40 protein-coding genes and 2 pseudogenes are annotated in these 44,607 nt (G+C 69.0%); 21 read left to right on the top strand and 21 right to left on the bottom strand.

What is annotated here, in order from left to right; translation table 11 throughout:
* Both ABZ914_RS08505 and ABZ914_RS08500 read left to right on the top strand, forming a co-directional pair.
* Nucleotides 1-618: hypothetical protein (locus ABZ914_RS08505; RefSeq protein ID WP_500192396.1), on the top strand; the 618-nt coding region annotated here is incomplete at its 5' end.
* Nucleotides 619-1,215: 597 nt separating this feature from the next.
* Nucleotides 1,216-1,785 (top strand): hypothetical protein, encoded by a 570-nt coding sequence (locus ABZ914_RS08500; protein ID WP_500192394.1) that lies wholly within the window; start codon nucleotides 1,216-1,218, stop codon nucleotides 1,783-1,785.
* Between the two features lie 914 nt (nucleotides 1,786-2,699).
* Here ABZ914_RS08500 and ABZ914_RS08495 read toward each other — a convergent pair.
* From ABZ914_RS08495 to ABZ914_RS08455, 9 genes are all read right to left on the bottom strand, one after another.
* Entirely contained in the window at nucleotides 2,700-4,583 is a 1,884-nt protein-coding gene (locus tag ABZ914_RS08495; RefSeq protein WP_500192393.1) for an FAD-dependent monooxygenase, read from the bottom strand.
* A gap of 7 nt (nucleotides 4,584-4,590) precedes the next feature.
* The gene (locus ABZ914_RS08490) at nucleotides 4,591-5,337 is read right to left on the bottom strand and encodes a class II aldolase/adducin family protein (protein WP_500192392.1); all 747 of its coding nucleotides are present in this window, start codon (nucleotides 5,335-5,337) and stop codon (nucleotides 4,591-4,593) included.
* 49 nt (nucleotides 5,338-5,386) lie between these two features.
* Nucleotides 5,387-5,671 carry a Dabb family protein gene (locus ABZ914_RS08485; protein ID WP_171069082.1) on the bottom strand — a complete coding sequence of 95 codons (285 nt, stop codon included), beginning with the start codon at nucleotides 5,669-5,671 and terminating at the stop codon, nucleotides 5,387-5,389.
* An 11-nt stretch (nucleotides 5,672-5,682) separates the two neighbouring features.
* The gene (locus tag ABZ914_RS08480; RefSeq protein ID WP_500192391.1) at nucleotides 5,683-7,200 is read right to left on the bottom strand and encodes an aldehyde dehydrogenase family protein; all 1,518 of its coding nucleotides are present in this window, start codon (nucleotides 7,198-7,200) and stop codon (nucleotides 5,683-5,685) included.
* Nucleotides 7,201-7,211: 11 nt separating this feature from the next.
* Nucleotides 7,212-8,198: a dihydrodipicolinate synthase family protein gene (locus ABZ914_RS08475; protein ID WP_500192390.1), complete on the bottom strand. Its 987-nt coding sequence runs from the start codon at nucleotides 8,196-8,198 to the stop codon at nucleotides 7,212-7,214.
* 124 nt (nucleotides 8,199-8,322) lie between these two features.
* On the bottom strand, nucleotides 8,323-9,204 hold the full coding sequence (locus ABZ914_RS08470) for a VOC family protein (protein ID WP_500192389.1): 882 nt from the start codon (nucleotides 9,202-9,204) through the stop codon (nucleotides 8,323-8,325).
* A gap of 100 nt (nucleotides 9,205-9,304) precedes the next feature.
* Nucleotides 9,305-10,156, bottom strand: a complete 852-nt coding sequence (locus ABZ914_RS08465) for an alpha/beta fold hydrolase (RefSeq protein WP_500192388.1) — start codon at nucleotides 10,154-10,156, stop codon at nucleotides 9,305-9,307.
* Entirely contained in the window at nucleotides 10,156-11,097 is a 942-nt protein-coding gene (locus ABZ914_RS08460) for a VOC family protein (RefSeq protein WP_500192387.1), read from the bottom strand. Before ABZ914_RS08460 ends, ABZ914_RS08465 begins: the two co-directional genes overlap by 1 nt.
* 25 nt (nucleotides 11,098-11,122) lie before the next feature.
* Nucleotides 11,123-12,679, bottom strand: a complete 1,557-nt coding sequence (locus tag ABZ914_RS08455) for a bifunctional 3-(3-hydroxy-phenyl)propionate/3-hydroxycinnamic acid hydroxylase (protein ID WP_500192386.1) — start codon at nucleotides 12,677-12,679, stop codon at nucleotides 11,123-11,125.
* Between the two features lie 183 nt (nucleotides 12,680-12,862).
* On the opposite strand from ABZ914_RS08455, the gene ABZ914_RS08450 reads away from it, so the two are divergent.
* Nucleotides 12,863-13,543, top strand: coding sequence for a TetR/AcrR family transcriptional regulator (locus ABZ914_RS08450; protein WP_500192384.1), 681 nt, complete (start codon nucleotides 12,863-12,865; stop codon nucleotides 13,541-13,543).
* Nucleotides 13,544-13,799: 256 nt separating this feature from the next.
* On the opposite strand, the gene ABZ914_RS08445 is transcribed toward ABZ914_RS08450, so the two are convergent.
* Nucleotides 13,800-14,015, bottom strand: a complete 216-nt coding sequence (locus ABZ914_RS08445) for a hypothetical protein (protein ID WP_500192382.1) — start codon at nucleotides 14,013-14,015, stop codon at nucleotides 13,800-13,802.
* A 155-nt stretch (nucleotides 14,016-14,170) separates the two neighbouring features.
* Between ABZ914_RS08445 and ABZ914_RS08440 the strand changes: the two genes are divergently transcribed.
* From ABZ914_RS08440 to ABZ914_RS08430, 3 genes are all read left to right on the top strand, one after another.
* Complete coding sequence (locus tag ABZ914_RS08440; protein WP_500192398.1) at nucleotides 14,171-14,695, top strand: acyl carrier protein; 525 nt, start codon at nucleotides 14,171-14,173, stop codon at nucleotides 14,693-14,695.
* The gene (locus ABZ914_RS08435; protein ID WP_500192397.1) at nucleotides 14,596-14,949 is read left to right on the top strand and encodes an acyl-CoA dehydrogenase family protein; all 354 of its coding nucleotides are present in this window, start codon (nucleotides 14,596-14,598) and stop codon (nucleotides 14,947-14,949) included. Before ABZ914_RS08440 ends, ABZ914_RS08435 begins: the two co-directional genes overlap by 100 nt.
* 176 nt (nucleotides 14,950-15,125) lie before the next feature.
* Complete coding sequence (locus ABZ914_RS08430; protein ID WP_500192381.1) at nucleotides 15,126-16,601, top strand: DUF2079 domain-containing protein; 1,476 nt, start codon at nucleotides 15,126-15,128, stop codon at nucleotides 16,599-16,601.
* Between the two features lie 1,258 nt (nucleotides 16,602-17,859).
* Here ABZ914_RS08430 and ABZ914_RS08425 read toward each other — a convergent pair.
* Entirely contained in the window at nucleotides 17,860-18,570 is a 711-nt protein-coding gene (locus ABZ914_RS08425) for a type 1 glutamine amidotransferase domain-containing protein (protein ID WP_500192380.1), read from the bottom strand.
* 306 nt (nucleotides 18,571-18,876) lie between these two features.
* On the opposite strand from ABZ914_RS08425, the gene ABZ914_RS08420 reads away from it, so the two are divergent.
* The 3 genes from ABZ914_RS08420 (at nucleotide 18,877) to ABZ914_RS08410 (ending at nucleotide 22,155) form a co-directional block, all read left to right on the top strand.
* Nucleotides 18,877-19,794 carry an acetoacetate decarboxylase family protein gene (locus ABZ914_RS08420; RefSeq protein WP_500192379.1) on the top strand — a complete coding sequence of 306 codons (918 nt, stop codon included), beginning with the start codon at nucleotides 18,877-18,879 and terminating at the stop codon, nucleotides 19,792-19,794.
* Nucleotides 19,795-19,809: 15 nt separating this feature from the next.
* Nucleotides 19,810-21,405: a succinic semialdehyde dehydrogenase gene (locus ABZ914_RS08415; protein WP_500192378.1), complete on the top strand. Its 1,596-nt coding sequence runs from the start codon at nucleotides 19,810-19,812 to the stop codon at nucleotides 21,403-21,405.
* A 129-nt stretch (nucleotides 21,406-21,534) separates the two neighbouring features.
* Nucleotides 21,535-22,155, top strand: coding sequence for a TetR/AcrR family transcriptional regulator (locus ABZ914_RS08410; RefSeq protein ID WP_500192377.1), 621 nt, complete (start codon nucleotides 21,535-21,537; stop codon nucleotides 22,153-22,155).
* 11 nt (nucleotides 22,156-22,166) lie between these two features.
* On the opposite strand, the gene ABZ914_RS08405 is transcribed toward ABZ914_RS08410, so the two are convergent.
* The 5 genes and pseudogenes from ABZ914_RS08405 to ABZ914_RS08385 all read right to left on the bottom strand — a co-directional run.
* Nucleotides 22,167-23,345, bottom strand: coding sequence for an NAD(P)/FAD-dependent oxidoreductase (locus ABZ914_RS08405; protein ID WP_500192376.1), 1,179 nt, complete (start codon nucleotides 23,343-23,345; stop codon nucleotides 22,167-22,169).
* Nucleotides 23,338-23,517 (bottom strand): rubredoxin, encoded by a 180-nt coding sequence (locus ABZ914_RS08400; protein ID WP_500192375.1) that lies wholly within the window; start codon nucleotides 23,515-23,517, stop codon nucleotides 23,338-23,340. The genes ABZ914_RS08405 and ABZ914_RS08400 overlap by 8 nt, the downstream gene beginning before the upstream one ends.
* A 1-nt stretch (nucleotide 23,518) precedes the next feature.
* Nucleotides 23,519-23,677, bottom strand: a complete 159-nt coding sequence (locus ABZ914_RS08395; RefSeq protein WP_360761813.1) for a rubredoxin — start codon at nucleotides 23,675-23,677, stop codon at nucleotides 23,519-23,521.
* The gene (locus tag ABZ914_RS08390) at nucleotides 23,674-24,855 is read right to left on the bottom strand and encodes an alkane 1-monooxygenase (protein ID WP_500192374.1); all 1,182 of its coding nucleotides are present in this window, start codon (nucleotides 24,853-24,855) and stop codon (nucleotides 23,674-23,676) included. Before ABZ914_RS08390 ends, ABZ914_RS08395 begins: the two co-directional genes overlap by 4 nt.
* Before the next feature lie 252 nt (nucleotides 24,856-25,107).
* A pseudogene (locus ABZ914_RS08385) lies at nucleotides 25,108-25,257 on the bottom strand (aminobenzoate oxygenase); the annotation flags it as partial.
* Nucleotides 25,258-25,501: 244 nt separating this feature from the next.
* Here ABZ914_RS08385 and ABZ914_RS08380 point away from each other — a divergent pair.
* A pseudogene (locus tag ABZ914_RS08380) lies at nucleotides 25,502-26,083 on the top strand (TetR/AcrR family transcriptional regulator); the annotation flags it as partial.
* Between the two features lie 151 nt (nucleotides 26,084-26,234).
* Here the strand turns inward: ABZ914_RS08380 and ABZ914_RS08375 are convergent.
* Nucleotides 26,235-26,897 (bottom strand): TetR/AcrR family transcriptional regulator, encoded by a 663-nt coding sequence (locus ABZ914_RS08375; protein WP_500192373.1) that lies wholly within the window; start codon nucleotides 26,895-26,897, stop codon nucleotides 26,235-26,237.
* A gap of 301 nt (nucleotides 26,898-27,198) precedes the next feature.
* Nucleotides 27,199-28,113: an LLM class F420-dependent oxidoreductase gene (locus ABZ914_RS08370; protein ID WP_500192372.1), complete on the bottom strand. Its 915-nt coding sequence runs from the start codon at nucleotides 28,111-28,113 to the stop codon at nucleotides 27,199-27,201.
* A gap of 573 nt (nucleotides 28,114-28,686) precedes the next feature.
* Between ABZ914_RS08370 and ABZ914_RS08365 the strand changes: the two genes are divergently transcribed.
* The 5 genes from ABZ914_RS08365 (at nucleotide 28,687) to ABZ914_RS08345 (ending at nucleotide 33,978) form a co-directional block, all read left to right on the top strand.
* A complete protein-coding gene (locus ABZ914_RS08365; RefSeq protein ID WP_500192371.1) occupies nucleotides 28,687-29,337 on the top strand; it encodes a hypothetical protein in 651 nt (216 codons plus the stop codon).
* Nucleotides 29,307-30,089: an SDR family NAD(P)-dependent oxidoreductase gene (locus ABZ914_RS08360; RefSeq protein ID WP_500192370.1), complete on the top strand. Its 783-nt coding sequence runs from the start codon at nucleotides 29,307-29,309 to the stop codon at nucleotides 30,087-30,089. Before ABZ914_RS08365 ends, ABZ914_RS08360 begins: the two co-directional genes overlap by 31 nt.
* Nucleotides 30,090-30,281: 192 nt before the next feature.
* Entirely contained in the window at nucleotides 30,282-31,697 is a 1,416-nt protein-coding gene (locus ABZ914_RS08355; protein ID WP_500192369.1) for an MFS transporter, read from the top strand.
* Nucleotides 31,698-31,917: 220 nt separating this feature from the next.
* A complete protein-coding gene (locus tag ABZ914_RS08350) occupies nucleotides 31,918-32,892 on the top strand; it encodes an alpha/beta hydrolase (RefSeq protein ID WP_500192368.1) in 975 nt (324 codons plus the stop codon).
* A gap of 189 nt (nucleotides 32,893-33,081) precedes the next feature.
* On the top strand, nucleotides 33,082-33,978 hold the full coding sequence (locus ABZ914_RS08345; protein ID WP_500192367.1) for an acetoacetate decarboxylase family protein: 897 nt from the start codon (nucleotides 33,082-33,084) through the stop codon (nucleotides 33,976-33,978).
* A gap of 51 nt (nucleotides 33,979-34,029) precedes the next feature.
* On the opposite strand, the gene ABZ914_RS08340 is transcribed toward ABZ914_RS08345, so the two are convergent.
* On the bottom strand, nucleotides 34,030-35,325 hold the full coding sequence (locus ABZ914_RS08340) for an NADH:flavin oxidoreductase/NADH oxidase family protein (RefSeq protein ID WP_500192366.1): 1,296 nt from the start codon (nucleotides 35,323-35,325) through the stop codon (nucleotides 34,030-34,032).
* A gap of 421 nt (nucleotides 35,326-35,746) precedes the next feature.
* Here ABZ914_RS08340 and ABZ914_RS08335 point away from each other — a divergent pair, with 421 nt between their 5' ends.
* Nucleotides 35,747-36,706, top strand: coding sequence for an NAD(P)H-quinone oxidoreductase (locus ABZ914_RS08335; protein WP_500192365.1), 960 nt, complete (start codon nucleotides 35,747-35,749; stop codon nucleotides 36,704-36,706).
* Nucleotides 36,707-36,749: 43 nt separating this feature from the next.
* Nucleotides 36,750-36,917, top strand: a complete 168-nt coding sequence (locus ABZ914_RS08330) for a hypothetical protein (RefSeq protein ID WP_500192364.1) — start codon at nucleotides 36,750-36,752, stop codon at nucleotides 36,915-36,917.
* A gap of 352 nt (nucleotides 36,918-37,269) precedes the next feature.
* On the opposite strand, the gene ABZ914_RS08325 is transcribed toward ABZ914_RS08330, so the two are convergent.
* On the bottom strand, nucleotides 37,270-38,187 hold the full coding sequence (locus tag ABZ914_RS08325; RefSeq protein WP_500192363.1) for a serine hydrolase: 918 nt from the start codon (nucleotides 38,185-38,187) through the stop codon (nucleotides 37,270-37,272).
* Nucleotides 38,188-38,589: 402 nt separating this feature from the next.
* On the opposite strand from ABZ914_RS08325, the gene ABZ914_RS08320 reads away from it, so the two are divergent.
* Nucleotides 38,590-38,718, top strand: a complete 129-nt coding sequence (locus tag ABZ914_RS08320) for a hypothetical protein (RefSeq protein ID WP_500192362.1) — start codon at nucleotides 38,590-38,592, stop codon at nucleotides 38,716-38,718.
* A 254-nt stretch (nucleotides 38,719-38,972) separates the two neighbouring features.
* Nucleotides 38,973-39,908, top strand: coding sequence for an aldo/keto reductase (locus ABZ914_RS08315; protein ID WP_500192361.1), 936 nt, complete (start codon nucleotides 38,973-38,975; stop codon nucleotides 39,906-39,908).
* A gap of 604 nt (nucleotides 39,909-40,512) precedes the next feature.
* On the opposite strand, the gene ABZ914_RS08310 is transcribed toward ABZ914_RS08315, so the two are convergent.
* On the bottom strand, nucleotides 40,513-41,433 hold the full coding sequence (locus ABZ914_RS08310) for a hypothetical protein (RefSeq protein WP_500192360.1): 921 nt from the start codon (nucleotides 41,431-41,433) through the stop codon (nucleotides 40,513-40,515).
* A gap of 349 nt (nucleotides 41,434-41,782) precedes the next feature.
* On the opposite strand from ABZ914_RS08310, the gene ABZ914_RS08305 reads away from it, so the two are divergent.
* Both ABZ914_RS08305 and ABZ914_RS08300 read left to right on the top strand, forming a co-directional pair.
* Nucleotides 41,783-42,253: a NucA/NucB deoxyribonuclease domain-containing protein gene (locus tag ABZ914_RS08305; RefSeq protein ID WP_500192359.1), complete on the top strand. Its 471-nt coding sequence runs from the start codon at nucleotides 41,783-41,785 to the stop codon at nucleotides 42,251-42,253.
* An 876-nt stretch (nucleotides 42,254-43,129) separates the two neighbouring features.
* Nucleotides 43,130-44,607, top strand: a 1,478-nt coding sequence (locus ABZ914_RS08300) for an AAA family ATPase (RefSeq protein ID WP_500192358.1), incomplete at its 3' end; no start/stop codon positions are given.

Below are 44,607 nucleotides of genomic sequence, written 5' to 3'. Positions count from 1 at the left end.
CGGGCCGGTCCCGGCGGGCCGTCGACGTCCGCACCAGGAGCGGCGGCGGCGCCGGGCAAGATATGGATATCGCACCTGTTATGGATCGGGCGCGATCCGTCCAATAGGCGCCACCGCAGGTCAGGGCGGGTCCAGGGCGACGCCGGCGCGGCGCGGCCGGCGGCGCGCGCATCGGCGGACATGGCGGCGAACACGGCGGTGGACGCGGCAGACGCGGCGCGCGCAGCCATGGACACGGCGCGCGCGTCAGCGCTCGCGGCGGACGGGGCGGCGAAGTTGATGCGGGAGATCTCGGGGGTGTCCAGCGCGGCTGTTTCCGAACTGGACGTATGCGAGCAAGTATTCGCCGAGCTGGCCCAAGACGGCCCGGCCGCAGCGCGGCCTGCAACAAAGACTCCGACACGGCGCGTAGGCCAGACACCGCGGCGGTTGATCGGGGTTGCGTTGATGGTGCTGCCAGCCGCGCATCGGTCCCGCTATCGGGAAGAGTGGCTGGGCCTGCTGACCGAGTTGCCAACCCGGCGAGCACGAGCCCGGCAGGTGCACTCGCTGCTGGCCGGGACACCTCGCCAAAGCTGGACACTGCGGCGACCGCTGACCTGCCGCCGACGCGCCTAACCGCCCGAGCCATCCTCGACCTCGGATCACGGCTGGGTCATCCACTTCGGCATCACCCGCCCCGCACCGCGCCCCTGACTAGCCTGATCCCTCATTGGCGCCGACGACACGCTTGTTAACGGCACCCCTACTGAGACGACGAAGCGCCGCCCCGCACCCGGCGGTGCGGCGCTGTGCCGCTGTTGGGGCCTGGTGGCAGAGGCTGAGTTCCAGCTCCCGCGCGCGGTTCTCGGCCAAGGCCGGGTGCCGTTAACGAACGTGCCACCACCCGCAAACGAGCTGTCATCGGCAGCGAGAACGTCGGCGACCTCGGCCTGCGATGTCAGCGGATCGGCAGCGAGAACGTCAGTGATCGGCCGGACAAGTCGTAGCCGCTGCGGGGCGTTGACCACCATAAGGACGCCGGCGGGCAGCTCCTGGTGCAGTGCGCCGACCTTGAATCCGCGTCCGCACGTCCCGGCATGACCTAACCGTGCAACGGCCATGGCACAGACGAAACCACTCAAAAGCGCACTCATTGCAACAATGGGACTACTTTGAGTTATCACTGTTTCGGGGGCCCAGGTCAGCGCCCTGCCCAAAGGAGGGACACCTCAGATGCCGCACCTGATCGTCAGGCTCGACCGTGTCGAGTGCGCCGACACCGAGACCATCACTGGCGCCGACAAGTTCTACCTCATGGGCGCCTGCTGGGTCGGCACCAAGGAGGAGAACCACACCAAGTCCATCCTCACCCCGCCCGTCAGCATCCAAAACGGTCAAACCCGCCACTTCGGCAACGACGCGCTGATCTTCGACGATGAGGTGGACGAGGACGACACCATGGTCCTCACCTTCGCCGGCTACGACCGGGACGGGGACAACTTCGCCACCAACGCCACCGATATGCAGAAGACACTGGCCGAATCCGTGGCCACAGCCATCCACTACCTCCCGTTCAAGTCAGCACCGCAGGTCAGCGAGGTGCTGAGCTATGCCGTCAAATACGGCGGTGGCATGATCAAGGCCTTCGACAAAGACGACAAGCTCGGAGAGCTCAAACTCGACACCCCGGTCAAGGACATCGGCGTCGACGACTACCGGATGGTCCACTGGTACGAAGGCGGCCTCGGCTGGTCCACCTGGGACTACAAGGTCCACTACCAGCTGCACTACACGGACTACTGACACGCAGCGCCCGCCACCCCGCCCGACCCCGCCGGCCAACACCAGAAACCCCGGCCAACTACGGCTACAGGTCGTCCAGGTCGGGGTCGCGCCAGGCTGCCAGGGCGCGACACTCGAACGGGTCGGACAACTCGAAGACGACCGGTGCCGAGGGTTCAGGCGCCGGAGTTCGTCGGCCGCGCTCCTCAGCGCCCGGGCGCTCGACGTCCACGGCGGGGGTCCCAACGATCTGCACGCATCCCGGGCATGGTTCAGTGGCGAAGGTTCGCTGCTCGGCGGGATGAACGAGCACGGGCCTCGATCGCTCCTCGTCTCAGGACGAACCGGATTCATAAGGCTTCCAGGAAGCCGCCGCCGTCGACCGGGTCTTGTGGATGGGCCCATCGGTGTAGGTGACCGCGTGCCCGGAACCGCCCCAGCGGCCGAGCTGACGAAGCAGCTCCGGGGTCGGCTGGCGGCATATGCATCGCTCGATGGTGTGACGATGCCCAGCCCGACATGGCTGGTCACAGCGAAAGCTGCTTCATACCCGCGACCGCGCCCAAACAGAACAACGCCAGTGGCTGGGAGAGCAGTCGGCACTGGCGAGACCCCACGCCATGTCCACGCCAAGCAAGCTCGAGCCGGAGACCGGCCCGGCGGGTGAACAACCGGCTCAGCGCCATGACACAAGCCACCATGCCGGGATCCGACCGCCGCCAGGTTTCTCGTCCTCTCAATGGGAGGCAGCGGGCGGGCGTCAACGGCGGGAGGGGTCGGTGTGCATTCGTGGTCTGGCCACACCGACGCTCGCCGCAGCCGTCAAAGAGGTCCCAAGGCTCACTCCTCGCGCGCCGATCGGGTGTCTCTGCGGCGACGCCGGATGCGAGCAACCGGCCTCGGCCCTCGGTTCTCCCACGCGGGGTGTGAGGGGCTCACCTGCGCAGCCGCGCGAAGAAGGCGGCCAATTCGTCGGTCGCCGCCAGAGGCATGACATGCGCGACATACTGATCTGGTCGCACGAGGACAACGGCACCACCACGGTCGATCGTGCGGGCTTCGAAGATGTCGTCCTCCGGCATCGTGGCGTGGACTCGCTCGAGGTCGGCCAGAGCGAAGGGACCGACCCTCGGCTTGAAGACCTCGGGCACCTGCGAGAGTTCGATCGCGTGGTGGGCTTGCTGGTAGACGATCTCAAGGTCGAACCAGTCGTGGGGCCTGACGCCTTTCGGAAGTCCGGTGAACGGCGAGTCGGAGGACGTGGTGAGCCATTCCGCGAGATCGGCGACTGCGGAGCCGGCGCCGCCGGGTGCCGCCTCGTCCGCGAACACGTAGATCCTCCAGCGCCCGTCGGCAGTCGCTTGATGCCCCAGATGCACGGGATTGGTGTCGGCCACGCGTCGTACCCTCGCGGAGGCGAAGCGCTGCCCGATCGGGAAGCCCTTGGCCAGGTCACGGTGCATCGGGCGGCCGACGATCATCGATGGGGCGTATTCCGTCCGGAATCCGGTGCGGAACTCCTCCGTGGACTTGAAGTACTCCGGCAACTCCGCGGCGTCGGCGAACTCGTCGGCCTTCTTGGCCATCATCGACGACCACGCCTTGTCGAAGTCGATCAGGTTCTTCGCGATGACCTTGCGTTCCGCGCCGTACGTGGTGAGCAGCGCCTCCGGCGCCCGTCCGTCCAGGACGTGGCCCAGCTTCCAGCCGAGGTTGAATCCGTCCTGCAGGGAGACGTTCATTCCCTGGCCGCCCTTGGCGCTGTGCGTGTGGCAGGCGTCGCCCAGGATGAACACGTGCGGCAGACGATCGCCGGTCTCCGTCGGCGGCACGTCGTCGAACTGATCGGCGAGCCGGTGTCCGACCTCGTAGACGCTGAACCAGGCCACCTTCTTCACGTCCAGCGAGTACGGATGCAGGATCGCGGCGGCCTTCGCTATGACGGCCTCCACCGGCGTACCGCGCACCTTTCCCGCGTCGTCGGCGGGGACCTCGCCCAGGTCGACGTATAGGCGGAACAGGAACCCGCCTTCGCGGGGAATGACCATCATGTTGCCGCCGCTGCTCGACTGGATGGTCGACAGCAGTCGGATGTCGGGGAAGTCGGTGTCGGCCAGGATGTCGAGAACGCCCCACGCATGGTTCGCGCTGTGGCCCTCGAACCGGCAGCCGATCGTCTGGCGCACCCTGCTGTGCGCGCCGTCGGCCCCGACGAGGTACTTCGCACGGACCTGGAATTCCTTGCCGGCGGTCTCTCCCGCGGAGTAGGCCAGGGTGGCGAGGACCGGGTGCTCGGTTCCGGGGAGGACCTGGTGGCTCACGTACTCCACGCCGAAGTCCGGGCGCATCCTGGTCGGCGAGTTCGCCATGAACTCGGCGAAGTAGTCGAGTACGCGCGCCTGGTTGACGAGGATGTGCGGGAACTCGCTCAGACCTTTGGGGTCGTCGGGCGACCGGCCGGCCCTGGCGATGTGCGTGGGATCGTCCGGGTCCGGCTGCCAGAAGGCGAACTCGGTGACGTGGTGCGCCTCGGCGGCCAGCCGGTCCGCGAAGCCGAACGCTTGGAAGGTCTCGACACTCCGCGCCTGGAGCCCGTCGGCATGACCGGTCTGCAGGCGCCCCGCGCGGCGCTCGATGATACGCGTGCTGATCCGGGGGAACTGCGAGAGCTGGGCCGCGGTGATCATTCCGGCCGGTCCGGTGCCCACGATGAGAACGTCGACCTCGTCGGGCAGGCCGTCGGGACGGTCCAGCCCGACACCGGCGGCAAGCTGGACGCGGGGATCGCCCGAGACGTATCCGAAGTGATGGAACTGCATGCCGGTCTCACTCCTGCCCGGTGCCGGGCGCCTGGTCCTCTGCCGGGATGCCAGGGCGCACCTGCTCGCACCAGACGTCCCACGCTCGGACGGCCTGGCCGCTGATGGTCGCGTTCGCCGCCGCCGCTTCGCCGGCCGAGAGGTACCGCGGACTTCCGAGAGCGAGCGCCGTGGCCTGGGCATGCGCGTTGGCCTCGGTGTAGACCGCCCGGTAGACGACCTCCTGAAGCGAACCGCCGACGGCGACCGAGCCGTGGCCGCGCATCAGCGCGACGGGTGCGTCCCCGAGCGTCCTGGCGAGCGCGGCGCCGAGCGACGACGAGGTGATGAGCAGGTCGCTGGCGTCTCCGGCGACGTCGCTGATCTCGAAGACCGGTGTCGTCCGTCCCCCGAGGAACCCGGCCATGTGGAGGATCGGCCGCAATCCGGTGTCGACGACGCTGAAAGGCACGACCGAGGGCGAGTGGCTGTGGACGACCGCCATGACGTCCGGGCGGCGGCGGTAGATCTCGGCGTGGATGAAGCGTTCCAGGTAGGGGCGGCGCGGGTCGTCGGTGCGCCCGTCCAGATCGTGCTCGAGCAGGTCGGACGCGGTCACCGATCCCGGGGCCAGGTTCCGTGACAGCCAGAACGTGTCGGCGCGCGGGGCGGTCCGCACACTGACATGCCCGAAGGCGTCGAGGACGCCCTGGCGGACAAGGATGCGGTTCGCGGCGACCAGGTCCGTCGCCTGTGCCGCTGTGAGCGTGGTCATGAGGTCGGTACTCCGGGTGGTTCGTCGCGTGCGGTCATGAGCTGTGCGGTCATGAGCTGAGGAACACCACGCCGGCGCGCTCGGCCATGATGGGCTGGATGAGCTCGCGCACCACCTGCTGGTGGGCAGGGTGGTCACGGAACTCGAGATAGCCGGCCTCGTCGTCGAACTCGGTCAGCGAGGAGAACTCGAAGTTGTCCGGCCGGATCCGCAGGTCCCTGCCCATCCGCATCGACCGGATGGTGCCGATCTGGTTCCGCAGGGCCAGGAGGCCGTCGGCCATCCGCTGGATCTGCTCGTCTGTGGTGCCCTCGTGGAAACGCAGGGAGATCACGTGGTGGAGCATCATCGACCTCTGCGCGGGATGCTGACCGTCTTGGACTGTGTGAAGGAGAGGATCTCCTCGAGGCTCTCCTCCTTGCCCAGGCCCGAGGCCTTGACGCCGCCGAAGGGCAGTCCGGGGAAGTGACGCGAGGAGTCGTTGATCCACACGTATCCGGCCCGCAGATCCTCGGCGAACCGGTGCGCCCGGTCGACGTCCTGGGTCCACACGCTGGCGGTCAGGCCGTAGCGGACGCCGTTGGCCGTCTCGACCGCCTCGTCGTCGGTGTCGAAGGTGAGCACCGAGAGCACCGGACCGAAGATCTCCTCTTGGGCGATCGTCATGGCGGGCGTGACGCCGGAGAACACGGTGGGCGCGATGAACAGGCCTTCGGGCAGGTGAGCGGGGCGGCCACCACCGATGGCGACGACGGCTCCTTCCTCACGACCGATGCCGATGTAGCGGCCGACCCGCTCGAAGTGCTCGCGGGAGACGAGTGCGCCCATCTGGGTGGACTCGGAGACCGGCACGCCGACCTTGATCTGCTCGACGAGCTCGACGACGCGCGCCACTACCTGGTCGGCGATCGACCGGTGCACCAGGAGCCGCGAATTCGATCCGCAGGACTCGCCCTGGGTGGCGGTGAAGTTCATGCCGAACACGGCGCCCTGGGCGGCCGCCTCGAGGTCGGCGTCCTCCAGCACCACCATGGCGTTCTTGCCGCCGAGCTCCAGGCTCACGTGCTTGACGCCCACCCCTGCGGCGACCCGCTGGATGTCCCGCCCGGTGCGCTCGCTGCCGATGAACGCGATCCGCTCGATCTCCGGGTGGGCGGCGATCGCCACGCCCGGGGCCGGGCCGGCGCCGTTGACGATGTTGACCACGCCGGGAGGCAGCACCTCCGCGACCAGCTCGCCGAGCCGGATCGCCGACAGCGGTGCCTGCGGCGGCGGCTTGAGGATGACGGCGTTGCCCGCCATCAGCGGCGCGCCCAGCTTTCCCGCCCCGAAGAAGATCGGGTGGTTGAACGGGATGATCCGGCCGACGACCCCGTAGGGCTCGGGCCGCGAGTAGTGCAGACCGGTCCCGGCGCCCGGGTAGGTCTCGCCCTTGATCATCAGCGCCCAGTCGGCGAACATCTCGAGATGGTCGGCCGCCCACAGCGCGTCCTTGCGCATCGCGGTGACCGAGCTGCCGCCGTCGAGGGCGTCGAGCAGGCCGAGTTCGTCGGCATTGGCCCGGATGTGCGCGGCAAGCTCGCGGAGTGCCGAGGCCCGCCCCTGCGGCGAGTAGCGGCGCCAGCTCTCAAAGCCGCGCCGGCCCGACCGTACGGCGGCTTCGACGTCTGCCTCACCGCCGTCGGCGACCTCCGCCAGGGGCAGCTCGGTGGCCGGGTCGAACGTGGTGAAAGTCGCTCCGCTCGCGGCCGGGCGCAGCTCGTTGTCGATGAGCAGACCCCAATCGCGGGAGCGGATCGCCTCGAGCGTCGCCCGGTGCGGCGCGTACTCGTCCGAGTAGGGCGTCGTGGCAGTGGTTGACATGGGCTTCCTCGTCACTTCTGGGTGTTCGTCCCGACCGCGGTGAGCCGCGCGCGCAGCTCGCGCCAGCGCTCTGCGCACTGGGCGGACGCGGCGGCGTACTCCTCCGGCAGGTGGTGGTACGGGGACCGGGCCGGGCCGGGCCGGCAGTAGCCGGCGGCGGCGATGCGGGCCTTCTCGATCTGGGTGTTGTAGGAGGCGAAGACCTCCTGGTCGGCGAAGAGGTGCGCCAGCGGCTCGTTGGCCCACGCGATGTCGGCCGCCGCCTTGCCGGCGGCCTCCGCGTCGCCGCGCGTCAGCGCCTCCATCAGGGCGAGCGAGGGCTCGGGTCCCATCCCCGCGGCGGTGGCCCAACAGGCGGTGGTGGTCTTGGGCGCACGTGCGGCGAAGTCGTGCACGACCATGTCGCTCGGGACGAAGTTCACCTTCTCCCCCGTGGCCTCCAGCATGCGGTCCAGGTGCGGCGCCCGGGACACCTTCGCCGAGGTGACGGTGGGCGCCTCGGCGGCCACCCCCTGCCAGAACTCGACGGGGAACGTGTAGCGGAAGGCACGGGCGTTGGCGTAGACCATGAGCGCGAGATCGGGGAACGCCTGGCTCGCCTGGGCGAAGTAGTCCACCGCCATCTCCGTGGTCAGCGGCTGCCACATGGGCAGGCCGAGGAGGGCGCCCGTGGCGCCGGAGCCCGCCACCTTCCGCAGCCGACGGGCCGTGCCATGGCCGCCGGCACCGGTCGCGCCCACGAACGTGGGCACCCGGCCGGCGACCGCCTCGACGACCGTGTCGACGACGACGTCGAAGTCCTCCTCGTTCAGGGCCGGGCACTCGCCCGTCGTGCCCAAGGCGATGATCCCGGAGACTCCGTCGCGCACGAGCCGGTCGACAACCCGGGCCGTTTCGTCGACATCGACGGTGTTCCGGGCGTCGAGCCGCTCGGCGCCCGGCAGCGCCGGGGTCGGGATGATGCCGTACATGCCGTTGATCTCCGCCGCGGTGATCACGTTCGGGCTCCCTGCCCGGCGGCCGGGCGGGCCGTCTGCTGCTTGGTCGACATCGACTCTCCTTCTCACACGCCCTACGGCGCGCTTCGCACGTTTTCTTTCGGTCGCTCACAGAGCGACCAGGTCACTTCGTGAAGTTCGGTGGCGGCGGGCCGGCGTACCCCCAGGTGTCGCCCTTCCACTCCTCGCCCCAGAACCTCGCCTCCAGCGGGCCCCCCATCTCCTCCTCGACCTGCTCGAGCTCGGCGTAGTACTCGATGAACACGCCCGCCGGGTCGGCGTAGTAGGTGAAGATGTTGTGCCCGGGCCCGTGACGCCCGGGACCCCACACGCAGACCGTTCCCTCACGGGTGAGCGCGCCGAGTGCCGTCATGACGCTGTCCATCTCGACGACGTCGAACGCGATGTGCTGGACGCCGGTGCGCTCGGAGTCGCAGACGGCGAGGCTGTGGTGATCGCGGTTGCAGCGCATGAACGACATGCCGCGCGCGGTCCGGTCACTGACCTTCAGCCCGAGCGCCGCGTAGAAGCGCTCCAGTACCGCTCGCTGGGGGGAGTTGAGGACCACGTGGCCGAGCTTGCGGGGCGCGACGATCCGCGCCCGGTGGCTCTCCTCGGTGAACTCCGCCCCGTACAGCAACTGCACCACATTGCCGTCCGGGTCGCGGACGGCCGCACCGGCCTGGTGGCCGGGTCCGACGGCCTCCCCGGGCTCACGCTCCACCTGGCCGCCCGCGGCCACGGCCGCCTCGACGGCCCCGTCGAGGTCGGCACGGGTCGCGACGTCGAAGGAGACGTGCACGAGCTCGCCCCGTTCTGCCCCGGCGGGCGCCTGTTCGAGGGAGAGGCCGTGGTGCGCGGACGTCAGCGTGCGGAAGTACCGACGCCGGGAGTCGCCGTCGCCGTTGACGGGGGCCAAGCCCCAGCGGTCGACGTAGAAGTCCTCCGTCCGGTCAAGGTCGGGCACCGCTAGAGCGATGTTGTTGAGGGTTTGCACACGGACCATGGAAAGCCTCCGGTTCGGGCTCTGCGGAAAGGCGCACGGCGGGGGCCGGGAACCTTCCTTCACAGGCGGCCCCGGGAAGTCGGGCCGCCTCTGGACCACGTCAGTGATTGCGGACGAAGTCAGCCACGAGCCGGTTGAACTCGTCGGCGTGCTCGAGCTGGGCCCAGTGGCCGCAGCGGTTGATGATGTGCGCCCGCGAGTCGGGGATGCCGGCCGCCAGGAGGAGCGCGGTCTCGAAGGAGACGACCCGGTCGTCGCGGCCGTGGATCAGCAGCGTCGGCGCCGAGATCTCCGGGAGCCGCCTGGGGTCGGCCCAGATCGTGATCGGCGCCTTGGGCCCGTGCTTGGCGACGTTCGCGAGATGCTCCGGGCGCTTGGCCACGGCGGCCGAGCGCTGCTCGGACAGCTCGGGGGTGGCGAACCGCTCCTTGTCGTAGACCATGATCTCGACCAGCCGCATCATCTGCTCGGGGCTGTGGTCGGCGTAGCTCCTGGCCATGACCTTGAGCCCCTCGGTCGGGCCGCCGCCGGCACCGAAAAGGATGGGCTTCATCTGGATCGGGGCGCCCATGGTGATCAGGTGGGACACGCGCTCGGGCCGCTCGATCGCCATCCGCAGCGACGCATGCCCGCCCATCGAGTTGCCGACGAGGGCGGCCTTGTCGATGCCGAGCGCGTCGAGGAGCTCGCAGATCACCTCGACGTGGTCGTAGGTCGCGAAGTCGGCCTCGTCGGACTGGCCCCAGCCCGGGAGGTCGGGGGCGATCACCCGGAAGCCGGCCGCGGCGATGGGCTCGATGTTCGGGTTGTAGTTGCTCCAGCCGGTGGCGCCGGGACCGCCGCCGTGCAGCAGGAGGACGGGGTGGCCGTCGGCCGGGCCGGCCTGGTTGTAGTGGATGTTCCAGCTCTTGGTCCGGACGTCCTTGGCGACGTCCGCTTCGGTGAGAGCCATCAGCGGGCACCTTCCGGGGGCGTGTTGGTGAAGGGGACTTGGCCGACCAGGCCGTGAACCATCTCCGGCGGACGGTGGCCCCAGCTGCTGAGCTTGCCGAGGGTCTCGACCTGCCAGGTCTCGTCGTCGATGAGCAGCCCGCCCCAGCCGTACTCGACGGAGAAGCCGGAGGGGGTGCGGACGTAGAAGCTGAACATGCGGTCGTTCGGGTGCATCCCGAGCGTCATCTCGAACGGCTGCCTGGCGTCCATGCACCGGTCGTAGGCCATGCCCACGTCGCGGATGTCGCTGACCTCGACCATGAAGTGGTGCATCTTCTTGGGGTGCGGCATGTTGCCGAAGGCCACGGAGTGGTGGCGCGGGTTGCAGTGCAGGAAGACGACGTCGGCGACGATCCCGGGAGCGACCTCTTCGACGATGAAGTCGCTGATCCTGAAGCCGAGGATGTCCATGTAGAAGGCGAGGTACTCCTCGCGCCTGACGCCCTTGGACACCAGCACCTCGTGGCCCGCGCCGCCGGAACCGGTGACGAACTCGCCGAGCAGGGCGTCCGATCGGAAGGGAGTCTCGGCGTCGGCGAAGCCGGTGACCAGCTCGAGCCGGTTACCGAGAGGGTCGGCGGTGATCACGATGCGGTCGACCTGTCGGGCGGTGGCGAGGGCGGAGCCGCCCTCGGTGACCTCGACGCCGGCGCCGCGCAGCTTCTCCACGATCCGGTCGAGCGAGCTGCCGCTGTCCACCACGTAGCCGGTGGCGGCCAGGTCGTCGGCCGGCCCCTCGGTGCAGAGCCAGCGATACGCCTTCTCGTCGGTGCGGAAGCCGATCGAGCCGGCGTCCTTGTGGCCGACCTGCATTCCCAGCAGGCCCGCGGCGAAGTGCTCCCAGTCGGCGAGGTCGCTGACCTCGTACACGACGTACGCGAGCTCCTTGACTCCAGACATCTGTTCCTTCTCTCGGGTGTGGGGGTCAGAACGCCGGAACCGCGAGCCCGGCCTTGTCGGACGCGGCGACGAACTTGTCCGGTCGCAGGGCGATCGCCTGGACGCCGTAGCGGGCGAACCAGCCGAGAAGCACCCCTTCGAGATCGACCAGCTCGTCGGGCCCCTGGGTGTAGGCGGTCTTCGGCCGGACGGTGAGGTAGCGGGCGCCCAGCGCGTCCCATTCCGCCTTCTCCTCGGCGCCGAGCAGCGTCCGGGGGTCGGTGTCGGCGCCCAGGAGGACGAAGCCGTCACCGAGGAGCTCGTCGAGCCGCCTCATCAGGCCCACCGTGTCGCCGACCACCGGCTGCGGGATCATCCGTCCGACGATGGAGGCGTCCTCCACCTCGCCGCGCAGCCAGCCCCCGGCGTCGAGGACGGGCGGCGCCATCATCGGTTCTTCGTAGGGCGTCACGGTGTTCTCCGGCACCGCGTTCATCGCCTCGAGTTCCTCGGGTGAGACCTGCTGCTTGATCACGCGGCCGAACTGGACGGCGATCTGCGTGAAGAACTCGACGTTGGGGCGGCGTTCGGCCTCGTAGGTGTCGAGCACCGCCACGTCCATCTCCCCGCGCAGGACCCGGGTGAGCTTCCAGGCGAGGTTGTGGGCGTCGCGCATGCCGGACTGCATCCCCGCACCGGCCCACGGCGGCATCAGGTGGGCGGCGTCGCCGGCCAGGAAGACCCGGTCCACGCGCCAGGTCTCGGCCGCGCGGACGTGGTGTCGGTAGAACGCGTGCTGGTGGATCTCCACGTCGTCGGGCGTCATCCCCATCGCGTCGAGCAGCGGCCAGACCTGCTCCGGGGTCTGGAAGTCGGCCTCGGTCTCCCCCGGCCTCAGCGGGATCTCCCAGCGGTGGTTGCCTGCGGACAGCGCGATGTCGACGACCGGCCGCTCCTTGTCGCTCCAGAAGGTGAGGAGGTCGCGGTCCGGCCACCAGCGCTTGACGCGGCAGTCGATCACGATCCACAGCTGCGGGTCGGTGTCGCCCAGCATCGGAATGCCCAGCAGTTTCCGGGTCAGGCTGGAGCCGCCGTCCGCGGCGAGCGCGTAACGGGCCCGGGTGGTGGTCTCCGCGCCGGTCGCGCCGTCACGAGCGGTGACCGTGACGCCGGTGTCGTCCTGTTCGACGCCGATCACCTCGGCGCCGTAGCGGACCTCGATGCCGCCGGTCTCCTCCGCGCAGCGGCGCAGCTCGGCCTCCATCGTCGGCTGGTAGATGCTGAAGAAGCGCGGCTTGGTGTTGCGCGTTCCGAGCGCCGAGGGCGGTTGCTTGGCACGGAGGATCTCCTGGCCGTCGTAGGTCTTCCAGCGCAGCTGGTCCTGCGGCTCGATGACCTTCTCGATCCGCTCGTCGATGCCGAGGTCCTGGAAGATCCGCATCGTCCAGTCGTTGATCGTGACGGCTCGGGCGCGGGCGTAGATGTCGTGGTCCCGCTCGAAGGCGACCACGGACGCTCCCTTGGTGGCGAACGACAGTGCGCCGACCAGGCCGGTAGGACCGTAACCGATGATCGCGACGTCGGCGTCGAAGTGTTCAGGCATGCGTGCTCCTCCAAGAGTTCGACCGAGCGGTCGATTTCTTGGTGAGGAGTGTCACGGCCCCAGAAGGTTTCGGTCAACCGCCGGATCGGTGTTTCTGGTTTGCAGAATTCCCTTGGCAAACGGGCCCGTATGTGGCTCGTCCGCCCTGCCAGGCGACGTGTTCCGCCGCCGTATGCTTCACGGGTGGACAGGCAGCGGGTCAGCAACCGGCGGGGGAAACGCTCACGCGAGGACATCCTTGAAGCGGCCGCACGCATCATGGGGAAGCGGGGCTACGCAGCCACGCCGCTCTCCGTCGTCAGCAGCGAGATCGGGCTGGCGAAGAGCGTGATCTTCCACCACTTCCACACCAAGGGCGGACTGCTCTCGGCGGTGATGGAGCGCGGCATGAACGACTTCTTCAGGGCCATGAGCGCCGCGCACGCCGACCCGCCCGTCGGCGGCACCCCCCAGGAACGGCTGAGCTGGTTTCTCGGCCGTGCGGCCGGAGTGCTCACCGAGCGGGAGGAGTTCCTCCGCCTGCACATGTTCCTGATCCTCAGCGAGGACGACGACGCCGCCGAGGCCGAGGTGAAGGAGACGATCGACAAGGTGCGGCGCGAGGGCAGGCGCCACATGAATCACATGATCCGGGAGTCCTTCCACGACGAGGGCCCGGAGATCGCCGCGGCGGTCGCCGACAGACTCGAGTACATCGGCATGGCCGGGATCGACGGCACGTTCCTCGCGGTTCAAGCTGAGAAGGACCGCTCGATGGCCGATGACATGGAACTGCTGGCCGAGACCATCGCACTCATGGGAGAGCGGCTCGCGGCGAGGCTGCGGTCCGCTGCGCCGACTCCAGCGGCACCGACATACAAGTGAACCAGGCTTGGAACTCGACAACACGGCCCGATCGGCCCCCGCACGCCGCAGTCGCCCACCTGCCTATTCCTCGATGCCTGGCTGCGCCTGCACCTCGCTGACCGGCTGCTCACACTGACCTTCGTCGACCCCGACCAAGGGCTCCGACGCGCCGATCAATCACGCGACCGCATCGCCCCGCTGCTGGACGCCATCCCCGACCGCGCACGCGGGCAAGGTCGAGCATGGCCCCTGCCGAAAACCTCGTCCGCGCAGGTCAAGCTGTATGCCGGTACTCGTTGAGGATCCCGCCCAGCCGTTCCCTTCTTCGGACATTCAGGTGCGCGATCTGGCCTGGTTCGCTGATAGGCGGAGGCAGCGGCTTCAACGGGTGGGCGTTGGCGATGCCCTGGTGAGGCCGATGCTCAGGGAACTTGCCGTCGCGGTCGCGGATTGGGAACCGTGCCCGGCAGCCGGCGTCCTCCAGGTCCATGACCAGGTTCCGGACCGCCTGGGTCACGACGCGGTCGGGTGAGCAGTGGCGCCCAGAACCCGGATGCGGCGGGTGTGGCGCTCGATGACCGCCCGGCGCGCCCGCCCCTGTGACCCGTCACCGTAGGAGCTGATCATGGACAAGCGTTCACCGAGCTGTCCACTCCGTTCCTGCCCTATCTCGGAGCCGAGCCGCTCGCTCCCGAGCCACCGCTGCGCGACATGAGGTTGGACTCGATGCAGGCGATCGAGTTGATGTTCGCGCTGGAAGACGCATTCGGGATCCGGCTTCCAGAGGAAGTCCTGGTCGAAGAGACCTTCCGCACTGCGGGGAACCTGTTGCGCGTAACGGCCCAGTTCATGAGCCGGCAGTCTCTGGGGACGCTGCAGAGCGCACGCGGACCGGTGAAGCCCGGTGAATGCACCGGCCGGTCTGCGGCCCCCAGCTCAGATGAGGCGGCTCCGCGACCGGATCGAACGAGTCTGCCGTACCGCGGCCTCCAGCGCCGCCGACACCGACCGGGACGCGGTGTTCCCTCATGCCGTGCTCACGGAGATGCGCGACATCGGCCTCCTCGGGCCTGCTGGTTCCCGCTGAGCACGGCGGTCTGGGCGGCGGGCTGGACGAACTCGTGGACACGAGCATCGCGCTCGGCCGGGTCGACATGTCCACCGCGATGATCTTCGCGATGCACTGCCGGCAGACCGCTGTGATCGTCGAGCACGCCGGGCGGCGCCTGGCCGGCGAGGTGCTGCCGCAGATCGCCGCCGGTCAGCTCTACCAAAAGGCGGCCACGCGGTGCGCACCGGAGCAGCCCCTCCTGCACAAGGGTCAGCCGTATCGGTGCCGTGGTCGGTCAGAAGAGAGCAGCAGCGCAGGAGTCGACTCAGGGACCCGAGCCGGTCCCGTCGCACGGCCGAGCGGACTGGCCTGACGCCCGTCTGCCCGAGGGAATGCCCCAGCGTTCCTGAAGTGATCGAAAAAGTGGTCCTGCGAGTGCAACAGATCAGGAGTGCTGCCGCGTCCCGGGGGTGTGACTCAGAAGGGATGGCCCGTGGACGACAACGGCTTGACGTACGAGCGATTCGTCACTGACCGAGCCTCGGCAGAATGAAGGTCTTTCACGGCGCCGTCGCCGTGGCCCGGCGCGTTATCCGTTCGCCCTGTAGCTGGCTCGTAGCAGCGGCGGCCGTCGGCTATTGCCTGGTCGGATTGTCCCGGCAGCATAATGTGCTGACGGCCGCCTGTGACCTGGGGATCTTTGATCAGGCGGTACACGGCTGGGCGATGCGGGGCTTTCCTGAGGTGCCGATCAAAGGCCCGGGTTTTCATCACTGGGGCGATCACTTCATGCCGCTGTTCGCGCTGCTGGCTCCGCTGTATTGGCTCTGGGATGCCCCACAGACGCTGATCATCGCTGGTCACGTACTGCTCGCCTCATCGGGGATCCCCGTCTACCGGACGGTCCGGCGGCTGCTGGGCAATCGCCCGGCGGTGTACCTCACCGCGGCGTACCTTACGTCGTTCGGCCTGCTCAATGACGTCGGCTACGACGTACATGAGACCATCTTCAGCGCGACTCTGCTGGCCTGGGCGTTGGAGCGCGCCCTTGCCGGGCGATGGAGTGCCGCTTGTGTGTTCGCCTGCGCCACCATGCTCGCCAAGGAGGACATGGGCGCGACGGTGTTCATGTTCGGCGTCCTGGCAATGGCCTACCGCAAATGGCGGCACGCCCTGGTGCTCCTGCTCGCCGGCCCGCTCGTGCTGATCACCACCGTCCGCGTGATCATTCCGCACTTCCGGGGCGGCGCATACCCTCACTACGACTACTTGGGGCTTGGCGGCTCCACGAACCTGGAGGAGTTCGGCCGCTACGTGATCACCCATCCTGCCATCACCGCGTTCACCCTCTTCGACAACCCCACAAAGCTCACCACCTGGGGACTGCTGCTGGTCCCGTTCGGGCTCGGCGCGCTCCGTTCACCGGTGGTGCTGCTCACGCTGCCGACGCTGGTCGAGCGGATGCTGTCGATGAAACCGGCGATGTGGGCCTGGACGCTGTACTACAGCACGGTGCTGATGGTGATCCTCGTGATCGGGATGGCCGACGGTCTGGCTCGGATGCGTCGGCGGGATGACCCCGCGCCAACGCCGGACACCACATGGGTGCGCGGTGGCCTCGTCCGCGGTGGCCTGGTCCGAGTCGCCACATCGCGGTGGCCGGAACTGGCTTTGGCGATGGTGTTGCTGGTCGCCGTCAGCCCGGCCACGCCATTGCGGTCATGGCTTAGCGGGGGCACAACCCGGTCGGCGAGTTACCGGCAGGCCGTCCAGCAGGCAATCGCGCACGTGCCCACCGGCGTGACGGTGCAAGTGAGCAACTATCTCCTGCCTCAGATTCCCCGAGACAATCGAGCGATACTGATCGGCGAAGGAAAGGAGGACACCAGCTGGGCGATCATCGATGTGCATTCGCGCACCTGTTCCGGCCGGCCGGAAGTGAACAACCTAGACGGATTAAGAGTCCAGGGGTTCACCGACGTTTACGAGCAATCAGGGATCATCGTTCTACGCCGCGCCCCTTAAAACCCACTCGTCAGGTTCCGTAGCTCACCCCCTGTCCCGAATGGTCAGCGCGCGTTTGCGGGATAATGCAGGCTCGTGCCGTCGGGTCTTCCATTGCGTCCGCTACCGGATGAGGCGTGGGAGCCGTCCGAGCCGCTGATCCGAACGTTCGAACCGTGACGCGGTTGTGGCCGCGGCTGCACCGCGCCGGGTGGGACTTGGCGTGAGATGATCGTTTCCCCGCGAAGCTGCAAGCTCTGTTAGCAGAGCGCGGCGCCGCGTCGAGAAGCTGAGCGGGATCGGCCGAGGTCTTGCAGCAAACCGGCATGGAGCACCTGTGTGAAGACAGACCTGGCCGGCATTCTGCGCACCGACGCCGCTCAGCACCGTCCGCTGCCCGCAGACTCCGAACTCGCTCAGGCCATCGCCATGCTGGCCTGCGCTTAACAGGACGCCGTCTGGGATCGGCCCCCGGCGCACTCCCGTGTTTCTGGAAGCGTTCGCGACCAACGGGACGGGCTCTCGCGCCCTGAGGCGCGGGCCCCTCCTAGCCGCGCCCCCGCCCCCGGGCGGGGTGGCCCGGCTCAATAAGACTCATCACCGGTCGGGACCGGTGAAGTTAGCCACTTGCCATGAGCTGGGACGAAGGACGCCTGCTGGCCATGGAGATCGACGCGAACTACGGCCTCGCGCCGGACCCGAACACTCCCCATGCGGCTCTGAGAGATCCTTCCTTGCTCGCCGTGTGGGCATGGTCTCCCCGCGCACGGCTTCTGGCACTCGCGCCCGGACTCGCACTTCCCAGCCCGATCGACGGCATGGAACAGGAGTACAACCCCGGTCAACTACCCGATGCACTTCGCTGTCTGGTCGCATCCCTCGGCGACCGGACGGTGTCCGTCGAAGGTGGTCCGTGTTTCGTCTTCCCCGACCGTCTCGCCGTCCCAGACTCGGCCGCGCTGCCGATCATCGCTTCCAGCGCCGACGGCCGGCGCAGCGCGCAACGCCTGATACGACCTGACAACTGGCAGCCCGACGAGTGGAACGCACTGATCAAGGGCCGTATGGGTGAGTGGGCCGTGGCCGTCCACAACCGGGAGCCGGTGTCGATCTGTTTCACACCCGCATCGAACGCCAGCGCCGCAGAGGCAGGCATCTGGACCCGTCCCGACTTCCGCGGCAAGGTCCTCGCACTGACCGTCGTAGCCGCCTGGTACCAGCGTGAGCACCGCAACAAGACCGTGCTCTTCTACAGCACCACCGCAGCGGCGGACGGTGCTCAGCGGGGCTGCGGGGTGAGGTCGTTCACGAGGCGGTCGGCGAGCCGCTCAGAAGAGGCGGGGTTCTGCCCGGTGTACAGGTTGCGGTCGACCACGATGAACGGTCGCAGCGGCAGGCGCGCCTTGACGTAGTCCGCGCCGCTCTCGCGCAAGCGGTCCTCCAGTAGCCAGATGGCCTTGCGGCCGAAGCTGTTGAACTTCTCCTCCAGGTTGGACAGGCCCGTCATCCGGTAGCCGGTGAACGGCCACGATCCGTCCTGGTTCTTGGCTGCGAACGCCGCGGCCGGTGCGTGGCACAGCAGCGCCAGCGGCTTGCCGGAGTGAAGCACGCGGGTCAGCAGTGCGCCCGAGACCGGGTCATAGGCCAGGTCCTCCATGGGACCGTGCCCGCCGGGGTAGAAGACCACATCGAACTCGTCCGGGTCGATCTCCTCGAGTGTCCTGGGGGTGTCCAGTTCGGTCTGGATCGAGTCCAGGTACCGTGCCACCTCGCGCAGCTTGGACGGCCTGCCGGCGGTGCGGGACATGCTGAGCCGGTCCAGCGTCGGCGCCTTGCCGCCCGGGGTCGCGATCGTGATCTCCCATCCGGCCCGGGTGAAGATCTTGTGCGGCACCGCCAGTTCCTCACCCCAGTAACCCGACGGGTGCACCGCTCCGTCCCGCAGCGTCCACCGATCGGCTGCGGACACCACGAAGAGAGCCTTGGTCATCTCCCTGTCTCCCTCCGATAGCGCCGGATCCACCGACGACCCGGCTGAGAGGCCAAGAGCCGCGGCTGAGCGACCGTCCGCCGATCGTGCAGGTCACGGCCGTGGCGGCCGTCATCCGGATACCCCGGCGCCCAATGTTTACACCATCCACATTAGGTCGCGGAGTGAGCAGTGTCAACATTGAACTCGGGCGGCGGCCCCGCTCTTCGCGGGCGCCGCAGCACTCGCGAGCCACCTTGTTGACGGTGCTTACATTGCCGGATAGCCTCATGTATGCATTGCTAACATCAGCGTGAGGAGCTCCCGATGTCGTCAACCCGGCAGGACGTGGTCGAGGTCGACCTCGGCGGCCGCAGGGTCCCGGTCCCCAAGGACGGCCTCTACGACCGGTACCGGATGGACACCGACCTCGACGAGGTCGCCCGCGACCCCCGCGTCAGCGGCGTGGACTTCTTCCGGCGGATGCCCAAGACCAGGGTCGATTCCCCGATCGGCGCCACGCTCAGCCCGAACTTCTACTACCGCATCTCGACCGCCCGGCTGACGATGCTCGCCCGTTCCCGTGCGATCCGTGCCCGACTGCCCGTGGAGTTGGCGCCGCTGGAGGTCGCGCCGGGTCTCGGGCTGGTCTCGGTCATGTTCTTCCGTTACGACGTGTGCGACATCGACTTCTACACCGAGGCCGCCGTCGGCATCGCCGTGCGACCGGCCCGGCACGGCCGGCTCGGGTTCGTCGACCTCGTTGCCGCCCTCAAGAACGAGAACCTCGATTCCTATGTGCTGTCGTTGCCGGTGAGCACCGACATCGCCCAGGTCCGCGGCCACGACGGCTACGGCTTCCCCAAGTGGGTCACCGAACTCGACGTCGATATCGACAGCGATCGAACGGCGGCGCGCGTCGCCAACGACACCGGCGGAACCGACCTGGCGTTCTCGGCGCCGACACCTGCCCAGACCCGTCACCCCAGCGGCCGCCGCGTCTCCACCCTGACCTCGTACACGACGATCAACGGCGCGTGGCACTCGACGCTGAGCCAGACCAACGTGCTCGCCGCCGGAACCGCGCACCTCCCGCGCGGCGCCGCTCTCCAGGTCGGCGAAGGCCGCTTGGCCGACGACCTGCGATCGCTCAAGCCCATCAAGAGCGTCCAGCTCGACGTCGTCACCGAAGGCCAACTCGCCCTGCACATGCCGGTCCCCACCTCGGTCCCTGACCGAAACTGAACGAGGAGCCCTGCCATGGCCACCCATCACGCCGGCCCAGCGCCCGTCGTGCCCAGCCCCCTGCCGCCGTCGCTGACCCCGGCCCTCGTCAAGCGGCTGGCCCGGCGGGTCACCGCCGCGGCGAACGCCGCGCGGATCACCACCAGCGCGCCCTACACCGGGACGCCGCTGGCCGACCTGCCGGTCTCCACGCCCGCGGACGTCGAGGGCGCCTTCGCGCGCGCCCGCACCGCCCAGCGGGACTGGGCCGGCATGTCCGTCCGCGACCGCAAGAAGATCCTCCTGCGTTTCCACGACCTCGTCCTCGCCCGCCAGGACGAGGCGCTGGACCTGATGCAGGCCGAGAGCGGCAAGACCCGCCGCGACGCGTTCCTCGAGGTGACCGACATCGCGATCACCGCGCGATACTACGCGCGCAGCGCCGCCCGGCTCCTCGGGCCCAAGCGGCGCCGCGGCGCGATCCCGGTACTGACCCGCACCACCGAACTGCGCCACCCCAAGGGCGTCGTCGCGGTCATCTCGCCCTGGAACTACCCCCTCAGCATGGCCGCCGGCGACGCCATCCCAGCGCTCATGGCCGGCAACGCCGTCGTCCAGAAGCCCGACACCCAGACCGCGCTCACCGCGCTGTGGGCACTCGACCTGATGCACGAGGCCGGCCTGCCGTCCGGCGTGTGGCAGATGGTGATCGGACGAGGCGGTTCCATCGGCGGCGCGCTGATGGCAGGTGCCGACTACATGATGTTCACCGGCTCCACCGCCAGCGGCCGCCGGATCGCGCGCGACGCCGGCGAACGCCTCATCGGCTCCTCCCTCGAACTCGGCGGCAAGAACGCCATGCTCGTCCTCGAGGACGCCGACATCGACCGGGCCGCCGACGGCGCCGTCGCGGCGTGCTTCCCCTCCGCCGGCCAGCTCTGCGTCTCCATCGAACGCCTCTACGTCGCCGAGGCCGTCCGCGACCGCTTCGTCGCCGCGTTCGTCGCCCGCACCAATGCGCTCCGCATCGGCGCCGCCTACGACTACAGCAGCGACGTCGGTAGCCTCACCACCCCCGCCCAGCTCAACACCGTCACCGCGCACGTCGACGACGCCGTCACCAAGGGCGCCACCGTCCTGGACGGCGGCAGGGCGCGGCCCGACCTCGGCCCGCTGTTCTACGAACCGACCATCCTCACCGACGTCACGCCCGACATGACGCTGTACGACAACGAGACCTTCGGGCCCGTCGTCTCGATCTACCCCGTCCGCGACGACGAGGAGGCGATCACCCGGGCCAACGCCACGCCCTACGGGCTCAACGCCAGCGTCTGGACCCGCAACGGCGCCCGGGGCCGGGCCGTGGCCGCCCGCCTCCACGCCGGCACCGTCAACGTCAACGAGGCGTTCGCCGCCGCGTGGGGAAGCATCGACGCACCGATGGGCGGCATGGGCGACTCGGGCATCGGCCGCCGCCACGGGGCCGACGGGATCCTGAAATACACCGAGCCCCAGACCGTCGCCCACCAGCGCATCCACGGGTTCACTCCACCAGCTCACATTTCACCCCAGACCTGGGCCCTCCTCATGACCACCGCACTGACGGTGATCAAGAAGGCCGGCTCCCGTTGAGGCATCGCGGCCCGCGCTCGTCCGGCCGGTCGGCCCTTCCGCGCGGGCCCGCGTGCCCATCGCCTACCATGTGCGCGGCGCATACATCGACCGATCGGCGTAGGCGCCGTCGATAGAGGAGTGTGATCAATGGTGCGCGAAGGTGCCTCTTACCACCATGGCGACCTGCGCGCCGCCTGCCTGCAGGCGGCGCGGGAGCTGCTTGAGGAGGACGGCAGCGCCGCGCTTTCGCTGCGGGCGGTGGCGCGGCGGGCCGGCGTGTCGGCGACGGCCCCTTACCGTCACTACGCCGACCGCGACGCACTGGTCTCCGCGGTCGCCGCGCAGGGCTACCGCGAACTCGCCGAGCACCTCAGCGCCGCTCACCCCTCGCCCGCCACTCCCGACGACCTCGCCGCGGTCGCCGTCGCCTACGTGCGCTTCGCGCTCGACCATCCGGCGCTGTTCCGGGTGATGTTCGCCGAGCCCTGCGACCCGAACAACGAGGAGCGGGTCAGCGCGACCATCGCCATCTGGGAGTACGTGCACGGCATCGTGCACGGCACCTTCCCCGACGCGGATCCGGACGCCCTGTCGACCTCGATCTGGGCCCTGGTCCACGGCCTGGCGTTCCTGCACCTGGACGGCAAGCTCGACGCCTCCTCCCCCGGCGTGGTCGCCGACCAGGTCGGCGACGCCGTCCGCGCGCTCTTCGCCGCCTCGCCGGCGATGTCGCGGACGGCAGCGACCCCGCCCACGCCGGAGAGTTGAGGTCGAGGGCGTCAGCCTCGGCCAGAACCCGCGCGGCAGGTCCTCGCTTGTGCGCGGCTCGCGGTGTTCTCGATGCGGTCCCGGAGTTCACGGTGTTCCCGGGGGCGGTTCATGCACACGGCACCGACCAGATCTCCGCTGTGCACGAAGCGGATCGAGGCGTCGCGGCCGGCGAGATCGCCGGACACCACGGGCTCGCCCGCGAGACGTCCACAGATCTGGAGCTTGAGGTCGTACTGATCCGACCAGCACCATGGGATCGCCGTGTGCGGAGAACGCCGGCCGAGCATGTTCCGCGCGGCGGTGGCGCCCTGTGCCTGGGCGTCTGACCAGTGTTCGCGACGTCCCGCAGGGAGGCGTGCGACGTCTCCTGCCGCGTAGACGGCCGGATCGGACGTGGTCAGGCACGGGTCGACGAGGATGCCGTCGTCCACGGGCAGACCGCTGTGCGCGGCGAGCTCCGTCTCCGGAACGATGCCGATGGCGGCGAGCACATGGTCGCCGGACCATTGCATGTCGTCACCAACGGCGTGAAAGCCGCCACCGGGCAGGCGGGTGACGTGCCGTACCGGTGTGTTCAACCGCAGGTCGACACCGTGCTCGCGGTGCAGCGCGGCGATGGGTGCGGCGAGCTCGCCGGGCAGGACCCGTCCCAGGACCCGGTCGTCGGCCTCCCAGAGGGTCACCTGGCATCCCATGGTCGACGCCGTCGCCGCCGTCTCCAGCCCGACGAGCCCGGCGCCGATGATCAATATGCGCCCGCCCTCGCGCAGACGGGCGCGCAGCGCCAGTGCATCCTCACGAGTCCGCAGCGTCGACACGCCCTCGATCGTGCGCGGCCGACCGCCGGTCGCGAGCAGGAGTCGGTCGTAGCCGAGTTCGGTACGGTCCGACAATTGGACCGTCCTCCGTGCGCGATCCAGCGCCGTGGCCGTGACACCACTGCGCAGGTCGATGTGCTGCACCGCCCACGCCTCAGCGGATCTCAGCCGTATCCGCTCGGCCGATGTCCGTCCAGCGAGCAGATCCTTCGACAGCGGTGGCCGTCGATAGGGCTCTGCGTGCTCGCTGCCGACCAGCACGACGCCGCCCTGGTAGCCCTCGGCTCGCAGGGTCAGCGCGGCCGTGGCGCCGGCGATCCCGGTGCCGACGATGACGATGCGGGCGGACTCGCCGATCCGGTCAGGCACGGCTGATTTCGATCATCTGGAAATCGGCTTTGGCCGCACCGCACTCGGGACAGGACCAGTCGTCGGGGATGTCCTGCCAGCGGGTGCCCGGCGCGATGTCCTCCTCAGGCCAGCCCTGTGCTTCGTCGTAGACGAAACCGCAGACCACGCACTCCCACACTCGGTACTGCATGTCACACCTTCTCGAAATCGACGGCCTCGCGGACACCGCAGTCCGGACAGCACCAGTCGGCGGGAATCTCCGCCCAGGGCGTCCCAGCCGGAAAGCCTTCGCGTGGCTCCCCGGCCTCCTCGACGTACTCGTAGCCACAGACCGGGCAGCGGTAGGTCAAGGCGTCACCCCGGTGCTCTCGCCGGACGGCGTAACGCCGTAGCGGCCGTACTGCCCGGGCTGAATGTTGGCCAGGCTCGCATCACCGCCGTAGTGGGCGATGACACGCTTGTCCATGACTCGCCGCCACAGTGGCGGCACGAAAACAAGCCTGGTCATCACCGAATAGCCCGCGGGCAACTGCGGCGCCTCATCGAAGTGCCGCAGGGCCTGGTATCGGCGGGTGGGGTTCGCGTGGTGGTCACTGTGGCGCTGCAGGTGGTACAGCAGGATGTTGGAGGCGATGCTGTTGCTGTTCCACGAGTGCCGGGGGGCGCAGCGCTCGTACCGCCCGCTGGGCGTCTTCTGCCGTCGAAGCCCGTAGTGCTCCAGGTAGTTGATGACCTCCAGCATCGTGAATCCGAACAATGCTTGGACGAGCAGGTAGGGCGCGATCCCGGGCCCGAACACCGCGATCAGGGCGCCGAACAGGACGACGGTCATCGCCCAGGCGTTGACCACGTCATTGCGCAGCGTCCATGGCCGTTTGCCCATGCGCGCCAAACGCGCCTTCTCCAAGCGCCACGCGGATGCGAGACCGCCCCACACCGTGCGAGGCCAGAACCGGTAGAAGCTCTCACCCAGCCGGGCGCTGGCAGGATCCTCCGGGGTGGCCACCCGGACGTGATGGCCGCGGTTGTGCTCGATGTAGAAGTGCCCGTACGCCGTCTGCGCCAGAGTGATCTTCGACAGCCAGCGCTCCACCGACTCCTTCTTGTGGCCGAGCTCGTGGGCGGTGTTGATACCGACACCACCGACGTTGGCGATCGTCAGGGCGAGGCCGATCTTGCCGAGCATCGACACATCGCCGCGCGACCATACCCAGGACGCCATGATCAGGCCCGCGTACTGGAGCGGAACGTATAGATAGACGCACCAACGGTAGTACTTCTGCTTCTCCAGCCAGGCGAGGACGCTCTCGGGCGGATTACTGGAATCCTCGCCCAGAACGCTGTCGAGGACCGGTCCGAACAGGCCCAGCACCAGAACCCCGGTGAACCAGAAGATCTCCCATCCGCTGAGCGCGACCAAGCCCCAGGACAGGAAAGGCGACAAGGGGACGAGCAGGCCCAGTAGCCATAGATGCTTCTTCCTGTCGACCCACGTCACGTTCGTGACGCCGGCGGTCACCGTTGCCATGACAACCTCCATGTGCCGGCGGGTGCGGTTCCGCTCAGCACTCCTCCGGAGTCCGTTGACACCGTCAGAGCCACCATGCCACGGTAAGTACAAGGTAAACAAGGTTTATGGCGTACGCCACGTCGCGAGGAGTTGCTCGCCCTGTACCAGAAGGGCAAGGACAAGCAGTGGGACTCGGTCAAACGCATCGACTGGGACACGGAGACCGACCCCGATGACCTGCTCGGGATCCCCGACCAGGCGATGGCGACCCACGAACTCTTCCCGCTCGGCGAGTTCACGAGCCGACAGCTGCCTGTAGTGGTCACGCAGGGCCAGCCGTCCGAAGGCGACGTGCCGGGCCTCGTCCTGCATGACGTAGGTCAGGATCTGCTTCGGCAGCGGTTTGGTGGTGGTGTCGCGACGCCGAACGGTTCGCCGCCGAGGAGGCCGAACGCAAGGCCGAGGTCGACGCCGTCATCGCCGACGCCGCTCCCTGAGCGAAGCCGCGGGCCGACGCGACCGCGGGCGTCCTGCGGCAGGGACCGCCGCGGGGCCGTCCGTGGCGTGCTCCGTCCACGCCGGCCCCCCGGGGATGGATAGTCTCTAGTTGGCAGCGCAGGCGATGCGTCCTGCACAACGATGAGGCCACGCGAACGGGACGGTGATGGCGACCAGACGGGCCGATCGCGTCGAAGGACTGACACGCGAGCAGATCGTGCGGACCTCCATCACGCTCATCGAGCGAGACGGCCCCAAGTCCCTGTCCATGCGCAAGATCGCGGCCGAACTCGACGTCGGCGTGATGTCCCTTTATAACCATGTACCGAACAAAGAGGCGCTTCTCGAAGCGGTGGCCGAGTCCATACTGTCCGGTCTCGTCGTCCCCGAGCCTGACGCCGCCCCTCACCAGGACTGGAAGCGCAACGTCCGCACCTTGGTCGCCGCCTTCCGCGCGACCGCCCACCGCTACCCCCGCAGCATGTACCTCGTACTGACGAGCAGGGTCGGGCAGCGGTTCGGTTCGCGCACGGCCCAGCGGGCTCTGGCATTGTTCGAAGCAGCCGGATTCGACACCGTGACCTCGGTACGCGCGCTGCGGGCTCTGATGTCCTACGTGATAGGCGCCCAGATGATGGAGGGCGAAGCACTCACGATGCCGCACGCCCTTCCCACTGGAACCGGCGACACGGGACTGGGCGTGGATCTCGAGGAGATACCGCACGTCGTCGCCCTCGCCGACGTCCTACTCCGCCCCGACCACGACGCCGATTTCGAATGCGGACTGGAAATGCTGCTGTCCGCCCTGGACCGGCTGCCCCGTACGGCCGGCTGATCGTACTGAGCACACGGAAGTCGAGAATGCGGAGACACGGCCCGTAGAGCGAAGACCGCTCTCCTCAGTTCGCGGGGCCGCCCATGTGCTCGATCGAAGACAGGAAGAGTTCGAGGCCGAACTCGAAGTCGGCGTCCGTCCCGTGCTCGCTGAGCTCGCCCGGGTGGGCCTCTCCGGGCAGGCAAGCTACGGCATCCGAATCCTGCAGGTCGGCCAGATCACCCGACGGTTCCCGCATCAGTTTGCTCTGGCCGGCCTCGCGCAGCTGGGAGCCCAGCGCGTACGCCATCAGCGAGCGCATCACATGAACCGAGGTCTTCCCGTCGAGTCCCGCCTCGTCGCAGAGTCCGAGGGCGCGTTCGATCGCGCGCAGCCCCACGGGAATGCCGGTCTTGCTCGCCACCACCAGCGCCATGCTCCGCGGATACTCGTTGGCGGTCCTGCGGAACGCCCTTACCAGCTCCCGGGCTCCCGAGCGCCAGTCTCCCGGCGGGGCCTCCGGCAGGTCCATGGTGTCCATCACGTACTCGGCGATGCCCCGAACCAGCGCGTCCTTGTTCGGCACATGCTTGTACATCGCCATCGCCGTCACCCCGAGCTCGGCGCCGACCGCCCTCATCGACAGGGCCTCGGGCCCCTTGCGCTCGACGAGGTCGACCGACGTGTGCACGATGAGCTCGCGGGTAAGCACGACCCTCATGACGCGCTGCGGCGCAGGCTTCGGCATGACCCCGTCTCCCTCCGTCCGACCGGCCCACCCGGTTGACGATCAGGGGCCCGTTGGCCTGGCAAGTTTACGCGCACGCCGGATGGACGGCAGGGGCCACCGCCCACCCACTCGGCTCACCTTGACGCGGATGAGGCCGATGCAGGCGAGACTTCGCCTCGATGTATTTCCTCTCCCCGGACTCCGGCCGGCTCAATGCGCCCACTGATAGGGGCTCATCCCCGGAGCCAGGGTGTTCCGGCGAGAGCCGAACGCCGATCGGGAAGACGTCCCTCCGTACTGTCGGGGTCTCAAGGCCCACCTACGAATTCGAGAAGGTCTTCAGGAACTCCCGGGTGCGGGCGCCGTCCTCGCCGCGCATGAACTCTCCAGCCACGAAGTCGGTGACCCCCGCCGCGGCGAGTTGTTCAAGGGTCTCCCGCGCGTCCTGCTCGTTCCCCACGATGGCGAGGTCGGCCGGGCCTTCGACGCCCTCGCGGTCCATCATGGCCCGGTAGGAGGGCAGCGTCCCGTAGGCCTCGAAAATCTCCGCCGCCCGCTTCCGCGCACCCTTGACGTCGTCGGTGACGGCCATGGGCAGCATGCACACCACGCGGGGCCGGGCGCGGCCCGCCGTTTCGGCCGCGGCGTTGATGGTCGGCACGATGTGGTCACGGACGGTGCGGGGGCCGGTCATCCACAGGACGGTTCCGTCCGCACGCTCGCCGGCCAGTTTCAGCATCTTCGGCCCCAGAGCTGCAACGAGCAGTGGTACGCGCTCCGGGTTCGGCACCGACAGAGCGATCTGCGCGCGGACCGTCTCGCCCCTGAACGAGACGCTCTCGCCCTCCAGCAGCGGCACCAGGACCGACAGATACTCCTCCATGTGTCGTATGGGCCGGTCGAAGGCGTAGCCGTACACGCTCTCCACCACGATCTTGTGCGAAGCCCCGATCCCCAGGGTCAGCCGTCCTGAGCCCAGAGCGAACGCGGTCGTCCGAGCCTGCTGCGCCAACGTGGCCGGGTGGCGCGGGTAGGTCGGAACCACGGCCGGTACCAGTTCGATGCCGGGCACCCGAGTCCCGATCACCGCCAGCGCGGTGAGCATGTCCATCCCGGCACCGTTCGGAATCCATATCGACGAGAGCCCGTCGGCGGCCGCCTGACGCACATCCTTCGTCAGCCGCTCCAAAGCATCGAGACCGCTCCGTTCGGCCAACGCCACACCGATTCGCATGAGTACCTCCGCCTGTTCAGGTGACCGGCGCTCGATCACTCTTTGCCGACATACGACATAAACGTTGTTTACAACGTACGTAGAGTGTCATTGTCGATCAGAGACTGTCAACACGATTCCTCGTCATCCTTCAGGCATGGGCATGCCATCCGACCACCTCAGGCGATGTCATCTGTCCGGATGCCCCACCGACCGCACCGTCGCTGGACGCGGGAGACCTACCACCACAAAGCGGTCGAAATACCCTTGCAAGCAGCGCTGGGGCCGCACTTCCCACAGGTGAAGCAGCCGTTCGGCGGGCACGCCGGCCATGATCAAACCCGCGACCGGCCGGAGCGGGGCCGCACCCGACCGCGAACTGCGCGATGCCGTGACGCCGCGCTCGTTCAGCCTGGTCGTGGGCGTGCTGACCCTGCAGCTGGCGTTCATCCTGTCCTACATCGGCGCGTTCCACTCGCCGACCCCACACCGCATCCCGGTCGCGGCCGTCGCCCCCGGGCAGCCGGCGGGGCAGGTCACCGCGCAGCTGAACGCACTGAAAGGCGACCCGTGGCGTCCGCGAGCGGCCCCGCCGTGTCCAGCACCACCCAGCAGATCGCGGCCGGTATCGAGCAGTCCCGGCACCGGCAGGTGCGGACCGTCGACATCCGCCCGCCGGCCGCCGGGGACGGCAGCGGCCTGTCGTCGTTCTACCTGGTCATCGGCTGGATCGTGGGCGGCTACCTGGCGGCGGCGATCCTCGGCGTCGGCGGCGGCGGGCGCCCGGCGAACCTGCGCCGCACGGTCATCCGGCTGGGCTCCCTCGCGCTGTACGCGATCGTCTCCGGACTCGGCGGACCGCAGCGGCGTGCCGGCCGATATCGATGCCACGAGCCGCCACTCGGCGTGAGCAACCGGCCTCAGCCCCTCGATCAAGCAGTGGGTCTACGCGGCGTGCGCCATAAACCTTGTTTACACCGTACTTATGATGGTAGCCTCGCCACAGGAGACGCCCCCGCGGTGCCGGGTGATCGCGCATCGAGTATTTATATCGTCTACGCGGGACCGCAGCATGTGGTCAGCCTCAGCCATTTTCCGATCCACCGGCGAGTGGGCCATACCTTCACGAGGAGGCCCTCCAATAGCTCACCTCCGATATTAGCGGTCTCGGTGAATCACCTTCCAGACGCACACTTCCTGCTTGAGGAGAAGATATGCAGATCAAGGGTGCACGGGTGCTGCTGACCGGCGCCAACGGCGGACTGGGGCGCGCCATCGGCCAGGCACTCAAGGCAAAGGGGGCGGATCTGCTCATCACCGGTCGGCGGGAGGGTGCGCTCGCACCGGTGGCAGAGGCGCTCGGCGCAAGGTCATTGGTGGCCGATCTCGCCGACCGAGCTGACGTGGAACGCTTGGCCGAGGCCGCCGGGAGCGTGGACATCCTCGTCGCCAACGCGGCATTGCCTGCCAGCGGCACGGTTTTGAGCTACGAAGCCGAACAGATCGACGCAGCACTTGAGGTCAACCTGCGTGCACCGATAATGCTGGCACACCGGCTGGCACCGTTGATGATCGAGACCGGCCGGGGGCACATTGTCATGATCGGGTCGTTGGCCGGAAAAGCAACATCCCCCTCCAACGCTCTCTACAGCGCCACAAAGTTCGGGCTGCGTGGGTTCACCCTGGGACTGCGCCAGGACCTCGACGGCACCGGTGTCGGGGTGTCGCTCGTCCAGCCGGGATTCGTCAGAGACGCCGGGATGTTCCACAACACCGGCATCAAACCCCCTGCGGGAGTGCGCACCGCATCTCCCAGGCAAGTCGGCGAGGCCGTCCTTACAGCGATCCACCGGAACAGTGCCGAAGTGAACGTGGCACCGTTCGAAGTACGAGTCCTCAGCGCGCTCGGCGGCCAGTTTCCGCTACTCGCCGAAAGAGTCCAGCGTCGGGTCGTCAGCGAGGAACTGAAGGAGCGCATGGACCGAATTCGCCGCTGAACGACCTGATCAGAGCCAGTTATTTGATCCCCGGTCTCGCGAAGGGCAACTCAACCAGCGAAGGCGTCTCGATGGGTTCATGAACCGGCCGAATGGACAAGCATGACCTGCGCAGCGCAAGCCGAGGCCGACCATTCCAGCCTCGCCGCCGGATCTTCACGAAATTCTTGGTGGACGCTGTCGGTGGTAACCATGGCCAGCGTATTGATGGGCTTGGGCGGGAACTCGCTCAACGTCGCACTGCCCGCGGTGGTCCGCCATTTCCGCGCCGGCCCGGTACAGGCGAGCTGGATCCTGCTGTCCTTCATGCTGGCCAACACGGTGCTGATCATCGTCTTCGGTCGCTTCGCCGACATGTTCGGGCGCCGGGCCATGTACCTGGCCGGGCTCGCCGCCTACACGCTGGGGAGCCTTCTGCTCGGCTTCGCGCCGACGGCCTGGACCGTGGTGGGGCTGCGGGTGCTGCAGGCCGCCGGGGCCGCGATGCTGCTGGCCAACAGCGCGGCCATCCTCACCGACGTGTTCCCGCGCGAGCATCTCGGCCGCGCCATGGGCGTGTACACCGCAGGCTTCTCCATCGCGCAGCTCGCCGGCCCCACCCTCGGCGGCTTCCTGGTCGACGACTTCGGCTGGCGCTGGGTGTTCTGGTACAACGTCCCGTTCGGCCTGCTGTGCCTCGCCTGGGGCGCGGCCGTGCTGCGGCCGGCCGAACCCGCCCACGGCGAGCGGGGCGTCGACGTGCCGGGCAACGTCCTGATCCTGGCCGGTCTCGGTGGCCTTCTTTTCGGCCTGTCGCAGGCCGGCGACCTCGGCTGGACCAGCCCGCTCGTGCTGAGCGGCGTCGGCGTGTTCGCGGTCCTGCTGCCGGTCTTCATCACCGTCGAGCGGCACAGTCCCCACCCGGTCGTCGACACCGCCCTCTTCCGCGACCCGCCGTTCGCCCTCGGCATCCTCGCCACCTTCCTGGACGCCACCGCCCGGATAGGCGCCGTCCTGCTGATGGCCTTGTTCTTCCAGGCCGTCGAGGGAGACGACGCCGTCACCGCCGGGCTGAAGGTCCTCGCGATGCCGGCGATCGCGGTCGTCGCCTCCACCGGATCGGGCTTCCTGCAGCGCGGCATGGACCCCCGCACCATGGCCGCGCTCGCCTCCGCACTGACGACCCTCGGCTTGGTCGTCCTGCTGGTCGCGGTGTCGCCTCACACCGGCTATTGGCCGATCATGCTGGGCCTGATGCTCATGGGCGCGGGATCGGGGGCCTTCCTTCCGGCGAACGCCACGGCGCTGCTGCGGGCCCTCCCGTCCCACCGCCTCGGCATAGTCAACGCGATGCGCCTGATGATCATGAACATCGGGATCGTCGTCAGCACCGCGCTGGCCTTCCCCATCATCACCGCCCCCGTGGCGACGCCCCTGCGCGACCACGTCTTCGCCGGCACGCTGTCGCAGGTCTCCACGTCGGGCGTGGTCCAGCTCGTCACCGGCTACCGGTACGCCCTCGGCCTGATGGCGGCCCTCTCAGCCTTGGCCGTGCTCTCCTGCTACGCCGCACGCCGCTCCGATAAGGCGACCCGCAGTGCAGCAGTCCCACAGTGTGAAACACCCTGAAACGAATGCCTGATGCAAGCCCTCTCGGCGGCGCATCGGCCGCCGCATGGAGCGTGACGCCGTGGGAGCAGGAAGGGCCTCATTGCCTGCAGAGTGGATTGACCCGGTCACCGTGGGTAAGGCCCACGGCACGCAGGCCACCGCAGGGCTGAACCGGCCGCCAGTGGCGGCTGGTGGGCCGCGCGACAGGCCATACAGCCATCTATGACAGGGAGTGACGATGACCAGTCTGCCGCCGCCGATCACGCCGTTCCTCGAGCCCGCGGCCAAGGAGCTGACCGAGGCGACCGATCCGCACCCCAGGATCTACGAGGTCCCTCCGGAGAAGGGCCGCGAGATCCTCCTCGATCTGCAGAGCGACACCAGCGTGCCCCGCCCGGACGTCGACGAGGAGTGGGTCGAGGTCGACACCGGCCAGTGGGGCACGGTCCGCACCCGCATCATCCGTCCCAAGGGGGCGAGCGGGCCGCTGCCGGTGATGTTCTACATCCATGGCGCCGGCTGGGTCTTCGGTGACGAGAAGACCCACGACCGCCTCTTCCGCGAACTGGCCGTCGGCGCGGGCGCCGCGGGCGTCTTCCCCGTCTACGACCGGGCGCCGGAGGCGAGGTATCCCACCCAGGTCGAGCAGAACTACGCCGTGGGCCAGTGGGTCATGGAGCACGGCGCGGAGCACGGCCTGGACACCACGCGCATCGCCGTCGCCGGCGAGTCGGTCGGCGGCTGCATGTCGGCGGTGTTCGCACTGATGAACAAGCAGCGCGGCGGGATCGACCTCAAGGCGCAGGTCCTGCTCTACCCGGTGACCAACGCCGACTTCGGCACCCCGTCCTACCTGCAGTTCGCCGAGGGCTACTACCTGACGCGCGACGGCATGAAGTGGTTCTGGGACGCCTACGCCCCCGACCCGTCACGGCGCACCGAGGTGTACGCCTCCCCGCTCCAGGCCTCCCTGGAGGAACTGAGGGGGCTGCCCACCACCCTGCTCATCACCGACGAGGCCGACGTGTTGCGCGACGAGGGCGAGATGTACGCCAACAAGCTGCGCGAGGCGGGCGTGGACGTCACCGCGGTCCGGGTCGCCGGCATGGTCCACGACTTCCTCCTTCTGGACAGCCTGCGCGACACCCGAGCCACCAACGTCGCCCGCAAACTCGCCGTGGACGCCCTGAAGACGGCACTGCACAACGTCTGAGCCGCCCGCGCACCCCGACGAAGCAGCGGCTGCCACGCCGACCGCACGGCGGGGCAACCGCCCGGGGGCGTCGACGCGCCGATCACCAGAATCGCCGGGCGGGATCAAGCCCGGCATGCCGATGACCGAACCTGCCAGACCCGGCCCATGGATCCCAGGAGCATGCCGATGTCGTCATCTCAGCAGGACATGGTCGAGGTCGAACTCGGCGACCGCAAGGTCGCGGTTCCCAAGGGGGGCCTCTACGACCGGTACCGAATGAACACCGACCTCGACGAGGTCGACCGCGACCCCCGCGTCCCCAGCGTGGACTTCTTCCGACGGATGCCCAAGACCAAGGTCGACTCACCGATCGGCACCACGCTCACGCCGAACTTCTACTACCGCTCCTCCAGCGCCCGCATCACGTTGCTCGCCCGCTCCCGCGCGATCCGAACCCGTCTGCCCGCAGAGCTGTCACCACTCGAAGTCGCCCCCGGCCTCGGACTGATCTCGATCATGTTCTTCCGCTACGACGTCTGCGACATCGACTTCTACACCGAGGCCGCCGTCGGCATCGCCGTGCGACCGGCCCGGCATGGCCGACTCGGGTTCATCGACCTCCTCGCCGCCCTCAAGAACGACCAACTCGACTCCTACGTGCTGTCGCTGCCGGTCAATACCGACATCGCGCAGATACGCGGGCACGATGCTTACGGTCTCCCCAAGTGGGTCACCGAACTCGACGTCGACATCGACACCGATCGGACCGCGGCACGCGTCGCCAACGACACCGGCGGGACCGACCTGTCGTTCTCAGCACCGACACCGAGCCAGACCAGCCATCCCAGCGGCAGGCGCGTCTCCACCCTCATCTCCTACACCACCATCAACGGCGCGTGGCACTCCACCCTGAGCCAGACCAACATGCTCGCCACCGGAACCACACGCCTCCCGCGAGACATCACTCTCCGGATCGGCGAAGGCCGCATGGCCGACGACCTGCGATCACTCAAGCCCATCCAACCCGTCCGACTCGACGTCGTCACCGAAGGCCAAATCGCCCTGCACATGCCCATCCCCACCTCGGTCCCCAACCCGACCTGAGTGGGGAGGAGCCAGCGCGACAACTTGAGCAGGCCCGTCGTCGATGGCCTCTCACAGGGGGCGGCTTGCTGTGGCGGTGCCTGGCGAAGCAGGCAGCCACGCGCGGTAGCGCCGCAAGGCCCGTCGGCGCCGACGTTCTTCGGACAAGAGCGCGTACGCGGGGTGGATGGCAGGCCTGGGCGCGCTACCGCGGGCGATGCGGCGCATCTGGTGGCGGACCTGCGCCATGCTCGCAGACGACGCGAGAGCCTTGTCGGACCAGGTGACCGGCCGCAGTTGCCGCTCGGCCTCGCGACCGTGCCGCCAGCGGTCGGGCAGGTCCGGGGTGACGGCCAGTGCGGTGCCCATGCCGATCAGCGCGACACCGCTGTCGAGGACCCTGAGAGCGGTGTCGCGGCGGGTGATGCCGCCGGTCAGCATCAACGGAAGCGGGCTGGTCCTGGCCAGGTCCGTCGCCAGATCCAGGAAATAGGCTTCCCGGGCCCGGGTGCGCGTGTCGGCGGGACGACCGGTCATCGCCGGGCTCTCATAGCTGCCACCGGACAGTTCGATCAGATCGATGCCGAGCGGTTCGAGCAGCGCGATGACCCGCCGTGCGTCGTCGGCGTCGAATCCGCCGCGTTGGAAGTCGGCGGAGTTGAGTTTCACCGCGACCGCGAAGGCCGGTGAGACGACGGCGCGAACGGCACGGACGACCTCCAGCAGCATCCGGGCCCGGTTCTCCAGCGACCCACCCCAGGCGTCCGTGCGCCGGTTGACCAGGGGCGACAGGAACTGCGACAGGAGGTAGCCGTGCGCGGCGTGCACCTGCACACCGTCGAAGCCCGCCTGTTCGGCGCGTTGGGCCGTCACCGCGAACCGGGTCACGGTGTCCTCGATCTGCGCGGGGGTCATGGCGACGGGGCGCCCGAATCGGCTGCTGTGCCGCCCCAGGTCAACGCCCACGTCCGACGGCCCCCACACGACACCGGGCATGTCGGCCTGGACCTGGCGACCGGGGTGGTTGATCTGCATCCACATCGCCACTCCCCCGGCCTTGCCGGCCTTGGCCCACTCGGCGAAGGGCTCCAATGGCGCCGCGTCGTCGAGCACGACTCCCCCGGGACCGGTCAGCGCCTCGGCATGGACCATGACGTTGCCGGTGATCAGCAGTCCGGCGCCGCCGGCGGCCCACCTGCGGTACAGCGCGGTCAAGCGCCGGTCGGGAAGCTGACCGTCGCCGGCCAGGTTCTCCTCCATGGCCGCCTTCGCGATCCGATTGCCCAGCACCTGCCCAGAGCGCAGGGACAGCGGTGAGAACAGCTCGCCGGCCATACGGGTTCCCCTCTCGATCTCCACCATGACCATGTTTGCAGTGCTCACATTAACGGACGATGTAAGCAGTGCAGACATTGGAGGAAGTGTTCTGCATCACCCCGCCATGACCACTCCGCACGCTGGCAACTGAGCCGTCGCGACCAAGACGGCACCCGCGCCCCCATAGCACGCCTCGGACCACGCAACAGCACCCCAGCGCACGACCGCCGACGTGACACCCCTCACGAATGTTGACACTGCGCACTTCTGTTCATAATGTGTGCACTGCAAACATTCGGCTCCCGGTAACCGAGAGGCGGGCCGTTGCGCGGCCGGCACTGCACGCGGCGCGACCACGGGCCCGCCACAGGGCGGGTTTCAGCCGAGCACTCCCGGCAAAGACCTGCCGCAAAACGCCCTGACCTGGGACGTCCGCGGGAGCCCTCACTCAGCCATGTGAAGCGGAGCATCCATGAAGGCGATATCGATCAAGAAGCCCGGTGGCCCCGAGGTCCTGGAATGGACGCAGGTGGACGACCCGACGCCCGCTGTCGGCGAAGTCGTCATCGATGTGGCGGCCAGCGCCCTCAACCGGGCTGACATCATGCAGCGGATGGGGCTCTACCCGGTGCCGCCGGGCGCTTCGCCCTACCCGGGTCTGGAGGTTTCGGGCCGCATCAGCGCCCTCGGGCAGGGCGTGACCGGCCGGCAGGTCGGCGACGAGGTCTGCGCGCTGCTCACAGGCGGCGGCTACGCGGAAAAGGTCGCCGTCCCCGCGGGTCAGTTGCTCACGATTCCCAAGGGGACCGGACTGGTCGAGGCGGCGGCGCTGCCCGAGGCGACCGCCACGGTGTGGTCCAACATCGTGATGACCGCGAAGCTCAAGGAGGGCGAGACCTTCCTCATGCACGGCGGGGCGGGAGGCGTCGGGACCGTGGCGCTCCAGATCGCCAAGGCCCTGGGAGCCCGGGTGGTCACCACGGTGGGCGGTCCCGAGAAGGCCGAGCGGGCGAGGGAACTCGGCGCCGACCTGACACTCGACTACCGCACGGATGATTTCGCCGAGCACGGACCCTACGACGTCATCCTCGACGTCATCGGCGGCCGGTACCTCGAGCGCAACATTCGGTCGCTGGCCACCGACGGGCGCCTGGCCATCATCGGCATGCAGGACGGCCTGGAGGGCCCGCTCAACCTCGCTGAACTGGTCTTCAAGCGCGCATCGGTCCACGGCACCACCCTGCGCACGCGGCCCGCCGCGCAGAAGGCCGCGATCGTGGCCGAGGTGCAGCAGCGCGTCTGGCCGATGATCGAGAACGGGGCCGTGCAGCTGATCATCGATCAGCGCCTGCCCATGGCCGAAGCCGCCGAGGCCCACCGGCACATGGAAGCCGGCCGGCACGTCGGCAAGATCCTCCTGGTGAACGAGTAGAGGCCGGGCTCCGGGTCGCGGACTACGGTGAGAGGGAAACTCCATGGACACCCAGGTCGATCTCAGCAACCTGCCGGTCGATGCGAGCGCGCTGGTGATGGTGACCGGCGCCACCGGTTACGTCGCCGGCTGGATTGTGGAAGGCCTGGTCGACGCGGGAGTCACCGTCCATGCCGCAGTCCGCGACCCGCGCGGTGCCGGCAGGGGCTAGCACCTTCTCGACGCCGCCGATGCATCACCAGGAACCCTGCGTCTCTTCGCATCCGGCCTCCTGCGGGAGGGCTCGTACGCCGAAGCCATGCGGGGATGCCGCATCGTGATCCACACCGCTTCGCCCTTCGTCCGGTCTGTGCGAGATCCCCAACACGATCTTGTCGACCCGGCCGTGCAGCACGGAAGCGGGGGTTGGGTCGACTTGAGCGAACCCCGCGCCCACTCCAAGTCCGCGCTGCTCGTCGCGGGTCTGTCGGCAAGGGGACTGCTCACCGGGCTGCTGCCGCGGCCGCGTTGCTGCCGCGCACCCGGCACGAGGTGCGGTCCCGGGACGAGTCGGCGTGACCGGGCTACCGCTGGGAGGCGCGGCCGGACGAGGTCGCGCGAGCGAGGGCGGCGACGACGCTCGCGCACGCGTGCTCGACGGCCGCGATCCCCTTCTCCAGCGTGGAGTCGCGCTCGGACACGGCCGCGACCAGGAACAGCCGGCCGGCGTCGCGGATCAGGCCGATGCTGTTGACCGTCCAGCGCCCGTCGTGGATCCCGCGGGGCAGCCAGCCGTTCTTGAGCGCGACCTGCGCCCCGTCCCCGGCCGCGGCGCTCACCCCCCACGCCTGCTCCGACGTCACGTCCGCCATTAGTCTCCGCAGGTAGCGGCGGCCGGAGGCGTGCAGGGCAGAGCGGTTGGACGTGAGCGCGGCCAGCAGCCGGACCTGGTCGGCGGCGCCGGTCGTCGTCGCTCCCCAAGCACCGCCCCCGCCGGGGATCGTGTCGCGCAGGCCGAGCCTGCGGTTGGCAGACGCCAGCCCGGACGCCCCGCCGATCTCGTTCCACAGCGCGCTGGCCGCATCGTTGTCGCTGATCCGGATCGCCTTCTCGGCGAGCGTCCGCTCCGATGCGGTGAGGACGCGCTTCTCCCGCTGGGCGCGCAGGAGCAGGGCGATGACGATGTCGACCTTGACGATGCTGGCGGTCGCCGTCCGCAGGTCGCCGTTGTAGGTGAAGCCGAGGCCCGTGGTGACCTCCCGCACGGACACCGACAGGTCGCCGGGCATGTCGCGAAGGTAGCGGTCGAGCGCGCGGGTGAGGGACGCGCGCTCCGACCGGCCGAACGCGGGAGGGCTGGACGGTGCGGGCATCGGGGTTCCGGTGGGCGGTGGGTTCGTCGCGCGGGGCGGGATCGTCTCCCGGACGACGACGGATGAGCCTGCCGCCAGTAGGACGGCGGCGCCGGCGAGCGCCGCCACCAGGAGCGCGATCGGCCTCATGACGGCGGGGACGGAACGTCGGAATCCATGATCGCGAGTGTTCCGAGCCGGCCGTTACCTCGCCGTTAACGGACTTGCATGCCGTCATTGCGGCGAACCAGCGCGTCCTTCCGAGGTTCTGATCGTTCTTCTTCGCGAGGTCGTCCACGCCGTTGGCGGCGAACGCCTGACGGGGTTCGGCAGTGTCCTCCCCGCCCCCGGCCGTGACGCCGAGCCGCGCTCAGACGTCACCCGGGGCGGCGGCCCTGATCCGGCCCGACCGCCGAACACGATCGCGGCACCGCGCGCGCCGAGCTGGACGCCGAACGCGACGCGCACGCCGCGACCACCGCACGCGCCGCCGACTCCACCCGAGACGGTGCCCAGGACTTAGACGACACCCGCCGGCAGCTGACGGCCGCCGTGCAGGCCCGCGACACTTCGGCCGCCGACGCCGCGGCCGTGCGCGAGCAGCTCGGCGCCACCGCCGAACGCGCCCGCGCCGCCGAGGAGCGCGCGCAGTCCCTCGAACGCGCGGCCCGAGCCGAGTAGCCCCCGCCGAGGCGGCCCAGTCCCCTGCGCCGTGAGAGGCCAGGGCAATCCGTCCGTGCCCGGCCGCTGAGTGGGACATCATGAAGGGCAACCACGTATACGGGGGTTCGCGCGGTCGCGCCCCCAAAGGCCGGAGCGGCCGCAATATCACCAACCCGCGTGTTCGGTGGATTAAGAGAGATTCAGATCATCTACTTCAGGGCGATGACTGCTCGTCCGGCGGAAGCGCCGCATCTGAAAGGACAGCCCAGCCAGTGAAGAGCTTCACCCTACCCGGGACGGAAATCTCCGCTCCGAATGTCGTGCTCGGCCTCATGCGCATAGCAGAAAAAAGCGACACGGAGATCCGCGCGCTCGTGCGCACCGCCCGGGAAGTCGGCATCGGCTTCTTCGACCACGCCGATATCTACGGCCGGTCGCCGCACGAGTGCGAACGGCGATTCGCCGAGGCCATGCGGTTCACCGCCTCCGAACGCGACGCCGTCACCATCCAAACCAAAGCGGGCATCGTCGGAAAAGGTCCCTACTACGACCACTCCTACGAGCATGTCATCGCGACGGTCGAAGAATCACTACGCGCCTTGGACACAGATCGCATCGACATCCTGCTCTTGCACCGGCCTGACGCGCTCGTCGAGCCCGAGGAGGTCGCTCGGGCCTTCGACGAATTGGAGGCCACCGGGAAAGTGCGGGCGTTCGGCGTCTCCAACCACACCCCCGGCCAGATCGAGCTGCTCCGGCGCCACGTACGCCAGCCCATCGTCGTCAACCAGCTCCAGTTGTCGATCACCCACGCGCCGATCATCGCCCAGGGCCTGACGGCCAACATGGTGGGTGAACCGGAGTCGGTGACCTTGGACGGCGGCGGAGTCATCGATTACTGCCGACTGCACGACATCACCGTCCAGGCCTGGTCCCCGTTCCAGTCCGGGCGCGTCGATGGGGTCTTCCTTGGTGCGCCCGAGCACGCCGAACTCAACACGGCCATCGACCGTCTCGCCGCCGAGTACGGGGTACCGCCCATCGCGATCGCCACCGCGTGGATCACCCGGCATCCCGCCCGTATGCAGGTCGTTCTCGGCACCACCACTCCCGACCGAGTGGCTGGGGCGGCCCAGGGCTCCGACATCCCCCTCACCCGTGCCGAGTGGTACGAGCTCTTCCGGGCCGCCGGCCACCGCCTTCCGTGATCGGCCGCCGGACAACGGCGTCGCTCGCTCTGGACAGCGAACAGGTCCACTCGCGCCTGCTCGACGTACTGGCGGCGGGCTAGGTCGCGCTGATGGCCGGGCGCGCCGACGCCGACCAGGCGTGTAGGGAGAACGGCCGCGCTGAGCAGACCTGCCGGACTGCCGAGGACAACGCTGCGGCAGCCGAGCGCCGCGAGCAGCGCGCCCGGGAGGCTTACGCGGACGCCAAGGCCGCCTACGAGGAGGTCTCCGGCCGGCTCACCGATGCCGAGCAGGTCAACGCGCGGCTGCGCGGCGCTGCAGGCCGTCGAGGTCGAGCTGCGGCGCGGGCTCGGATCTGTCGCCAGCCGGTGAGCTGCTGCCCTCTGCCTGCCTCTCAGGCAGCGGGCAGCACCTTGTACGCGGAGGCACAACGTGCTGGCGCGCCCTGCCAGGCCGTATCCGGCCTGTCGTCGGGCGGGCGGTCGGAATGCCGGGTCCGGTGCCGGGACCGAGGCCAGGATGAGCGGTATGTGACAACGACGTTAATCGTTTTCGGATGCCTTGCAAGGCTCCTCGTTCCCGAATGTGTCTCCAGCCGCCAGGTGGGTGACGCAGTTAAGGGTCAGACCTTCATCAGGGCATAGGTACCGGAGCCATCCTGCCTGCCGCTGGAGTACTGGCGGATGAATTCCCCGTCGGCGTACCGGTCGTGGCCCATCATCGAGCCGGTGTACTTGTTCTGGACGCCGATCTTGTCGGAGCCGGGCACGTCGCGGTAGATGTAGAACCGCTGGAGGTCGTCCTCGGTGCAGGGGACCGTCATCAGGACCGCCTGTTCGGTGGCCGCGTTCTGCGGGGCGATGGTCGCGCAGCCGCCGTTGCCCCAGTTCCACAGGGACGCCTCGAGGATCCCGTTGTGCTCGGTGACGTTGCACAGCCGCCAGTTGTCCAGGTGGGCACTGAAAATCGACGAGGGCCGCAGGCGGACACCGTCGTCGGCCAGGAGCGGCCCGCCCCAGGACAGGGGCTGCCCGGGCACAGCGATCTTGTAGGAGTCGGACTGGCAGGCGAGCGCGGCCCGCGTGCTGCGTTCGGTGGCCTTGGGCTGTGCGGCGGACGTGCCGCCGGTGGACGCCGGGCGCTGCGCGCGGCGGTCCCGCAGCTGCTTCGCCGTCGGTGCCACCGCACCCGCCGGGTGCTTGGCCTTCGCGGCGGCGCTGGTGCAGTCGAGGAGCTCTTGCGCCTTGCGCATGATGCTGTTGGCGGGCACCTGGTCCTGGCAGCGCACGGCGCCCTCTTCGAGGGTGGTGTAGGTGGTGTAGCCGCCGCTGTCGGGTCCCTCGATCCACTTCAACGCCCAACTGCCGTCGTTCTGCTGGACGCGGTTGCAGTTGACGCTTCCGTAGGTGCCGGTGACCTTCTTGATCCCCTTGTAGAGGCCGTAGTAGCCGGGCTCGCGGAAGTTCCACGTGATCGTTTGCGAAGCGGTGCTGGTGGAGGAGTAGTTCACCTGCACGTTCAGGCCCGCGCTCGCGCCGACCATGCCGAGGGCTTCGGTGGCGAAACTGCCCTGGACGCTGCCGTTGAAGCCGACGGAGACCGAGATATCCCCGGCATGACGCTGGCCCTGAGCTCCACCTGCAGCGGTCAGTGCATCGCCGGAGCACCGGCTTGGGGCGGCGCACCCGCGGTTCTGGGCCCTGACGAGACCAAGGAGGGCACCCTCACCTACAACTCCACCGTCTCCAACGGGGCCGTCTCGTTCATCCAGCCCGCCTACCAAGTGCAGGGGGGAGATCCTCGGCGCGACCCCCGTACGGATCAACGGAAGCTGGTACGGTCCCGAACTGCGCTGTGACGCGCAGGTCGGCGGCGGCCCCGGCTGCATCGTCATGGGGCACCTGGCCAACGTGACCTTGCCCAAATCCGTCTACGGTGCAGCCGCCGTCGCCTACGAGTGGGCACAGACGAACCTCACGACCAACAACTTCGGCACCGCCGACAAACCGCTGCAACGTGACGCCGACGATACGAACGCGAAAAACAGGCGCAAGCAGTCGTGCACGCTGGGGCCGCTGCCCTTCAAGCCGGACCCCACGGTCCAAGACGATTCCTGTGACGAGTTCCCCTTCGCCAAGTCCACCCAGGGCGGCACGAACGGTTCCCTGTGCGCGGAGATCATCCCCCGGCAGGACAACGGCGTATGGAGCGTCAAACTCGTACGGGGCACCCTCAACGCGCCCTGTATACGGGCCCACGTCCCCCTGAAGCAGAACACGGGCGCGGGAGGCGAACTCGGCCGTGCCGTCGTGGCCGACCGCATCATCGACCACGAGTGGTACCAGGTGATCATCGTCCCGTAACCTCCGTCCCCCGTGCCCCGCGACACCGGGCCGCCGACGGGCAAGCCACAAGATCACCAATGTCCATGTCGGCTCGGCCGCGGCTCGCTGGCCGCAGCCGACGAACTGGCGCCCGCCCGGCAGATGGATATTTCAGGGGTGGGCGAACGCGCCGGCCGCGCGGCGGACCTTACCGATGAGGATCTTGACGCATGCCGATGATCGGCCCCGGTAGCGCATCCGAGGCTGCTGCGGGGACGGAGATCCTGACCGGTGTCCCGGGCTTGGTCGACAACCACCTGAGCCAGGCCGTGGGCAAGGTCGGCGCCCGCCCGGCCCATTTCCGCCTTGGCGTTGAACTTGCTGGCGACCGCCTCCACCAGGCGCTTGACCAGTCCGGTCGCGTCCGCGTCTGGTCGTCCTGGCAGCGGACTGTTCCTTCTAGAACTTCATCGGACGAGCGCCGTGTCCACAGGCGTAGGCGACGCCGTCCACCTCCGATCCGCACTCGACGTCGATCTCTTCCTGGACGGGCAGGGCGTCGGATGTCAGCCCGCAGAGCGATCACCGGGGCGTCGCGCTTGAGGTCGAACTCGCAGGTCAAGCCTGTTCCGTCGCGCAGCTTGCACGGCTTCAGGGCGGCCGCGTCCAGCCCGGGGGCACCCCGGGCCGGGTATGTAGGCGGTCTGCCGGCATCAATAAACGATCCGGAGAGCGTGCAGATGTTCGAGCATGCGGCCATGTTCACGCTCGGCGGGCAACAACCCCGACGAGGGTTGCATCCGTGACGCTGTCAAGGCACTCGCGGCTACGGTGCTGACCGTGCTGGGGCTTGTGCTGGCCTGACGACCAGCACAGGCGAAATCAACGATCGCTCCGGCTAGAAGCGCCCGGCGAATGCCGGGCCCTTCTTTCACGGGCGCCGGGGCGCAAGGTCTCACCTGCACGGTGAGCCGGCGAACGCGTACGCTTCCCGCAGTCGGTGGGGTGGGGATGTCAGGGCGGGGCGCGATGTTATACGGCCGCGAAGCCGAGCAGGATGTGGTCGACCGATTGCTGGAACGGGCCGCGCAGGGTGTTCCGGGATCTCTCGTCGTGCGCGGTGAGGCGGGCCTCGGGAAAACGGTGCTGCTGGAGCATGCCGAGGCTGCCGCGCGGGGCCGGGTCCTGCGGGTGACCGGGGTCGAGTCGGAGACCGAATTGCCCTTCGCCGCGCTGCACGTCCTGCTGGGCCCGGTCCTCGACGAGGTCGGGCGCGTCCCCCGGCGGCAGGGGGAGGCGCTGCTGGGCGCGCTGGGGCTGGGAGCCGACGCGCCGGGGGACCGGTTCCAGGTCGGCCTGGCCGCGTTGAGCCTGCTCACCGAGCTCGCGGCGGAGGAGCCCCTGCTGTGCCTGGTCGACGACGCGCACTGGCTGGACCGGGAGTCGGCGGACGCGCTGCTGTTCGCGGTCCGGCGCCTGCGCTCCGAACCGGTGACCACGATCTTCGCCACCCGGGCGGACGCCGGCGTCTTCCCCGCGCCCGGGGTGCCCGAGCTGCGGCTGGCGGGACTGGACGGCCGGGCGGCGCGAGCGCTCGCCGATTCCACCACGACGCTGGCGCCGTGGGTGCGCGACCAGGTCGTGGCCGAGGCGGACGGTAATCCGCTGGCCTTGGTCGAGCTCCCGCGCCTGCTCACGCCGGAGCAGCGCGCCGGGGCCCTGCCCTCGCCCGGGTTCGCGGTCGGCGTGACCGAACCGCCGCTGGGGCGGGTGCTGTCGGCGTTCCGTGAGTGCGTCCGGGAGTTGCCGGCGGTGTCGCGTCTGTGCCTGCTGGTGGCGGCGCTGGAGGGCACCGGGAAGATCGAGACGGTCGCGCGTGCGGTCGCGGCGCTCGGAGCCGAGCTGACCGACCTCGCGGCGGCCGAGCACGCCGGGCTGGTCCGGGTCGCCTCGACCGGCGTCGAGTTCCGCCACCCGCTGGTGCGGACCGCCACGCGGCTCGCCTGCGACGTGGCCGAGCGGGTGGCCGCCCACAGGGCCCTCGCCGGGACCGTGGACGACGACCGGCGGGCCTGGCATCTCGCCGCGGTGGCCACCGCGCCCGACGAGGCGGTCGCCGCCGCCCTGGAGCGGGCCGCGGTGCGCGGTCGCCGCCGCGGTGGCCAGGTCGCGGTGGCCGCCGCGTACGAGCGGGCCGCCGAACTGTCGCCCGCGCCCGAGGCGGCCCTTCGCCGGTGGGTCGCCGCGGCGGGCGCCGCTCTGGAGGCGGGCCTGCCCGGACGGGCGGAGGAGCTGACCGCGCGCGCCGCCACCGGACGGCCGCCGGACGAGCCCCGCGTCGTCGCGGAGCTCGCGCGGGTGCGGGCCGCGCTCGCCTTCGAGTCCGGGCGGCC

It is taken from the genome of Spirillospora sp. NPDC046719, assembly GCF_040645715.1.
Classification (GTDB): domain Bacteria; phylum Actinomycetota; class Actinomycetes; order Streptosporangiales; family Streptosporangiaceae; genus Spirillospora.
This window is presented reverse-complemented; position numbering and strand designations above follow the sequence as displayed.

What these genes read in the sequence shown, in the direction of transcription:
- ABZ914_RS08500 (WP_500192394.1), top strand. Translation starts at nt 1,216, where the DNA reads ATGCCGCACCTGATCGTCAGGCTCGACCGTGTCGAGTGCGCCGACACC.
- ABZ914_RS08495 (WP_500192393.1), bottom strand. Translation starts at nt 4,583, where the DNA reads ATGCAGTTCCATCACTTCGGATACGTCTCGGGCGATCCCCGCGTCCAG.
- ABZ914_RS08490 (WP_500192392.1), bottom strand. Translation starts at nt 5,337, where the DNA reads ATGACCACGCTCACAGCGGCACAGGCGACGGACCTGGTCGCCGCGAAC.
- ABZ914_RS08480 (WP_500192391.1), bottom strand. Translation starts at nt 7,200, where the DNA reads ATGTCAACCACTGCCACGACGCCCTACTCGGACGAGTACGCGCCGCAC.
- ABZ914_RS08470 (WP_500192389.1), bottom strand. Translation starts at nt 9,204, where the DNA reads ATGGTCCGTGTGCAAACCCTCAACAACATCGCTCTAGCGGTGCCCGAC.
- ABZ914_RS08465 (WP_500192388.1), bottom strand. Translation starts at nt 10,156, where the DNA reads ATGGCTCTCACCGAAGCGGACGTCGCCAAGGACGTCCGGACCAAGAGC.
- ABZ914_RS08460 (WP_500192387.1), bottom strand. Translation starts at nt 11,097, where the DNA reads ATGTCTGGAGTCAAGGAGCTCGCGTACGTCGTGTACGAGGTCAGCGAC.
- ABZ914_RS08455 (WP_500192386.1), bottom strand. Translation starts at nt 12,679, where the DNA reads ATGCCTGAACACTTCGACGCCGACGTCGCGATCATCGGTTACGGTCCT.
- ABZ914_RS08445 (WP_500192382.1), bottom strand. Translation starts at nt 14,015, where the DNA reads ATGGACCTGGAGGACGCCGGCTGCCGGGCACGGTTCCCAATCCGCGAC.
- ABZ914_RS08430 (WP_500192381.1), top strand. Translation starts at nt 15,126, where the DNA reads ATGAAGGTCTTTCACGGCGCCGTCGCCGTGGCCCGGCGCGTTATCCGT.
- ABZ914_RS08425 (WP_500192380.1), bottom strand. Translation starts at nt 18,570, where the DNA reads ATGACCAAGGCTCTCTTCGTGGTGTCCGCAGCCGATCGGTGGACGCTG.
- ABZ914_RS08420 (WP_500192379.1), top strand. Translation starts at nt 18,877, where the DNA reads ATGTCGTCAACCCGGCAGGACGTGGTCGAGGTCGACCTCGGCGGCCGC.
- ABZ914_RS08415 (WP_500192378.1), top strand. Translation starts at nt 19,810, where the DNA reads ATGGCCACCCATCACGCCGGCCCAGCGCCCGTCGTGCCCAGCCCCCTG.
- ABZ914_RS08410 (WP_500192377.1), top strand. Translation starts at nt 21,535, where the DNA reads ATGGTGCGCGAAGGTGCCTCTTACCACCATGGCGACCTGCGCGCCGCC.
- ABZ914_RS08400 (WP_500192375.1), bottom strand. Translation starts at nt 23,517, where the DNA reads ATGCAGTACCGAGTGTGGGAGTGCGTGGTCTGCGGTTTCGTCTACGAC.
- ABZ914_RS08390 (WP_500192374.1), bottom strand. Translation starts at nt 24,855, where the DNA reads ATGGCAACGGTGACCGCCGGCGTCACGAACGTGACGTGGGTCGACAGG.
- ABZ914_RS08375 (WP_500192373.1), bottom strand. Translation starts at nt 26,897, where the DNA reads ATGCCGAAGCCTGCGCCGCAGCGCGTCATGAGGGTCGTGCTTACCCGC.
- ABZ914_RS08370 (WP_500192372.1), bottom strand. Translation starts at nt 28,113, where the DNA reads ATGCGAATCGGTGTGGCGTTGGCCGAACGGAGCGGTCTCGATGCTTTG.
- ABZ914_RS08360 (WP_500192370.1), top strand. Translation starts at nt 29,307, where the DNA reads ATGCAGATCAAGGGTGCACGGGTGCTGCTGACCGGCGCCAACGGCGGA.
- ABZ914_RS08355 (WP_500192369.1), top strand. Translation starts at nt 30,282, where the DNA reads ATGGCCAGCGTATTGATGGGCTTGGGCGGGAACTCGCTCAACGTCGCA.
- ABZ914_RS08350 (WP_500192368.1), top strand. Translation starts at nt 31,918, where the DNA reads ATGACCAGTCTGCCGCCGCCGATCACGCCGTTCCTCGAGCCCGCGGCC.
- ABZ914_RS08345 (WP_500192367.1), top strand. Translation starts at nt 33,082, where the DNA reads ATGGTCGAGGTCGAACTCGGCGACCGCAAGGTCGCGGTTCCCAAGGGG.
- ABZ914_RS08340 (WP_500192366.1), bottom strand. Translation starts at nt 35,325, where the DNA reads ATGGTCATGGTGGAGATCGAGAGGGGAACCCGTATGGCCGGCGAGCTG.
- ABZ914_RS08335 (WP_500192365.1), top strand. Translation starts at nt 35,747, where the DNA reads ATGAAGGCGATATCGATCAAGAAGCCCGGTGGCCCCGAGGTCCTGGAA.
- ABZ914_RS08330 (WP_500192364.1), top strand. Translation starts at nt 36,750, where the DNA reads ATGGACACCCAGGTCGATCTCAGCAACCTGCCGGTCGATGCGAGCGCG.
- ABZ914_RS08325 (WP_500192363.1), bottom strand. Translation starts at nt 38,187, where the DNA reads ATGAGGCCGATCGCGCTCCTGGTGGCGGCGCTCGCCGGCGCCGCCGTC.
- ABZ914_RS08310 (WP_500192360.1), bottom strand. Translation starts at nt 41,433, where the DNA reads ATGGTCGGCGCGAGCGCGGGCCTGAACGTGCAGGTGAACTACTCCTCC.
- ABZ914_RS08305 (WP_500192359.1), top strand. Translation starts at nt 41,783, where the DNA reads ATGGGGCACCTGGCCAACGTGACCTTGCCCAAATCCGTCTACGGTGCA.